This is a genomic window from Streptomyces sp. NPDC001717, assembly GCF_042892775.1.
Classification (GTDB): Bacteria; Actinomycetota; Actinomycetes; order Streptomycetales; family Streptomycetaceae; genus Streptomyces.
The window spans coordinates 57,672-110,915 of sequence record NZ_JBIAUK010000029.1; the positions used below are offsets into that span (position 1 = coordinate 57,672).

The 53,244-nt window shown below is 72.9% G+C and carries 46 protein-coding genes and 2 pseudogenes (1 of these 48 cut by a window edge); 25 read left to right on the forward strand and 23 right to left on the reverse strand.

What is annotated here, in order from left to right:
* The 3 genes in view from ACFYZL_RS32280 to ACFYZL_RS32290 are tightly spaced (each overlapping or abutting the next) and all read left to right on the forward strand, a layout consistent with a single transcriptional unit that may run on beyond the window.
* Positions 1–146, forward strand: the 3' portion of a protein-coding gene (locus tag ACFYZL_RS32280) for a DUF6230 family protein (RefSeq protein WP_384745343.1). Its footprint begins 517 nt before the window's first position; only the last 146 of its 663 coding nucleotides appear in the window; its start codon lies beyond the left edge, outside the window; it ends in the stop codon at positions 144–146.
* Positions 137–601 carry a DUF6114 domain-containing protein gene (locus ACFYZL_RS32285; protein ID WP_384745345.1) on the forward strand — a complete coding sequence of 155 codons (465 nt, stop codon included), beginning with the start codon at positions 137–139 and terminating at the stop codon, positions 599–601. Before ACFYZL_RS32280 ends, ACFYZL_RS32285 begins: the two co-directional genes overlap by 10 nt.
* Positions 598–1,260 (forward strand): hypothetical protein, encoded by a 663-nt coding sequence (locus ACFYZL_RS32290; RefSeq protein ID WP_384745347.1) that lies wholly within the window; start codon positions 598–600, stop codon positions 1,258–1,260. The genes ACFYZL_RS32285 and ACFYZL_RS32290 overlap by 4 nt, the downstream gene beginning before the upstream one ends.
* Here ACFYZL_RS32290 and ACFYZL_RS32295 read toward each other — a convergent pair.
* Positions 1,244–2,008 (reverse strand): metallophosphoesterase, encoded by a 765-nt coding sequence (locus ACFYZL_RS32295; protein ID WP_384745349.1) that lies wholly within the window; start codon positions 2,006–2,008, stop codon positions 1,244–1,246. The genes ACFYZL_RS32290 and ACFYZL_RS32295 overlap by 17 nt on opposite strands.
* 167 nt (positions 2,009–2,175) lie before the next feature.
* Between ACFYZL_RS32295 and ACFYZL_RS32300 the strand changes: the two genes are divergently transcribed.
* Both ACFYZL_RS32300 and ACFYZL_RS32305 read left to right on the forward strand, forming a co-directional pair.
* Positions 2,176–5,784: a WGR and DUF4132 domain-containing protein gene (locus tag ACFYZL_RS32300; protein ID WP_388683904.1), complete on the forward strand. Its 3,609-nt coding sequence runs from the start codon at positions 2,176–2,178 to the stop codon at positions 5,782–5,784.
* 76 nt (positions 5,785–5,860) lie between these two features.
* The gene (locus tag ACFYZL_RS32305) at positions 5,861–6,613 is read left to right on the forward strand and encodes an SDR family NAD(P)-dependent oxidoreductase (protein WP_384745353.1); all 753 of its coding nucleotides are present in this window, start codon (positions 5,861–5,863) and stop codon (positions 6,611–6,613) included.
* Between the two features lie 47 nt (positions 6,614–6,660).
* Here ACFYZL_RS32305 and ACFYZL_RS32310 read toward each other — a convergent pair whose 3' ends face one another.
* The 5 genes from ACFYZL_RS32310 to ACFYZL_RS32330 all read right to left on the reverse strand — a co-directional run bounded on the left by ACFYZL_RS32310 (position 6,661) and on the right by ACFYZL_RS32330 (position 12,970).
* Positions 6,661–8,088, reverse strand: coding sequence for a dihydrolipoyl dehydrogenase family protein (locus tag ACFYZL_RS32310; protein ID WP_388683907.1), 1,428 nt, complete (start codon positions 8,086–8,088; stop codon positions 6,661–6,663).
* 41 nt (positions 8,089–8,129) lie between these two features.
* Positions 8,130–8,510 carry a thioredoxin family protein gene (locus tag ACFYZL_RS32315; RefSeq protein ID WP_384745356.1) on the reverse strand — a complete coding sequence of 127 codons (381 nt, stop codon included), beginning with the start codon at positions 8,508–8,510 and terminating at the stop codon, positions 8,130–8,132.
* A gap of 341 nt (positions 8,511–8,851) precedes the next feature.
* Positions 8,852–10,291, reverse strand: a complete 1,440-nt coding sequence (locus ACFYZL_RS32320) for an aldehyde dehydrogenase family protein (RefSeq protein ID WP_384745357.1) — start codon at positions 10,289–10,291, stop codon at positions 8,852–8,854.
* Between the two features lie 161 nt (positions 10,292–10,452).
* A complete protein-coding gene (locus tag ACFYZL_RS32325) occupies positions 10,453–11,652 on the reverse strand; it encodes a thiolase family protein (RefSeq protein ID WP_388683910.1) in 1,200 nt (399 codons plus the stop codon).
* Positions 11,653–11,917: 265 nt separating this feature from the next.
* Positions 11,918–12,970, reverse strand: a complete 1,053-nt coding sequence (locus tag ACFYZL_RS32330; RefSeq protein WP_384745360.1) for a LacI family DNA-binding transcriptional regulator — start codon at positions 12,968–12,970, stop codon at positions 11,918–11,920.
* Between the two features lie 277 nt (positions 12,971–13,247).
* Here ACFYZL_RS32330 and ACFYZL_RS32335 point away from each other — a divergent pair, with 277 nt between their 5' ends.
* The 6 genes from ACFYZL_RS32335 to ACFYZL_RS32360 all read left to right on the forward strand — a co-directional run bounded on the left by ACFYZL_RS32335 (position 13,248) and on the right by ACFYZL_RS32360 (position 18,981).
* Entirely contained in the window at positions 13,248–14,540 is a 1,293-nt protein-coding gene (locus ACFYZL_RS32335) for an MFS transporter (protein ID WP_388683912.1), read from the forward strand.
* Positions 14,541–14,628: 88 nt separating this feature from the next.
* Positions 14,629–15,324 carry an alpha/beta fold hydrolase gene (locus ACFYZL_RS32340; protein ID WP_388683915.1) on the forward strand — a complete coding sequence of 232 codons (696 nt, stop codon included), beginning with the start codon at positions 14,629–14,631 and terminating at the stop codon, positions 15,322–15,324.
* A 99-nt stretch (positions 15,325–15,423) separates the two neighbouring features.
* Positions 15,424–16,647: a serine hydrolase domain-containing protein gene (locus ACFYZL_RS32345; RefSeq protein WP_384745365.1), complete on the forward strand. Its 1,224-nt coding sequence runs from the start codon at positions 15,424–15,426 to the stop codon at positions 16,645–16,647.
* A gap of 123 nt (positions 16,648–16,770) precedes the next feature.
* Positions 16,771–17,751: a helix-turn-helix transcriptional regulator gene (locus ACFYZL_RS32350; protein ID WP_388683918.1), complete on the forward strand. Its 981-nt coding sequence runs from the start codon at positions 16,771–16,773 to the stop codon at positions 17,749–17,751.
* On the forward strand, positions 17,748–18,497 hold the full coding sequence (locus ACFYZL_RS32355) for an SDR family oxidoreductase (RefSeq protein WP_388683920.1): 750 nt from the start codon (positions 17,748–17,750) through the stop codon (positions 18,495–18,497). Before ACFYZL_RS32350 ends, ACFYZL_RS32355 begins: the two co-directional genes overlap by 4 nt.
* 19 nt (positions 18,498–18,516) lie before the next feature.
* On the forward strand, positions 18,517–18,981 hold the full coding sequence (locus ACFYZL_RS32360) for a type II toxin-antitoxin system PemK/MazF family toxin (protein ID WP_384745371.1): 465 nt from the start codon (positions 18,517–18,519) through the stop codon (positions 18,979–18,981).
* Here the strand turns inward: ACFYZL_RS32360 and ACFYZL_RS32365 are convergent.
* Positions 18,966–19,373 carry a TIGR02452 family protein gene (locus ACFYZL_RS32365; RefSeq protein WP_388683923.1) on the reverse strand — a complete coding sequence of 136 codons (408 nt, stop codon included), beginning with the start codon at positions 19,371–19,373 and terminating at the stop codon, positions 18,966–18,968. The two genes, ACFYZL_RS32360 and ACFYZL_RS32365, sit on opposite strands and share 16 nt — an antisense overlap.
* A 97-nt stretch (positions 19,374–19,470) precedes the next feature.
* Positions 19,471–19,782 (reverse strand): annotated as a pseudogene (locus ACFYZL_RS32370) (poly(ADP-ribose) glycohydrolase domain-containing protein); the annotation flags it as partial.
* A 66-nt stretch (positions 19,783–19,848) separates the two neighbouring features.
* Between ACFYZL_RS32370 and egtA the strand changes: the two are divergent.
* The 4 genes from egtA to egtD are packed head-to-tail and all read left to right on the forward strand — an operon-like array spanning position 19,849 to position 24,261.
* Positions 19,849–21,141, forward strand: coding sequence for an ergothioneine biosynthesis glutamate--cysteine ligase EgtA (gene egtA, locus ACFYZL_RS32375; protein WP_384745375.1), 1,293 nt, complete (start codon positions 19,849–19,851; stop codon positions 21,139–21,141).
* Positions 21,138–22,517, forward strand: coding sequence for an ergothioneine biosynthesis protein EgtB (gene egtB / locus ACFYZL_RS32380; protein ID WP_384745377.1), 1,380 nt, complete (start codon positions 21,138–21,140; stop codon positions 22,515–22,517). Before egtA ends, egtB begins: the two co-directional genes overlap by 4 nt.
* Positions 22,517–23,275 carry an ergothioneine biosynthesis protein EgtC gene (gene egtC, locus ACFYZL_RS32385; protein WP_388683926.1) on the forward strand — a complete coding sequence of 253 codons (759 nt, stop codon included), beginning with the start codon at positions 22,517–22,519 and terminating at the stop codon, positions 23,273–23,275. The genes egtB and egtC overlap by 1 nt, the downstream gene beginning before the upstream one ends.
* Positions 23,272–24,261 (forward strand): L-histidine N(alpha)-methyltransferase, encoded by a 990-nt coding sequence (egtD, locus tag ACFYZL_RS32390; RefSeq protein ID WP_388683929.1) that lies wholly within the window; start codon positions 23,272–23,274, stop codon positions 24,259–24,261. Before egtC ends, egtD begins: the two co-directional genes overlap by 4 nt.
* Positions 24,262–24,551: 290 nt before the next feature.
* Here the strand turns inward: egtD and ACFYZL_RS32395 are convergent.
* The 3 genes and pseudogenes from ACFYZL_RS32395 to ACFYZL_RS32405 all read right to left on the reverse strand — a co-directional run.
* Positions 24,552–25,082 (reverse strand): annotated as a pseudogene (locus ACFYZL_RS32395) (lysophospholipid acyltransferase family protein); the annotation flags it as partial.
* Positions 25,079–25,918: a GNAT family N-acetyltransferase gene (locus tag ACFYZL_RS32400; RefSeq protein ID WP_388683931.1), complete on the reverse strand. Its 840-nt coding sequence runs from the start codon at positions 25,916–25,918 to the stop codon at positions 25,079–25,081. The pseudogene ACFYZL_RS32395 and the gene ACFYZL_RS32400, both read right to left, overlap by 4 nt.
* A 167-nt stretch (positions 25,919–26,085) precedes the next feature.
* Positions 26,086–27,351: an extracellular solute-binding protein gene (locus tag ACFYZL_RS32405; protein ID WP_384745385.1), complete on the reverse strand. Its 1,266-nt coding sequence runs from the start codon at positions 27,349–27,351 to the stop codon at positions 26,086–26,088.
* Positions 27,352–27,517: 166 nt separating this feature from the next.
* Between ACFYZL_RS32405 and ACFYZL_RS32410 the strand changes: the two genes are divergently transcribed.
* Positions 27,518–27,733, forward strand: coding sequence for a dodecin (locus ACFYZL_RS32410; protein WP_384725537.1), 216 nt, complete (start codon positions 27,518–27,520; stop codon positions 27,731–27,733).
* A 33-nt stretch (positions 27,734–27,766) separates the two neighbouring features.
* Here the strand turns inward: ACFYZL_RS32410 and ACFYZL_RS32415 are convergent, their stop codons facing one another.
* The gene (locus ACFYZL_RS32415) at positions 27,767–28,258 is read right to left on the reverse strand and encodes a hypothetical protein (RefSeq protein ID WP_384745387.1); all 492 of its coding nucleotides are present in this window, start codon (positions 28,256–28,258) and stop codon (positions 27,767–27,769) included.
* A gap of 52 nt (positions 28,259–28,310) precedes the next feature.
* Between ACFYZL_RS32415 and ACFYZL_RS32420 the strand changes: the two genes are divergently transcribed.
* The gene (locus tag ACFYZL_RS32420) at positions 28,311–29,327 is read left to right on the forward strand and encodes an MsnO8 family LLM class oxidoreductase (protein WP_388683934.1); all 1,017 of its coding nucleotides are present in this window, start codon (positions 28,311–28,313) and stop codon (positions 29,325–29,327) included.
* A 136-nt stretch (positions 29,328–29,463) separates the two neighbouring features.
* The gene (locus ACFYZL_RS32425) at positions 29,464–31,863 is read left to right on the forward strand and encodes an ABC transporter (protein ID WP_388683937.1); all 2,400 of its coding nucleotides are present in this window, start codon (positions 29,464–29,466) and stop codon (positions 31,861–31,863) included.
* Positions 31,864–31,944: 81 nt separating this feature from the next.
* Here ACFYZL_RS32425 and ACFYZL_RS32430 read toward each other — a convergent pair whose 3' ends face one another.
* The 4 genes from ACFYZL_RS32430 to ACFYZL_RS32445 form a co-directional block, all read right to left on the reverse strand.
* Positions 31,945–32,598 (reverse strand): hypothetical protein, encoded by a 654-nt coding sequence (locus tag ACFYZL_RS32430; protein WP_384745391.1) that lies wholly within the window; start codon positions 32,596–32,598, stop codon positions 31,945–31,947.
* Positions 32,599–32,755: 157 nt separating this feature from the next.
* On the reverse strand, positions 32,756–33,496 hold the full coding sequence (locus tag ACFYZL_RS32435) for a succinate dehydrogenase/fumarate reductase iron-sulfur subunit (protein WP_384745393.1): 741 nt from the start codon (positions 33,494–33,496) through the stop codon (positions 32,756–32,758).
* The gene (locus ACFYZL_RS32440) at positions 33,493–35,451 is read right to left on the reverse strand and encodes a fumarate reductase/succinate dehydrogenase flavoprotein subunit (RefSeq protein ID WP_384745394.1); all 1,959 of its coding nucleotides are present in this window, start codon (positions 35,449–35,451) and stop codon (positions 33,493–33,495) included. The genes ACFYZL_RS32435 and ACFYZL_RS32440 overlap by 4 nt, the downstream gene beginning before the upstream one ends.
* A gap of 2 nt (positions 35,452–35,453) precedes the next feature.
* Positions 35,454–36,158: a succinate dehydrogenase gene (locus tag ACFYZL_RS32445; RefSeq protein ID WP_388683940.1), complete on the reverse strand. Its 705-nt coding sequence runs from the start codon at positions 36,156–36,158 to the stop codon at positions 35,454–35,456.
* A gap of 72 nt (positions 36,159–36,230) precedes the next feature.
* Between ACFYZL_RS32445 and ACFYZL_RS32450 the strand changes: the two genes are divergently transcribed.
* Positions 36,231–37,109, forward strand: a complete 879-nt coding sequence (locus ACFYZL_RS32450) for a LysR family transcriptional regulator (RefSeq protein ID WP_384745398.1) — start codon at positions 36,231–36,233, stop codon at positions 37,107–37,109.
* A 312-nt stretch (positions 37,110–37,421) separates the two neighbouring features.
* Here the strand turns inward: ACFYZL_RS32450 and ACFYZL_RS32455 are convergent, their stop codons facing one another.
* The gene (locus ACFYZL_RS32455; protein ID WP_388683942.1) at positions 37,422–38,942 is read right to left on the reverse strand and encodes a class I adenylate-forming enzyme family protein; all 1,521 of its coding nucleotides are present in this window, start codon (positions 38,940–38,942) and stop codon (positions 37,422–37,424) included.
* Positions 38,943–38,994: 52 nt separating this feature from the next.
* Positions 38,995–39,654, reverse strand: a complete 660-nt coding sequence (locus ACFYZL_RS32460) for a TetR/AcrR family transcriptional regulator (protein WP_388683945.1) — start codon at positions 39,652–39,654, stop codon at positions 38,995–38,997.
* Positions 39,655–39,781: 127 nt separating this feature from the next.
* Between ACFYZL_RS32460 and ACFYZL_RS32465 the strand changes: the two genes are divergently transcribed.
* Positions 39,782–40,852, forward strand: coding sequence for an FAD-dependent monooxygenase (locus ACFYZL_RS32465; protein WP_388683947.1), 1,071 nt, complete (start codon positions 39,782–39,784; stop codon positions 40,850–40,852).
* A gap of 54 nt (positions 40,853–40,906) precedes the next feature.
* On the opposite strand, the gene ACFYZL_RS32470 is transcribed toward ACFYZL_RS32465, so the two are convergent.
* Both ACFYZL_RS32470 and ACFYZL_RS32475 read right to left on the reverse strand, forming a co-directional pair.
* A complete protein-coding gene (locus ACFYZL_RS32470; protein ID WP_384745413.1) occupies positions 40,907–43,165 on the reverse strand; it encodes a putative bifunctional diguanylate cyclase/phosphodiesterase in 2,259 nt (752 codons plus the stop codon).
* Positions 43,166–43,245: 80 nt separating this feature from the next.
* Positions 43,246–44,076: an SAM-dependent methyltransferase gene (locus ACFYZL_RS32475; RefSeq protein ID WP_384745404.1), complete on the reverse strand. Its 831-nt coding sequence runs from the start codon at positions 44,074–44,076 to the stop codon at positions 43,246–43,248.
* A 315-nt stretch (positions 44,077–44,391) separates the two neighbouring features.
* Between ACFYZL_RS32475 and ACFYZL_RS32480 the strand changes: the two genes are divergently transcribed.
* The 3 genes from ACFYZL_RS32480 to ACFYZL_RS32490 all read left to right on the forward strand — a co-directional run bounded on the left by ACFYZL_RS32480 (position 44,392) and on the right by ACFYZL_RS32490 (position 46,627).
* The gene (locus ACFYZL_RS32480; protein ID WP_388683950.1) at positions 44,392–45,060 is read left to right on the forward strand and encodes a hypothetical protein; all 669 of its coding nucleotides are present in this window, start codon (positions 44,392–44,394) and stop codon (positions 45,058–45,060) included.
* A 30-nt stretch (positions 45,061–45,090) separates the two neighbouring features.
* Entirely contained in the window at positions 45,091–45,861 is a 771-nt protein-coding gene (locus ACFYZL_RS32485; protein ID WP_388683952.1) for a hypothetical protein, read from the forward strand.
* Between the two features lie 202 nt (positions 45,862–46,063).
* Positions 46,064–46,627, forward strand: a complete 564-nt coding sequence (locus ACFYZL_RS32490; protein WP_388683955.1) for a hypothetical protein — start codon at positions 46,064–46,066, stop codon at positions 46,625–46,627.
* A gap of 102 nt (positions 46,628–46,729) precedes the next feature.
* On the opposite strand, the gene ACFYZL_RS32495 is transcribed toward ACFYZL_RS32490, so the two are convergent.
* Positions 46,730–47,233: a hypothetical protein gene (locus tag ACFYZL_RS32495; protein WP_384759339.1), complete on the reverse strand. Its 504-nt coding sequence runs from the start codon at positions 47,231–47,233 to the stop codon at positions 46,730–46,732.
* Positions 47,234–47,596: 363 nt separating this feature from the next.
* On the opposite strand from ACFYZL_RS32495, the gene ACFYZL_RS32500 reads away from it, so the two are divergent.
* Entirely contained in the window at positions 47,597–48,259 is a 663-nt protein-coding gene (locus ACFYZL_RS32500) for a class F sortase (RefSeq protein WP_388683957.1), read from the forward strand.
* 87 nt (positions 48,260–48,346) lie between these two features.
* On the opposite strand, the gene ACFYZL_RS32505 is transcribed toward ACFYZL_RS32500, so the two are convergent.
* Positions 48,347–49,255 (reverse strand): polysaccharide deacetylase family protein, encoded by a 909-nt coding sequence (locus ACFYZL_RS32505; RefSeq protein WP_384758740.1) that lies wholly within the window; start codon positions 49,253–49,255, stop codon positions 48,347–48,349.
* Positions 49,256–49,325: 70 nt separating this feature from the next.
* On the reverse strand, positions 49,326–52,631 hold the full coding sequence (gene lysX / locus ACFYZL_RS32510) for a bifunctional lysylphosphatidylglycerol synthetase/lysine--tRNA ligase LysX (protein WP_388683961.1): 3,306 nt from the start codon (positions 52,629–52,631) through the stop codon (positions 49,326–49,328).
* Positions 52,632–52,691: 60 nt separating this feature from the next.
* On the opposite strand from lysX, the gene ACFYZL_RS32515 reads away from it, so the two are divergent.
* Positions 52,692–53,153 carry a universal stress protein gene (locus tag ACFYZL_RS32515; RefSeq protein ID WP_388683963.1) on the forward strand — a complete coding sequence of 154 codons (462 nt, stop codon included), beginning with the start codon at positions 52,692–52,694 and terminating at the stop codon, positions 53,151–53,153.
* The last annotated feature ends 91 nt before the right edge of the window (positions 53,154–53,244 follow it).

Here is a 53,244-nt window from a genome sequence, read left to right on the forward strand (position 1 = left end):
AGGGGATGCAGGACCTCTTCGCCCAGCAGGCCGACACGGTCCGCATCGGCAATCTGCAGCAGACGGCGTGGGCGACCAACGCCGGCACCTTCAAGCTCTCCGGTCTGCGCATGGACATTTCCAAGGGCAAGAAGGAATGTTTCTGAGCCGTCGCGGGCGGTGGCTGCGGTGGAGGCGGTGGCGGCGCGCGAGGCCCTTCTGGGGCGGGCTGTTCGCAGTCCTCGCCGGGGCCTGGATCTGCGTCCTGCCCCTGGCACCGCTGAAGATCATGCTCCAGCAGGGGGTGGCGGGGATCCCGTCCGTCCTGATGGGCGTCGTGATGATCGTGCTCGGCCTCACCGCCTGGTTCTCTCCCGCTCAGCGCAGCCTCGCGGGTGTCCTGACCACCCTGATCGCCACGGCCGCGCTGGTCCTGTCGAATCTCGGCGGGTTCCTGATCGGCACCCTGCTCGGCATCCTCGGCGGCGGCCTGATGTTCGCCTGGCAGCCGTCCCGGCCGCCCCGCGCACCCGCTTCCGCTTCCGCTTCCGCTTCCGCTTCCGCAGTCCCGCCGCAACCGTCCCCCACCGTGCACCAGGATCCCCAAGGAGCACAGCCATGAGCCGTACGCGTACCGCTCTCGCCCTCGGCACGGCCGCCGCCGCCCTTTCGCTGGCCTCGTTCAGCGCCTCCGCCGCCCCGCTCACCGCGGCTCCGTTACCCGCGGCCGGGTCCACCACCGTGACCCCGGCCGGGCACGCCTTCAAGGCCACCCTCAGCGGGAAGGCCACCCTCAAGGCCGGTTCGGTGACGGTGACCTGCTCGGTCTCCGTCTCCACCGGCACGGTGCCGGCCGCGCCCGGCAACCAGAACGCGGCCGGGCCCGTCTCGTCGCCGATCTCCCCGCCGACGTACAGTTCCTGCACCTCCAGCATGCCCGGCGTGACGCCGACGGTCACCACCAGCGGTGCCTGGTCGGTGTCGATGCAGAACGGCGCCCCGATCACCGCCACGATGACCGTGCCGGTGGGCGGACTGGTGGTCAAGACGACCGGCCTCGCCACCTGTACCGTCACCGCGGCGCCCACCGCCGCGGCGAACGTGGGCGGCACCTGGGCGAACGGCGCGCCGTCGAACCTGACCTTCACGAACGCGTCGGTACCCGTCAAGGTGACCGGCGGGTTCGGCTGTCCGACGAGCGCGACCTCGTCCACCTTCAACGCGGTCTACCTGGTCACCGACACCACCGACCCCGCCCAGCAGATCACCGTGGGCCCATGACCACCCGGTAGTGGGTCGTCAGCCGGCCGTCGTCTCCGATCACGTGGAAGGCGACGGCCGGCGGCTCGTCGAGGTGGACCCACTCGTCGGCGCCCCGCCGCCCCTCCCACGGCAGCCGGATGGTGGAGACCACGCCCGGCGCCACCAGCACCGGCCGGCCCGCGAAGGTGGTGGCCGCCGCGGTGTGCGCGTGCCCGCACAGGAACGCCTTCACGTGCGGGTGCCGCTCGACGAGCGCGGCGAGGCGCTCCTCGCCGAACTGGCGGATCCCGTCCACGTACGGGGCGTGCAGCTCGACCGGCGGGTGGTGGAAGGCCACCAGGACCGGGGTCTCGCGCGGGGTGCCGGCCACCACCTCCTCCAACCAGGCCATCGTGGACTCCTCCAGGTAGCCGTGGTGCTCTCCGGGTACGGAGGAGTCGCACACGGCGAGCACGAAGCCCTCGCCGCGCAGCACTTGGTCGACGGGGGCCGCCGAGGGCGTCTCCTCGCCCAACATGCCGCGCCGGAAACCGGTCCGTTCGTCGTGGTTGCCGGGGCACACGACCAAGGGGTGCCGCGAGCGCAGGAGTTTGGCGGCCTGCTCGTACTCGGTGTCCTGGGCCTCGTCGGCTATGTCCCCGCTCACCAGCACGGCGTCGAGGTCGTACGGCAGTCCGTCCAGGTACTCCATGACGGCGCGGGTGCGTTCGGCCGCGCGCTCGCCGCCGTCGATGTGGACGTCGCTGAGATGGGCGATCACGATCACGGGCGATGTCTCCTTTGACTTCTCCGGTCGAGAGATGTCGCCGAAGAATACGTGGTCACACGTCCGGGGATCCGGCCGCGCCTCTCCTCCACAGCCCGTGGAACCCGTTGTCAGTGGAGCCGTTTACTGTTTCGGTCAACTGATCACGCGCGACAAGGGGAGGCAGCGTGCGGCGCTGGGAGCACGTCGACGGCGGCTCGGCCAAGTTCTGGGAGGCCGGGGCCGAGGGCACCTCGGTGACCGTCCGCTTCGGGCGCACCGGGACGTCCGGCCAGACCCGCGTCAAGGAGTTCGACTCCGCCGCCGACGCCCAGTCCTACCTGCTCAAGTCGGTGGCTGAGAAGGAGCGGAAGGGGTACGCGGAGATCGGCGCGGGCGAGGGCGCCGGTGCTCCGGCGGCCGCGGCGCCGGCCACCGCGGACGTGCCGGACGCCCCGGTCGCCCCCGTCGCCCCCGTCGACGAGGACTCCTTCGCGCTGCCCGCGGCCTGGAAGCGGAATCTGCATCCGCGGCGCGGAGGGGTGGCCGGGACCGTGCGCGCGGTCGACGCGGGTGCGCCGCGGAAACTGCGCGAGTGGATCGACCAGAGTGCGCTGACGATCGACCGCGCGCTCGCCTCCCCGGAGAGCGACCCCGATCTCGTGGAGGCCGCTCGGGCCCACCGGTCCGGCAGCAGGAGTCCGCTCGGCGCCGCGGTCCTGGCGACGCTGCTGACGGCGAAGGGCCGGTCCTTCGCCGTGGTCGCGGACGCCTGGGCGGCCGAGTTCGGGCTGCCGTTCGCCGCGCTGGCGGCCGCCGAACTGTCCGACGTCCGGCCACTGTTCGGCATGGGCAGGCCCGACGACGGGATCACCACGCGTGCCGAAGACGACGCGCACGGCGCCTGGGGCACCTCGGTCGTCCGGCCTGCCCTGGACCGCGTCAGGGCCCTGCTGTCCGTGGCGGACGAGGAGACGTACCGGGCCGCCGTCGCCGTGCTCTCGCGCGCCCGACGCAGCACCCGCCAACACATCGTGACCTGCTACATCGCTCCCTCCGAGCAGCAGTGGGTCGACGAGTGCTGCGCCCGTCCGACCGCCCTGCGGCACCGTGAGCGGACGGTGCGGGAGTTGCTGCTGTGCTCCCTCGGTTCGGCCGAACAGGTCGCCCTGTTCGGCGGCCGGATGGAGCTCGGCTGGCGCGGCTGGAACACCTCCCTGATCGCGACGCTCGCGGACGGCGTGGGCACGGGGATGGTCCCGTTCCTGGCCGGCGAGCTGAACAGCCCCTACACCGAGGCGTCCCAGGTCAAGCTGATGGCGGGAGCGCTGGCCGAACTGCCGTCCGACGAGGCCTTCGGGTGCCTGGTCGACCACCTCGACAACAACAACGTACGGACGGCCCTGGCCGCCGCGGCGCGCCGCTACCCGGTGAGGGCACTGCGCGTGCTGGCGCGGGCCTCGCTCGGCACGGGCCCCGGGGCGACACTGGCCGGTCAGCTGCTGGTCGGGCACGCGGCAGCCCATCGGGACCTCGCCTCCGATGTTCTGCCGACCCTCTCCGAGGAACTCGCCGCGGTCGTCGCTCCCCTCGTGGACCGTGCGGAGCGGGTGGCGGAAGTCCCGGTGGAGGCGCTGCCTCCGCTGCTCGGCAGCCCTCCGTGGACGCGCAAGCGGACGGTGGTCAAGCCGCGTGTGGTCAGCGGGCTGGTGGCGCCGGCGGGGGCGAGCATCGCCTGGCGGACCGGCGAGCGGGAGGCATGGGCCACCACGGAGTCCTGGGTCACCGCCTGGCACGGGTACCACCCGATGGAGACGTACATCGAACAGCTGCGCACCGGCGCGCGGATGCGCGTATGGGACACGCTGGGGGTGCTCGTCAAGGGCCCCGTCGAGGAGATGCGGCCGCTGCTCGCCGACTGGCAGGGATCCGGCTCCGCCTACCCGGGGCTGAGCGCCTACAAGCCGCTGGTCGCCCGCCACGAACTGGCCGCGCTCCATGTGGCCCTGAACATGGCGACCCGCAATCCGACCGCCATGGCACCGCTGCTCCTTCCCTTCCTCGACCTGCGCGTGGCACGGCTGATGGCCGAGTGGCTGGTCCGGCTCAAGGTCGCCGGTGACACGGCGCGTTCCTGGTGCCTGCGGCACGGCGGCGACGCGGCCCGGCTGCTCGTCCCCGACGCGCTGGGCGCGCCGGGTGCGGAGCGCACCGCGGCCGAGCGGGCGCTGCTGGTGATCGTGACGGCGCACGGCGCCGGTCCCGTACGGGAGGTGGTGGCGGAGTTCGGTCCGGAGGCCACCGAGGCCCTGGAGCCCCTGCTGGGTTCCGATCCGCTCGCGACGGCGCTGCCCGCCCGGATGCCCAGGCCGGCCGACTGGACCGATCCGCAGGCGCTGCCGCAGATCCTGCTGAAGTCCGGCGGGGCCCTGCCCGCGTCGGCGGCCGGACACGTGCTGACCATGTTGGCGGTGTCCTCTCCGCGTGCGGAGTTCCCCGGGCTCGAGCAGGTGCGGGAGTTGTGCACGCGCGAGTCCCTGGGCGCTTTCATGTGGGCGCTGTTCGTGCAATGGCGGCTGGCCGGGATGCCTCCCAAGGACGCGTGGGCACTGCACGCCCTCGGCTGGTTCGGTGACGACGAGACGGTGAGGGCGCTCACCCCGGTGATCCGGGCGTGGCCCGGCGAGGGCGCGCACCAGCGGGCCGTCGACGGTCTCGAGGTCCTGGCGTCGATCGGCAGCGACGTCGCACTGCTGCACCTGCACGGGATCGGGCAGCGGGTGAAGTTCAAGGCGCTGAAGGTCCGGGCGCAGGAGAAGATCGCCGAGGTGGCGGCCGAGCTGGGGCTGACCGGTGAGCAGCTGTCCGACCGTCTGGTGCCCGATCTCGGTCTCGAAGCGGACGGCAGCACGGTCGTCGACTACGGCACGCGCCGTTTCACGGTCGGTTTCGACGAGCAGCTGAAGCCCTACGTCCTGGACGAGGAGGGCCGGCGCCTGAAGGACCTGCCGAGGCCCGGCGCCCGGGACGAGGCGGAGCTCGCCACCGCCGAGCGCAAGCGGTTCATGGCGCTGAAGAAGGACGTGCGGACGATCGCCTCGGACCAGATCCGGCGGCTGGAGGCCGCGATGGTGGACGGCCGTTCGTGGACGGGCGCCGAGTTCCGTCAACTGTTCGTGGAGCATCCGCTGGTGTGGCACCTGGTGCGGCGACTGGTCTGGCGGGCCGAGGCCGAGGGCGAGGTGACCGCGTTCCGGGTGGCCGAGGACCGTACGTACGCCGATGTCGAGGACGAGGCGGTGAGGTTCGCGGACGACGCGACCATCACCCTGGCGCACCCGTTGCAGCTGGACGGCGTTCTGGCGGAGTGGTCCGAGCTGTTCGCGGTCCAGGGGGTCGTGCAGCCCTTCCCGCAGCTCGGGCGGCCCGTGATGGCCGTGACCGAGGAGGAGGCCGGCGGTGCGCGGCTCACCCGATTCGAGGGCTTCACCGTGCCGGTCGGGAAACTGCTCGGGCTGCAGAAGCGGGGTTGGGAGCGCGGCGAGCCGCAGGACGCGGGAGTGGAGCGGTGGTTCTCCCGTCGGCTGGGCCACGAGTGCCATCTGGTGATCGGGCTGGAGATGGGCATCGCGGTCGGGATGATCGACGAGTTCCCGGACCAGAAGCTGGAGACCATCTGGCTCGACCGGCAGCCCGGTGACCACTGGAGTTCCCGTACGTATCCTCTGAGGTTCGGCGACCTGTCGCCGATCATCGTGTCCGAGGTGCTGGCCGACCTGACGGAGCTGACCTCATGACGACCACGGCAGCCGAGGAGCTGCGGCGGCCGAATCTTGCGGGCGCGGGTGCGCCGGCGGACGGGAGGAGCGGCGGATGAGCCGAGGAGTATTGGTCACGGGGGCCTCGCGGGGCATCGGGCGAGCCGTCGCCGCCGCGTTCGCCCGGCAGGGCGACCGGGTCGCGGTGCACTGCTCCGCGCGGCAGGCCGACGCCGAGGAGACCCTGGCCGCCCTGGCGGGCGAGGGACACGTGCTCGTCAGCGGTGACCTCGCCGACCCGGCGCGGGTGGAGGCCCTGGTCGGCGAGGCCGACGGGGCGCTCGGCGGGGTGGACGTCCTGGTGAACAACGCGGCGGTGATGGTCGCCCACCCGCTGCCCACCACCTCGTACGCGGACTGGCAGGAGGCCTGGCAGCGCACGGCGGCGGTGAACCTGTTCGGAGCGGCGAACCTCAGCTACTGCGCGGCGCGCCGCATGATCGACGCGGGCCGGGCGGGCCGCATCGTGAACGTCGGCTCGCGCGGCGCCTTCCGGGGCGAGCCCGACCATCCGGCGTACGGCGCCACCAAGGCGGCGCTGCACGCGCTCGGGCAGTCGCTGGCCGTCTCCCTCGCGCCCCACGGCATCGCGGTCGCCTCGGTGGCCCCGGGTTTCGTCGCAACGGAACGGGTCTCGGGCCGGCTCGACGGCCCGGAGGGCGAAGGGATCCGTGCCCAGAGCCCGTTCGGGCGGGTGGCGACCCCGGAGGAGATCGCCTCGGCCGTCCTCTACCTGGCCTCCCCCGAGGCCGCCTGGAGCTCGGGCACGGTGCTCGACGTCAACGGGGCTTCGTACCTGCGCACATGAGCCGCCCACGCCGTCTCTTTCGGCCAGGCAAGATCCGCAAGAGACGGCTAGCCGCCGTACGCCTCCAGCAGCCGCAGCCAGATCTCGCTGATGGTCGGGAACGCCGGGACCGCGTGCCAGAGCCGGGCGATCGGTACCTCTCCGGCCACCGCGACCGTGGCCGCGTGGATCAGTTCCGCGGCGCCGGGGCCGACGAAGGTCACCCCGAGGAGCACCTCCCGGTCGAGGTCCACGATCATCCGGGCCCGGCCGCGGTAGCCGTCGGCGTACAGGCCGGCGCCGGAGACCTTGGACATGTCGTAGTCGACGGCCCGCACCCGGTGTCCGGCCCGTTCGGCTTCGGCGAGGGTCAGGCCGACGGCCGCGGCCTCGGGGTCGGTGAAGACCGCCTGCGGCAGGGCCCGGGTGTCGGCGGTGGCCGTGTGCGCGCCCCAGGGTCCGGTGTCCAGCGGTGTGCCGGCCGCACGGGCGGCGATGGCGGCGCCCGTGATCCGGGCCTGGTACTTGCCCTGGTGGGTGAGGAGTGCACGGTGGTTGACGTCGCCGACGGCGTACAGCCAGTCGTGGCCGGGTACCCGGCAGCCGTCGTCGACCCCGATCCACTCCCCGGCGGGCAGGCCGATGGTGTCGAGCCCGATGTCGTCGGTGCGGGGCGCCCGGCCGGTCGCCATCAGCAGCTCGTCGCCCCACAGGGTCTCGCCGCCCTCCAGCACCACCGTGACGGGGCCGGTGGAGCCGTCCCGTACGACGGCCTCGACGTTCACGCCGGTACGGACCTCCGCGCCGGCCTCGCGGAGCGCGTCGGCCACCATCTCTCCCGCGAAGGGCTCCATGCGCGGCAGCAGCCGCGGGCCCCTGACGAGCACGGTGACCTGCGATCCGAGGCCCTGCCAGGCGGTGGCCATCTCGGAGGCCACCACCGAGCCGCCGACGATCAGCAGCCGGCCGGGCACCTCCCGCGCCGAGGTGGCCTCGCGGCTGGTCCACGGGCCGGCCGTGCCGATGCCGGGCAGGTCGGGGATGACGGCGCGGGTGCCGGTGGCGACGACCACCGCGTGCCGCGCCGAGAGGACGTGGTGCACGCCCTCGGGGCTGGTGACGGCCACCTTGCGGACCCCGTAGAGCCTGCCGTGGCCCCGGTAGACGTGGGCTCCGATGGAGTCGAGCCAGTCGACCTGGCCCCCGTCCTTCCAGTTGCCCGTCCAGTAGTCGCGGTGCTCGAACACCGCCTCCGTGTCCAGCGGCCACGCGACGGCGCCCGCCAGACCCGGCACCCGCCGCGCGTCGGCCCGGGCCAGCACCGGGCGCAGCAGGGCCTTGCTCGGCACGCAGGCCCAGTACGAGCACTCCCCGCCGATCAGTTCGCTCTCCACCAGGGCCGTGCTCAGCCCGGCGGCCCGGGTCCGGTCGACGATGTTCTCGCCGGCCGGTCCCCCGCCGAGCACCACGACGTCGTACTCCACCGCTTCGGTCATACGGACCAGTGTCACCGCCGGACGGCGGCCGCGGCGGGCAATCAGGCTTCCGGCGTGCCGTTCTGCTGCGAAGCGGCGATCTTCGCGCGCACTTCGTCCATGTCGAGCCCGCGGGCCTGCCCGATCAGGTCCGTCAGCGCCGCTTCCGGCAGCGCGCCCGGCTGGGCGAAGATGGCCACCTGGTCCCGGACGATCATCAGCGTCGGGATCGAGGTGATCTCGAAGGCGGCGGCCAGTTCCTGCTGCGCCTCGGTGTCCACCTTGGCGAAGACGAGGTCGGGGTTGGCCTCGGAGACCTTGTCGTAGACGGGGGCGAACTGCAGGCACGGCCGGCACCAGCCCGCCCAGAAGTCGATCAGCACGAACGGGTTCTCGCTGATCGTCTGGTCGAAGTTTTCCTTGGTGAGCTCGACTGTAGCCACGGTGTTCGGACCTCCTCGTTGATTCGTCACCCCATGGAACCACCGACCGGCCTCCGGCATTCCGGACGAACGGCGGGCCGGCCGCCGGCCCTCCGAAAGACACCGCCCTGTTCCTTCTCGCCAACGCGGCCGCCGCCCAGTCGACCGGTCTCGCCCTGCTGCGTCAGGTGACCGGCGGCCCCGCACTCGGGGCGCGGGCGGCGGACCGGGGGCGCCGGCCGCCGTGCTCGCCGCGTGCGGCCACCCCGCGCTGCGCAAGGCCCTCGGTGTCAACTCCCGGGCGTGGGCGGCCACCAGCCCGCCCCGGGTGGCGGTGGCCCACCGGATCGGCGCCACGGCGGCTAGAACGGGTGGCCGGCCGGGGTGGTGCGGGCCGTGGTCCACCGCAGTTCCGTGAAGGCGTCCAGGTTGGCCTCGCCGCCGAAGCGCGCACCGGTTCCGGAAACGCCCACGCCGCCGAAGGGCGCGACCGCCTCGTCGTTGACCGTCTGGTCGTTGACGTGCGCGATTCCGGTCGGGATCCGCTCGGCCAGGTCCAGCCCGCGCCCCGCGTCCCGGGTCACGATGCCGAGGGAGAGGCCGTAGGGGCCCGCGGAGGCCAGGGCCACCGCCTCCTCCTCCGTCGCGAAGGACCGTACGGGCGCGACCGGGCCGAAGACCTCCTCGGCGTAGGCGGGGGTGTCGTCGCCGACGCCGGCCAGCACGGTCGGCCGGTAGAAGAGGCCGGTGTGCGTACCGCCCGCGACGAGCTTGGCGCCGTTCTCGGCGCTGGCCTCCACCAGGGCGTGTACGCGCTCCACCTGGGCGCGGTCGATCAGCGGGCCCAGGTGCACCTGCTCGCGGTACGGGTCCCCCACGGCCAGCGCCTCGGCGCGCGCGGCGAGGCGCTCCACGTACTCGTCGTACAGGGAGGCGTGCACGAGGTGGCGCCCGGCCGTCATGCAGATCTGGCCCTGGTGGAAGAAGGAGCCCCAGGAGGCCTGCGCGACGGCGGCCTCGACGTCGGCGTCACGGAGCACGACGAGGGCGGAGTTGCCACCCAACTCGAGGTGCGCGCGCTTGAGGTGACGGCCAGCCAGCTCGCCCACGGTCCGGCCCGCGGCGGTCGACCCCGTGAAGGAGATCACCCTGACGCGCGGGTCGGCGACCACCGCGGCCCCCGTCTCGGCTCCCCCGGGCAGCACGTGCAGCAGCCCGGCCGGGAGCCCCGCGGCGGCGAACACGGCCGCGAGGGCCAGCCCTCCGCACACGGCGGTGCGCCGGTCCGGCTTGAGCAGCACCGCGTTGCCGAGCGCCAGCGCCGGCGCGACCGACCGGATGGCCAGGATCAACGGGGCGTTGAACGGGGCCACGACCCCGACCACCCCGGCCGGGACCCGGCGGGTGAAGGAGAGCCGGGGCGCCTCGCTGGGCAGCACCTGCCCCGTCGGGCGGGAGGCCAGCGCGGCCGCCTCGTAGCACTCCTGCGCGGCGACGTGCAGCTCGAAGCCGGCCTTGCCGGGTATCGACCCGGACTCCCGGACCAGCCATTCGCCCAGCTCGTCGGCGTGGGCGGCGAACAGGTCCCCGGCGCGCCGGAGCACTGCCGCCCGCTCCGGGTGCGTGGCCCGCGCCCAGTCGCGCTGGGCCGCCTGCGCCCGTACGGCGGCCTCGGCCACGTCGGCGGGCGCGGCGAGGTCGAGGGTGGCGAGGGTGCGGCCGGTGGCGGGTTCGACGACCGGGGCCGCGCCGCCGGTGAGAGTGGGTCCGTCCTGCCAGAGCGTCGGGTCGAGGAGCGGCATGGCTCGGGGCCTCCGGTGGGGATGGGCGTGCGACGGGTACGCGGGGGGCGGCAGCACGCGCCATCGTGCCAGACCGGAGGCTCCACATCTGTTCACTTATTGGGCAGTTGACATTCTCCGGTGACCGGAAATGATCGCCCGTCCTGCGTCAGCCGACGGGCTCAGCGCTCCAGGACGAGCGCGATGCCCTGCCCGACGCCGATGCACAGCGCCGCCATGCCGGTTCCGGAGCCGGCCGCCGCCAACTGGTGCGCGACCGAGCCCGCCAGCCGGGCGCCCGAGGCGCCGAGCGGATGGCCGAGGGCGATGGCGCCGCCACGCGGGTTGACCACGGCCGGGTCGAGCTCCGGCCAGGCCGCCAGACAGCCCAACGCCTGTGCGGCGAAAGCCTCGTTGAGCTCGAACGTGGTGAGGTCCGCGAAACCGCGTCCGGCCTTGGCGAGGGCGCGCTGGACGGCCTCCACCGGGCCCAGGCCGAAGAGTTGGGGCTCGATGCCGGTGACGGCGGAGGCGCCGATCCGGGCGAGGGGCTCTCGTCCCGTGGCGGCGAGTCCCGCCTCGTCGGTCAGCAGCAGCGCGGCGGCGCCGTCGTTGAGCGGGGAGGAGTTGGCGGCGGTGACCGTACCGGTGCCGTCGCTCCGGAAGGCGGGCTTCAGCCGGGCCAGCGCCTCGGGCGTGGAACCCTCCCGGATGCACTCGTCGCGCAGCAGGTCCACGCCCGTGTAGGGCACGACCTCGGGCTCGTACTGTCCGGCGGACCACGCGGCAGCGGCCTTGCGGTGGCTCTCCAGGGCGAAGGCGTCCTGCGCCTCGCGGGTGATGCCGTGCTTGTCGGCGATGAGCTCGGCGCCCTCGCCGAGCGAGCCGGTCCACTCCTCCGGCATGCGCGGGTTGGTCATCCGCCAGCCGAGAGTGGTCGACCACATCTGCTGGTGTCCGGCGGGGAAGGCGCGCTCGGGCTTCTGCACCACCCAGGGCGCGCGACTCATGGACTCCACGCCACCCGCGATGGCGACGGAGGCGTCACCGACGGCGATGGCGCGGGCGGCCTGGACCACGGCCTCCAGACCCGATCCGCAGAGCCGGTTGACGGTGACCCCGGGGACGCTCACGGGAAGCCCGGCGAGCAGCACCGCCATGCGGGCCACGTCGCGGTTGTCCTCACCGGCGCCGTTGGCGTCCCCGAAGACGACGTCGTCGATGCGGGACGGGTCGAGTTCGGGCGTACGGTCCACCAGCGCGCGGACCACGTGGGCCGCCAGGTCGTCCGGCCGGACTCCGGCGAGGGCCCCGCCGAACTTGCCGATCGGGGTGCGGACGGCGTCGACGACGTACACGTCGCGGACGGTGCGGATGCTCATGGGGTCTCTCCTGGGCGGATCCGTACGGCCGGCAGCGCCCCGGCGCCGGTGTGGGCACCGGAACACGACACCGGCTGCACCCGGTGGGGCGCGCCCGAAGTCTCCGTCCGCACCTCACCCCCTGTCAACGGCCACCCGCCCCGGCCCGCCATCCCGGCTCCGGCAGGCCACTCCAGCCCCGCCGGCGTTCAAGGCGCGCTCCGGGGCGGAGCCCCGCGCGACCGGCCCGCACCCGGACCGCCGACCCGCACCACACGCCCGACCGTCAGGTCGACTCGCGCGGCACCGCCACCGCCGCCATCAGGTCCTCCCGCTCCGGCGACTGCGGCAGCTCCGACGGCTCCCGTACGGCCCGGTCCACCAGCGACGCCAGGTGGCCACCGGTCGGCATCTCGATCCGCACCGTGCTCAGCCGCGGCCGCAGCAGCCGCCCGAGGAGCAGGTCGTCGGCCCCGATGACGGACACGTCCCCGGGCACGCTCAGCCCCTCGTCCTGGAAGGCCCGCATCAGCAACATCGCGTACTCGTCGTTGTATGCGAAAACCCCGTCCAGCCCGAGCCCCCGCCACCGCGCCGCGAGCGCGCCGGCCGATTCCTCGGAGTACGCCATCGGCAGGGCCTCGACCTCCGCGCCCGCCACCGAACGGGCACCCGCCAACCGGGGCACGGAGAACAGTTCCAGACCCTCCTCCCGCGGAACGATCACACCGATCCGCCGCAGGCCCCGCTCGACGAGATGCGCCGCGGCCCGCGCGCCGACGTCCTCCTGGTTCATGACGAGCGCGTGCGCCCCCGGCACCCGGTCCGGACCCATCGTGATGACCGCGCGCGCCCCGGCCCTCTTGAGCGTGGCGACCCCGCGGGCGGTGAGCGTGGTCTCGCCGAGCGAGATCACCGCGACCGGCCGCAGCTCCGCCCACGCGCGGGCTGCCTCGTCCCCGTCGAGGCCGAGGCTCCCGTACTGGACCACGGTGTAGTCGAGGCGGCGCAGGGCCCGCTGGAGTTCGTTGAGGAACGCGCTGTACAGCGGCCCGATCGGAGCGTTCGGGGTGGGCAGCAGCACGATCCGGGTGTGCCCGGCCCGCAGGCTGCGGGCGGCGGCGTGCGGGACGTAACCCAGTTCCTCGGCGGCCTCACGGACCTTGCGGCGGGTCGGCTCGCTGATCCGCACGGCCTCGGCGTTGTTCAGCACGTACGAGACCGTCGCCCGCGACACTCCGGCGAGCCGGGCCACGTCGGCGCTGGTCGGGACGGGAGGCGGCGACGGAGGCGACGGCGGGGAACCGGACGGCTTCGATGACTTCGATGACTCAGACATTGCCGTGGCATCTTTCCAGACCTGTTGCGCCCAGGGGCTAGCGGATGGCCGGAAACGGATGGTACACAGTGGTTACACGAGTCATTGACACGTGTAACCACGGCGCGACATCTCACCTGACAGTGGTGTTCCGCCGTGTCCTCGCGCCGCCGCCCTGTCGCGTTCCTTTCGCACCCCGCCATCGCGGCAGGGCGGCGCGCGCACCCCTCACCGCACCACCTCGTCGCACCACCCCTCACCCCCCTCCACCCGCACCCTCACCGCCCAGGAGGGCACCGTGGCCCTTTCCTCCCCCGGCTCCGGCACCACGAGCGCCGCCACCACCGACGCTACCGACGCCACCACCGACACCTCCGCCGACGCCTCCTCCCCGTCCGGCCGCCCCGGACGCGGCCTGCTCCCCCTGCTGCTCGTCGGCAACACCGCCATGTACGCCCTCTACATAGGCGTCGCGAGCGTCCTGCTCGCCCTCCAGGTCGAGGACGTGGACCCGGCGAACAAGGTCTCGAACTTCGGCCTGATCGCAGGGGTCTCGGCGGTCTTCGCCACGGTCTTCAACCCGGTCGCCGGCGCGCTCTCCGACCGCAGCGGACGACGCAACCCGTGGATCCTCGGCGGCGGGCTGGCCGCGGTACCGGCGATGTTCCTGCTCGGCCTCGCGCACACGATCCTGCTGATCACGATCGTCTGGTGCCTCGGCCAGGCCGTCATGAACGTCTACCAGGCCGCCATCACCTCCGTGGTCCCCGACCGCGTCCCCGTCTCCGCGCGCGGCAAGGCCTCCGCGGCCGTCGGCCTCGGCCTGCCCTTCGGCTCCACGATCGGCGCGCTGGTCGGCGCGGCCTTCTCCGAGGACTACCGCACCGGGTACCTCGTGTTCGGCGCGCTCGTCGCGGGCGCCGCCGTCCTCTTCACCGCCTGCACCCGGGAAGAGCGGCTGCCGTCCCGCGCCCCCATGCCCGTCAAGGAACAACTGGCGGCCTTCGTGGGCGCGTTGAAGGACCACGACTTCCGGTGGGCCTTCATCGGGCGGGCCCTGCTCGTCCTCGGGTACTTCGCGGTCACCGGCTACCAGCTGTACATCCTCCAGGACCACACCGTGCTGCCGGACGGGATGGAGCCCGAGTCCGCGGTGGCGGTGCTGATGCCGCTGACCAGCGTGGCGATGGTGGTCTCCACGGTCCTCGGCGGCTACCTGTCGGACAGGTTCGACCGCCGCAAGCTCTTCGTCGGGGCCTCCGCCCTCCTGTCGGCCGTCGCGCTCGTCATCCCGGCGGTGTCGACCAGCTGGACCGCGATGCTGGCCTTCGCCGCCGTCAACGGGCTCGCGTTCGGCTGCTACATGGCCGTGGACACCGCGCTCGTGACGATGGTGCTCCCCAGCGCCGAGGACGCGGCCCGCGACATGGGTGTGCTCAACATCGCCAACGCCGGCCCGCAGATCGTCGCGCCGTTCGTCGCCTCCGTGGTCGTCTCGCTCAGCGGCGGTTACACCGCCCTGTTCATCGTCGCGGCCGTGCTGGCCGTGGCGGGCGCCCTCGCGGTGAAGCCGATCCGCAGCGTGCGCTGACGCACGAACGCACACGCGTACGCACCTACGTACGCACGACCCGTACGACACGGCCCGACATCGCACATCAGCAGAGAAAGGCACCACCGTGCAGCTGCACACCCACACCTGGGGCGAGGGAGACCGCGTCGCCCTCCTGATCCACGGCATCATGGCCGACCACCGGACCTGGCGCCGGGTGGGACCCGCGCTGGCCGAACGGGGCTACCGCGTCATCGCCGTCGACCAGCGGGGCCACGGGGCGAGCGGCCGCGGCGAGTACCCCCCGGAGCGCTACGCGGACGACCTGGTCGAGAGCCTGCCCGCCGGTGCGGAGCTCGCCATCGGCCACTCCCTGGGCGGCCTGACCCTGTCGCTCGCCGTGGAGCGGCTGCGCCCGCGCCGGGCCGTGTTCTCGGACCCCGCCTGGCACCTCGCCTCCCCGCAGGAGGGCTTCGGTCCGAAGCTGTTCGCGCAGTTCAAGTCGGCCACCAGGGAACAGATCCAGGGGATGAACCCCCGCTGGGAGGAGGCGGACGTGGACGTCGAACTGGCGACGCTGGCGGTGTGGGACGAGGGCACCGCACTGGGCCTCGCCCCGCTGCTCGGCACCGACCTGACGCCGGCCGCGCCGGTCGTCCCCTCGCTCGTGCAGCTCGCCGATCCGAGCTTCATCATCTCGCGGGAGCGCGCGGAGCTGCTGGAGAGCCGCGGTTTCGAGGTGCGTTCGGTCGCCGGGGCCGGACACACCATCCACCGCGACGACTTCGACGGCTTCATGGCCTCGCTGGAGGGCTGGATCTGACGCCCTCCCGCCGCCCCCGTACGGTCCGACCGACGGGGGCGGCGGGAGCCCGCCCCGGGCCGGCGTGCGCCGCGGCACCCGCCCCTCCACACTGGCAGGGTGAAACGCACGCGTACGGTGTTGCTGTGCATCGCCGGCCTGCTGGGCGCGGCCCTTCCGGCCGCGACCGTCGCGGGCCCGGCATCGGGCCCGGCGTCGGCCTCGGCGGCGACGGAAGCCTGCGTGACCTCGCCCGGACCCGCACGGGGAGACGCCGCCAAGGTCCTGGCCATCGCGCAGAAGGCCCAGCGGGAGTTCGGACTGAACACGGTGGTCCTGCGGGTCTCCTCCGGCGGCAAGGACGTGCTCACCACTGCTCTCGGGGAATCGATGACCGGGGTCCCGGCCGAGCCGTCGATGCACTTCCGCACGGGCTCGGTGGGCATCGTCTACATGGGCATCGCCCTGCTCCGCCTCGTCGAGCAGGGCAAGGCCTCCCTCGACGACCCGGTGTCCCGCTGGCTGCCCGACCTGCCGCACGGCTCGGAGATCACCCTGCGGATGCTCGGCAGCTCCACCTCGGGCCTGCACGACTACGTCACGGACCCGGCCTTCCTCGCCGAGCTGGAGTCCCACCCGTTCCGGCACTGGACGACGGACCAGATCACGAGCTACGCGACGAACAAGCCGCTCCTGTACGAGCCGGGCACCAACTGGAGCTACTCGCACGCCAATTTCGCGCTCCTGGGCACCGCTCTGGAGAAGATCAGCGGGGTCGGGCTGGAGCGGCTCCTCACCGAGCAGATCATGAACCCGCTCGGGCTGAGCCAGACCAGCAACCAGTACACGCCGCGGATCCCGGAGCCGGCCCTGCACGCCTTCACCTCGGAGCGGGGCAAGTACGAGGAGTCCACCTTCTGGAACCCCTCGTGGACCACCGCGCCCGGCGCGGTCCTCGTCCAGGACATCTGCGACCTCGACCGGTCCGCGCGCGCAGTCGGCACCGGGGAGCTGCTGTCCGCGCAGTCCTTCAAGACGCAGCTCGATCCGGGCACGATCGGCCTGGGACACCCGACGGCCACCTGCCCGGCCACGGTGTGCCTGCTGACGAACACGGAGGCCCACCACTTCGGCCTCGGTGTGATCGTCCTCAACGGCTGGACCCTGACGAACCCCTCGTTCTCGGGCTATGCGGCGGTATCGGCGTACCTGCCGGCGGAGAAGCTCGCGATCTCGGTGACGGTGACGCAGGGTCCCAAGAGCCCGGCGGGCAACTCGGCCCAGCCGATCGCCGAACGCATCTCGGACGCCCTCGCCCCCGGACACTCGCTCAAGATGCGCTGACGCGCCCGTTCGCCCCGATCACCACGCCGCGTGCGCCGGCCCCGGGTGGCGTGATCGTTCAAGACCCCGCGGCCGCACCGGGCATACCTTGCCCTGGGCAACACGGAACGGGGGGGGCGGCTCATGGACGACTTCGCAAGCTCGACGCTGGTGGCGGCGGTGCGGCGGGCGCTCGCCGACGACGGCATCGACGCCGCTTCATCGGCACCGGTCACGGACGGGGCGCTGCTTCCCTTCGACGTCAAGCGGCGTTTTCTCGGGGGCGTCGCGCGGGCGTACGGACTCCTGCCGCTGCTGCGCGTCGGTGTGGTGCTTCCGAAGATCGCCTCCGATCCGGTCGTGGCGGCCCTCCTGGGGGCCGAGGGCCCGCCGGAGCTCCTGGAGCGGTGGCGCCGGCTGGAACGGTTCACGCGTTCACGCCACCACGTGGTGTTCCGGGAGGCCGGCGAGCGCGATCTGCTCGCCGAGCATGCCGGACCGCCCGGGGCCCCTCCCGAGCCCGCCGAGAACGTGCTCGTACTGGGCGTCCTGACGGTTCTCCTGACGATGACCGGGGCGCGGGACCTCACCGTCACGGCAGGTCGGGACCGGCGTACGGTCGTGTTCGCCGACGGTGTCTTCCGGGCTCCGCCGCCCGGTTGCGACACCTCGCTGTGGCGGTTCACGTGGCTGTGGCCGCTTCGGCGGGCCCCCTCCAACCCGGCTCCACCGGCGCCCGCGCATGCGGCGGCCCCGGACCTGGATCCGGTCTCGCGGGCGCGCACCCTCCTCGCGGGCGACCTCGCCCGGCGCTGGACGCTCGACGTCGTGGCCGCCGAGCTGGGTACCTCCTCCCGCAGCCTCCAGCGACGGCTGCAAGGGGCCGGCGGTTTCCAGGGGTTGCTCGGATCGATCCGTACGGAGGCGGCCGCCGGCCTGTTGTTGGCCGGCGAACACGCACCGTGCCTGGTCGGCTTCGCCTGCGGGTACGCCGACCAGCCGCATTTCACCCGCGAGTTCAAACGACGGACCGCCGTCACACCCGCCGCCTACCGAGCGGCCTTCGCGCGTCGGCCCGGCCCGGGGCGCACGGACCACCACTCAACGAAGGAAAGTCACGGATGAACCTCACCGGCAGAACCGTTCTCGTCACGGGCGGCGCTCGCGGCGTCGGCGCGGAGTTGACCCACCGGCTGGTGGCCGAGGGAGCGCACGTGGTGGCGGTCGGACGCGACCGCGAGCGGCTCGACGCCCTGACGGCCGGGCACGGCGACCGGGTGTCGACTCAGGTGCTGGACCTCGCCGACCTCGACGCGGTCGAGGGGTTCACCGACGGGCTGCCGGACCGGTTTCCCGACCTGTCCGTCGTCGTCAACAACGCGGGCGTGCAGACGATCACCGATTTCTTCCATGAGGATCCGCGGGTGCTGCGTCCGGTGTTGCGCCGCGAGACGGCGGTCAACCTGGACGCCGTGATCACCCTCTCGACGGGGCTGCTGCCGCACTTCCGCCGTCTGCCGTCCGCCGCGATCGTCAACGTCACCAGTGGGCTGGCCATCGCGCCGAAGCCCTCGGCCCCGGTCTATTGCGCCACGAAGGCCGCGCTGCGCACGTTCAGCCGCTCTCTGCGCTATCAGTGCCAGGACTCGGCCCCGGGCATCCAGGTCATCGATGCCGTCCTGCCCTTGGTCGACACGGACATGACGCGGGGCCGGGGCCGCGGCAAGATCAGCGCGGCGCAGGCCGCCGGGGCCGTGATCGGCGCCATCCAGCGCGACAAGGCCGAGATCCACATAGGGTTGACGAGGCACCTTCGGACGATCATGCGACTGTCCCCGACACTCGGCCACCGCGTGCTGCGGCACGGGTGAAGCCAGTAATCTCGCCCGAATGACGGCACTTTCGCATCACAGCAACGGATACACCGAGCAGCCCGGCCGCGACGGGGCCGACGCCACCGTCGAGGCCGATCCGCGCGCCATCGGGCCGGTGCGGACCGAGTACGCGCCCGACCACGACGGGGACCCGGACCCGGGCGAGATCGTGTGGACCTGGGTCCCGTACGAGGAGAACGACGGGCGTGGCAAGGACCGGCCGGTGCTGGTCGTGGCCCGTGAGGCGGACGGGCGGACGTTGCTCGCCGTGCAGCTGTCCAGCAAGCGGCACGACAGCGACCGCGAGTGGGTCCCGATCGGCACGGGGCCCTGGGACAGCGCGGGTCGGGAGTCCTGGGTGGACGTCGACCGGGTGCTGCGGGTGCACGAGACGGGGATGCGGCGCGAGGCCTGCGCGCTGGACCTGCGGCGCTTCCGGCTGGTCGTGGACCGGCTGCGCGAGCGCTACGGCTGGCAGTAGCGGCCGCCGGACCGGCCGGGGCACGGGCCGCACATACGGCGCGTCCGCCTCGGCCCCGGGACGGCCTCCGCGCCGGGCGGCCCTGATCCCTCGGAGCCTCCGGGCCCCTGGGCCGCTCGAACCCCGGATGACCCTCGAACGTCCACACGAAGGCCGTCCGCGGTGCCGGATCCCGGTCCGGCACCGCGAGGACCGCCCGCTCCCGTACGAGCCGCGCGCCGGGCCGCCGCCTCCGGGGCCTCCAGGAGCGCGCCGCGATCGTCGCGGAAGACGGGCGCTCCGGGCGAGTGAATCACCCGGTCGGTGTAGAAGGTGCCGCGTTCCGCGCGGTGGGCCTCGTCGTACTCCGGAGCCTCCAGGAGCGTCTCGTACGGGGCCGAGGCCCGGCACACCGCCTCCTCCCGCGCCGTGGCCCCGCGAACACGGCCGCCCCCCGGGATTCCGGGCCGAAGCGAGGTTCGGCACCGCCACCCGGGGTGCCCGCGCGGCCGGCTCCCGACCGCCCTCGGCGAGCCTGCGGATCGCGACCGTACTGCTCTCCCCCGTGACCTCGACGGCCGTCGCAGCAGATCCGCGGAGGACTTCCCCGTCTGGAATGACTCGGTTTGGTCCATATATTCTTGTTTTTGCCTTGGCTTTCCCCAGGGCGGCGGCCAACGCCACGTGCCGCCCCGACCGCGTCCGGTAGCCGCCGGTCGCCACGATCTCCGCGTTCTCCCGCGCGATCTCGCGCAATCTGCCGCTCACGCCGCCGTCCTCGGCACCGCTGAGCCGGCGGCGACGTAATTTCCCCGCAAGCATGGGTGCCCATGGGACGGGTAGGCACGGGTGATGTCACGGCCGACGACAGGAGACGAGGACCTCGTCATGCCCCAGGACTCGCCCGCTGCCTCAGCGGACCCACCGCTCACCGAGACCCAGGCCGAGGAGCTGATCCACGGCATCTGCTTCAAGACCGGCCCGCCCCGGCTGGTCGGCGCCGAACTCGAATGGCTGCTCCTGGACGCCGAGAGGCCCGGACAGCCCGTGACCCCGGAGCGGCTGCGGGCCGCGCACGCCGCCGCCCGCTCCCTCCCCCTCGGCTCCCGGATCACCGTGGAACCCGGTGGCCAGCTGGAGTTCAGCTCGGCCCCCGCCGATTCCCTGACCGGATGCGTGGACGGCCTTCGGTCCGACCTCGCCGCCGTCAGGTCCGCCCTGCTCGACCAGGGGCTCGTCCTGCGCGGCCTCGGCCGCGACACCCGCCTTCCCTACCGCCGGCTGTTGTCGAGCCCGCGCTACGACGCCATGGAGGCCTACTTCGACCGCACCGGCCCGGCCGGCCGCGCCATGATGTGCGCCTCCGCCTCCGTGCAGGTCTGCGTGGACGCCGGCCAGGAGGAACCGGGCCCCTTCGGGCACGGCCGACGCTGGCGGCTGGCGCACCTGCTGGGCGCGGTCCTGGTGGCCACGTTCGCCAACTCCCCCGCGCGCGAAGGCCCGTACGCGGGCTGGCGCTGTTCCCGCCAGGGCGTCTGGAACGACCTGGACGGCCACCGGACGCTCGCCCCGCCGCTCGACGCCGAGCCGCGGGCCGCGTGGACCCGGCAGGCGCTGGACACCGAGGTGATGTGCGTACGGTCCTACGAGGGCGAGTCGTGGACCGCGCCGAACGGCATGACCTTCCGCGACTGGCTGCGTCCGGACGGCCACCGGGGGCTGCGGGGGCCCACGGCCGGGGACCTCGACTACCACCTGACCACGCTGTTCCCGCCGGTCAGGCCGCGCGGCCACCTGGAACTGCGGATGATCGACGCGCAGCCGGGCGACGACGGCTGGGTGGTACCGGTGGCCGTGGTGCACGCGCTGTTCGACGATCCGGAGGCCGCCGAGACCGCCTACCGGGCGGCGAAGGCGCTCGCGGACGCGTACGGGCCCGGGCCCGCGCCCCGCAATCCGCTGTGGCGGTCCGCCGCCCGGCACGCCCTGGCCGATCCGGAGCTGAGGACCGCCGCCACGGCCTGCTTCCGGGCGGCCGTGGAGGCGCTGCCCCGGCTCGGGGCGAGCGCGCACGTCCAGGACACCGTCGGCGCGTTCGCCGAGCGCTACGTCCTGCGCGGCCGATGTCCGGCCGACGACCAGCCCCAGCTCCAGCCCACCGGGAAGAAGGCCCGACAGTGACGGCAGGATCCACACCCTCCCCGCGTTCCACGAAATCGGCGGGGTCCACGGGGCCCGCGGAGTCCCCCAGGCCCCAGGAGTCCGCCGAGTCCCTGCGGGAGCGGGCCGCCGCCGCCCTGACCGCCGCGCGGCTGCGCACGGCCGCGCTCACCGACGCGGTGAGCGACGCGGAGCTCACCGCCCAGCACTCCCCGCTGATGTCGCCACTGGTCTGGGACCTGGCGCACATCGGGAACATGGAGGAACTCTGGCTGCTGCGCAACGTGGCCGGACACGAGTCCATGCGTCCCGAGATCGACCCGCTCTACGACGCGTTCGAGCATCCCCGCTCGGAGCGGCCGAAGCTGCCGCTGCTGGGGCCGGCGGAGGCCCGCACGTACGCCTCCGAGGTGCGCGGCCGGGTCTTCGACCTGCTGGAGCGCACCCCGATGGAAGGGACGGCGCTGCTGGACTCCGGCTACGTCTTCGGGATGATCGCCCAGCACGAGCAGCAGCACGACGAGACGATGCTGATCACCCATCAACTGCGCCGGGGCGCACCGGCCCTGGCCGCGCCCGATCCCGCGCCACCGCGCGGTCCGGCACCGACGGCCGCCGAAGTCCTGGTCCCTGGCGGCCCGTTCACCATGGGCACCTCGGTGGAGCCGTGGTCGCTCGACAACGAACGGCCCGCGCACGAGCGGGACCTGGCGCCCTTCTGGATCGACACGGTCCCGGTGACCTGCGCCGATTTCCAGGAGTTCATCGCGGACGGCGGCTACAGGGAGCGCCGCTGGTGGGACGCGCGGGGCTGGGAGCAGATACGGGCGCACTCCATCGAGGCCCCGCTGTTCTGGCGCAAGGAGGCCGGCCAGTGGCTGCGCCGCCGCTTCGGGGTGGACGAGCCGGTGCCGGACGAGGAGCCGGTGCTGCACGTCAGCTGGTACGAGGCCGACGCGTACGCCCGCTGGGCCGACCGGCGGCTGCCCACGGAGGCGGAGTGGGAGAAGGCCGCCCGCTTCGACCCTGCGACGGGCCGCTCGACCCGCTACCCCTGGGGCGACGCGGACCCCACGCCCGAGCACGCCAATCTGGGCCAGCGCCATCTGCGACCCGCCCGTGCGGGCAGTTACCCGGCCGGTGCCTCCCCTCTGGGCGTGCGCCAGCTGATCGGCGACGTGTGGGAGTGGACGGCCTCGGACTTCCTGCCGTACCCCGGTTTCCGCGCGTTCCCGTACCGGGAGTACTCGGAGGTGTTCTTCGGCCCGGAGCACAAGGTACTGCGCGGCGGTTCCTTCGCCGTCGACCAGGTGGCCTGCCGGGGGACGTTCCGCAACTGGGACCTGCCGGTGCGCCGGCAGATCTTCTCCGGCTTCCGGACCGCGAGGGACGCCTGATGTGCCGCCACCTCGCCTATCTGGGCCCGGACGTGGCGCTGGGGAGCGTGCTGAGCGAGCCGGAGCACTCGTTGGTCCGCCAGTCCTGGGAGCCGCGCCGACAGCGGTACGGCACCGTCAACGCGGACGGCTTCGGCGTCGGCTGGTACGCGGAGGGCGACCCGGTCCCGGCCCGCTACCGGCGGGCCGTCCCGATCTGGGGCGACCCGGGCTTCGCCGACCTGGCCCGCGTGGTGCGCAGCGGGGCCCTGCTCGCCGCCGTACGGGACGCCACGCGCCCGGGGGCCGACGGGGAGGCCGCCGCGGCGCCGTTCGCGCAGGGGCCGTGGCTGTTCAGCCACAACGGGGCGCTGCGGGACTGGCCGGACTCGGCGGCCCCGCTCGCCGCGGTGCTGCCGCCGCGGGAACTGTTGGAACTGGTCGCCCGCACCGATTCGGCGCTGGTCTGGGCGCTGGTCCTGCACCGGCTGCGGGCCGGGGACGAGCCCGGTGCGGCGCTGGCCGAGACGGTCCGGGAGCTGGCCACGGCCGCGCCCGGGTCCCGACTGAACCTGCTGCTCACGGATGGCGTGACGATCGCCGCGACGGCCTGGGGCGATTCGCTCTGGTACCTGGCCGACGCACCGGCCGGGCGCACCGTGGTGGCCTCCGAACCGTACGACGACGACACCCGGTGGCGCGAAGTGCCCGACCGGACCCTGCTGACCGCAACCCGTACGCGGGTCGAGTTGACCCCGCTCAAGGAGAACTCCCCGTGAACGACTTCGAGTTGACCCGAACCCTCGATGAGCACGCCGCGGAGAGGGCCTTGCGCGCGGACGTGCTGAAAGGCCTGGCGGGCACGCCCAAGGTGCTGCCGCCCAAGTGGTTCTACGACGCGCGGGGCAGTGAACTCTTCGAGGAGATCACCCGGCTGCCGGAGTACTACCCGACGCGGTCGGAGCGGGAGATCCTGCTGGAGCGGGCCCGGGAGATCGCCGCCGAGACCGGCGCCCGGACCCTGGTGGAGCTGGGCTCGGGGTCCTCGGAGAAGACCCGGCACCTGATCGAGGCCCTGCCCGCGCTGGACACGTACGTGCCGGTGGACGTGAGCGAGAGCGCCCTGCGGGGCGCCGCGCAGACCCTGCTCGCGGAGCATCCGGGGCTTCGGGTGCACGCGCTGCTCGCGGACTTCACGAGCGCGCTCCGGCTCCCGCGGTCCCCGGGGCCCCGCCTCGTGGTGTTCCTCGGCGGCACGATCGGGAACCTGCTGCCGCCGGAGCGGGCGGTGTTCCTGGCGTCCGTACGGGCGATGCTGTCGCCCGGGGACGCGCTGCTGATGGGGACGGACCTGGTGAAGGACGAGGCCGTGCTGGTGGCCGCGTACGACGATGCGCAGGGCGTGACGGCCGAGTTCAACAAGAACGTGCTCGCCGTCATCGACCGGGAGCTGGGCGCGGACTTCCACACCGCCGACTTCGCGCACGTGGCGGTGTGGAACCGGGAGCAGGAGTGGATCGAGATGCGGCTGCGGGCCCGGTCGGAGGTGCTGGTGAAGATCCGGGCGCTGGATCTGCTGGTGCCGTTCGCGGCGGGTGAGGAGATCCTGACGGAGGTCTCCGCGAAGTTCCGTCAGGAGGGCGTGCGCAAGGAACTGGCGGCCGCCGGGCTGGAGCTGACCCATTGGTGGACCGATGCGGCGGGGCGCTTCGCGCTCTCCCTGTCGGTGGCCGACGGGGTCGTCGCCGACGCCCGGGCCGCCTGAGCGGGGACGGCGGGCAGCAGGGTCCGGCCCGAGGCGGCCGTGACGGCCCTGTGAGCCGCTGCCGCGAGGTCCCGCCGGTGCGCGTACCGGCCCGGCGGGATCCGCGGCAGCAGCCTGACCTCGGCGTGCACGCCTCGGGCGCGGGCGATCCGCCAGAGCGAGGCGGTGAGCGGGTCGTCCCCGACGAAGGCGGGCGCCGCGGCGAGCGAGCCGTCGTCGTACCGGTACGACAGGCGAACGGGTTGTACGGGTACCCGGGCGTCCAGCGCCGACTGGAAGGCCGCCCTGCGGAAGGGCCCCTGGGCGCGCCCGCACCAGGTGGAGCCCTCGGGGAAGACGGTGACCCGGTCGCCCGCCGCCAGGGCGCCGGCGAGGACCCGGACGGTGTCGGGCAGGGCCCGGATCCGGTCGCGTTCGATGAACAGGGTCCCGGAGCGCCCGGCGAGCGGGCCGAGGACCGGCCAGGCGCGGATGTCGCTCTTGGCCAGCATCCGGCAGGGCACGGCGGCGGCGACGAGCGGGATGTCCAGCCAGGAGATGTGGTTGGGGACGAGGAGTCGCCCCCCGGCGGGGCCGGGGTTCCCGTGCACGGTGATCCGTATGCCGAAGGCCCGGACCAGCGCCCTCGACCAGGCCCGCACCACCGCGTGGCGGGGGCCGGTCGGCAGCAGCCGGACCGGCGGGGCCCCCAGGATCCCGGCGAGGAGCAGGCCGACCGCCAGGGCGAGGCGGAGCACGGCGCGCGGGACGCTCGCGGTGGCACCCTCGTGGCCGGCGCAGGCCTCGGGGGTGCAGGGCGAGGTGGGCAGCCAGACGTTCATTCGCCCGGGACGAGCGAGAGGAAGTGCTTGAGGTAGCGCGGGTTGGTGCGGCGCAGGGAGAGCAGCACGTACAGGTCCGTGCAGCCGAATTCGAGGTCGAGGGCGGGCTCGCCGCAGACCCAGGCGCCCAGGCGCAGGTAGCCGCGCAGCAGCGGGGGCAGTTCCGTGCGGGCGGGGAACTCGATGCCCTCCGGGCTCCACGGGTTGTGGGGGGTGACCCGGTACTCCCGGGGGGCCAGGGCGCGGGCCAGGGCGGCTTCACGGGTGGCGGCGGCCAGTACCCCGCCGTCGGCGAGCGGGATCGAGCAGCAGCCGGCGAGCCAGTTGTGGCCGGAGCGGTCCATGTAGCGCGCGAGTCCGGCCCAGATGAGGGCGATGACGGCGCCGTTGCGGTGGTCGGGGTGGACGCAGGAGCGGCCGACCTCGACGAGGTCCGGGCGGATGGGGGCGAGGACGGAGAGGTCGAACTCCCCCTCGGAGTAGAGGCGGCCGGCGACGGCGGCGCGCTCCGGGGGCAGCAGCCGGTAGGTGCCGACGACCTGCTCGGTCTCCTCCTCGACGACGAGGAGGTGGTCGCAGTAGGAGTCGAAGGCATCGATGTCGAGGCCCGGCTCGGGGCTGCCCAGGCGGGCTCCGAGCTCGCCGGCGAAGACCTGGTGGCGCAGTCGCTGGGCGGCGCGCACCTCGGCCTCGTCGCGTGCGAGGCGTACGGCGTAGCGGGGGCCGGTGGCGGCGGGGGCGCCGCCGGCGGGGACGGGGAGGGGGGCCGGGGCGAGGGCCGACGCGGCGAGGGGGGATGTGGGGAGGGTGGACGGAGACAGGGGTGCGATGGTCATGGCGGCTCCTGATCCGGGCGCGGAGGGCCAGGCCGGCAGGTGTGCGGCCTGGCTCCTTTACTTCTTCCGTGACCGGCTGGATTCGACATGACAGCGCAGCGGCAGTTGGATGTGCTCCCGCTGAACTCGACGGGAGGCACCGCGGGCGGCAGGCGTACGGGGCCTGCTCAGCGGCCCGTGCTGAGTACCTTGGCGATCTCCTCGGAGGCCGTACGGGCCGCCTGTTTGGGGTCCTGCCCCGTGAGCACGGCCGTCATGAAGGGCTTGATCGGGTTCTTCGCCTCGACCTCGGCCCAGCGGGCCGACTTGGGGGTGGCCCGGCCCTGCGCGGCGCCGGGGGCCATCGCCGTCGCGCCTTCGTTGCCCTCGACCACGTGGGCGAGGGTGGTCTTGTTCGGTACGTAGCTCATCGTCCGGGCGAGCTCGGTCTGCCATTTCTCGCTGACCAGGGCCGTGATCACGTCGATGGCGCCGCGACGGTTCCCCGTGCGCTCCGGGATGATCAGGTCGGAGCCGCCGGTGAGCACGGAGCCGACCTTGTCGGAGGTCTTCCCCGGGATCGGGAAGAAGCCGATCTTCCCCTTGAGCGCCGGATTGGCGGCCTCGATCGCGGCGGCCTGGCCGGGCGGGCCGATGATCTGGGCGACGCGGCCGCGGGCGAAGACCTCCGATTGCGGGGGCGTCTCCTCGTCGGCGCCCTTGGGCCCGTCGCCCAGGGCCTGCAGTTGCTTGTAGAACTCCATCCCGGCGAGGGCCTTCTCGTCGTCGAGGGTGCCGGCCCACTGGCCGCCGCTGGTCTCGACGGCGAGTTCGCCGCCCTCGTCCCAGACGAATCCGGCGAGGACGTACCAGTTCTGCCCGGGGAGGTAGATGCCCTGCTGGTCCCCCTTGTCGAGCTTCTGGGTGGCCTGGATCCACTCCTGCCGGTTCTTGGGCAGGGCCTTGACGCCGGCGTTCGCGAAGAGGTCCTTGTTGTAGATGACGACGCGGTTGGCGGCGTACCAGGGGATTCCGTATTGGGCGCCGCCGATGCTGCCCGGGTCGGAGAGGCCCTTGAGCCAGTCCTTGTTCCCCCATTCGCGCAGGCCTTCGATGGTGAGTTCCTCGATGCCGCCGTTCTCGATGTACTGGGCCACCTGGGTGTTGCCGACCTCGATGACGTCGGCGCTCTCCGTGCCCTTGCCGTCGAGGACGGCGTCGACCTTCTTGCCGATGCCGGTCCACTCCTGGATCTTCACTTCCAGGTCGATCGCGGGGTGCTCCTTCTCGAACGAGTCGGTGAACCGGGCGATGAACTCGTCGGATGCACTGCCCTTCATCAACCAGAGCGTCACTTTTTGACGCCCTCCCGCCGATCCTGCCGACTGACCGCAGCCCGCGAGGGCGGTACAGGCCACGAGGGCGATGGACACGGCGAGGAAGCGTCTCTTCACGAAGGTCACCTTTTGGGCTCGGCGTCTCGGATGGCTCGAAATTGGCATAGACCAATGAGCCGGTCAAGAGGCTTTCGCCGGTGACTGTTCGCCCAAAGTTCGCGGAGCCGGACTTACTGGGGCACCGTAGAAACAGGCAAAAGCCACGACCTGTCGGGAGACGTCCATGTCCAACCACACGTACCGGGTGACCGAAATCGTCGGCACCTCTCACGAGGGCATCGATCAGGCCATCCGAAACGGAGTGGCCCGCGCGGGCCAGACCCTCAGGAATCTGGACTGGTTCGAGGTCGTCCAGGTCCGGGGGCACATCGAGAACGGGGAGATCGCCCACTACCAGGTGGGGCTCAAGGTCGGCTTCCGCCTCGACGGCGAGGAGTGACCCGACACCCCGTCCGCCGACCGGCACCCGGGCTCAGGTCCGGCCCTCGTCCTCCTGGGCCGACTTGAGTTCGGGCGCGTCAGCCGCCCAGTCCGCCAGGACCACCCGGAAGCCCGCCGCACGGGCGGCCTGGCACACCAGCTCGTCGTCGTCCACGAGCATCCGCACCTCGCGGTTGCGGGCGAGCCGCCCCAGCACCTCCAGCTTGGTCGTCCGGGCCGGTCTGCGGTCCTGGTTCCCGCGCATCCACAGCCGCCCCTCGGGCAGCCCGTGCCGGGCGAGCCAGTCGACCGTGTCCGCCCGGCAGCGCTCGGGGCGCCCCGTCAGGTAGACGACCTCGCAGTCGGCGGCGCTCTCCACGGCCAGGGCCACCCCTCGCGGCAGCGGCGGATCGGCCGGGGCAGCGCCGAAGAAGCCGCTCCAGTCCCGGGGCCGGCGCTCCAGGAAGTGCTGGCGGTGCCCGGTGTCGGCGAGCGTGTTGTCGATGTCGAAAACGGCAAGTTGCCGAGAAGCGTTGTCACTCATCCCGCCACCCTAGGCCGGGGAATCCTGACGCCTCCCCTGCGTTGTGACCTGTGTGATCCGAAAAGTCTCGATACTCGACAGGTCCCGCACCCGGGAGGGCCACCCGGCCCCCGACGCCCTGCGGGACACCGTGGAGCTGGCCCGCGCCGCCGAGGAGCTCGGCTACCACCGCTTCTGGGTCTCCGAGCACCACAGCGTGCCCGGCGTGGCAGGCTCCGCGCCGACCGTACTGGCCGCCGCGGTCGCCGCGGCCACCGCGCGGATCCGCGTCGGCACGGGCGGGGTGATGCTGCCCAACCACCAGCCGCTGGTGGTCGCCGAGCAGTTCGGGGTGCTGGAATCCCTCTTCCCCGGCCGGATCGACATGGGCCTCGGCCGCTCCGTCGGCTTCACCAACGGCATCCGGCGCGCCCTGGGCCGCGACACGGACGACGCGGACCGCTTCGAGGAGCAGCTGACCGAACTGCTGGGCTGGCTGGACGGCACCCAGCAGGCGCACCCCGAGGTCCACGCCCGTCCCGCGGAGGGCCTGCGCGTACCGGCCTACGTGCTGGCCACCGGCGAGGGGGCCGGGATCGCCGCCCGGACCGGACTCCCCCTGGTCGTCGGCGACCTGCGCACCCGCGGCCGGGTCGCGGAGATCGTCGAGACGTACCGCAAGGAGTTCCGCCCCTCCGCCCGGCACACGGAGCCCTACGTGGTGGTCTCCGGGACGGTGGCGGTCGCGGCCACCGCGGAGGAGGCCCGCCGGATCCTGGTCCCGGAGGCCTGGTCCCTCGCGTACTCCCGCACCCGGGGCAGCTTCCCGCCGCTGCGGCCCGCCGAGGAGATCGAGGCCATGGAGATGACCCCGAAGGAGCGGGAGCTGTACGAGGGCGCCCTGACCGGGCACATCCACGGCACGCAGGAGCGGGTCGCGGCGCAGTTGTCCGAGGTCGCCGAGGAGACGGGCGCCGACGAACTGCTGGTCACCACGTCGACGTACGACCGGACGGCGCTGCTGGATTCCTTCGAACGCCTGGCACGCGTGGCGGGACTCCGAACGCGGGGCGCGGAAGGCGGGCCCTGAACCCGCAGCCCTGAACCCGCGGCTCTGAACCCGCGGCTCTGAACCAGCGGCTCTGAACCAGCGGCTCTGAACCCGCGGCTCTGAACCAGCGGCTGTGAACCCGGGGCATCGAGCGCGGGGCTCTAAACTGGGGCGAATGCACCAGTCGTACCAGTCCCCCGCGCCCCACTCCGACCGTGACCCGTTCGTACGCGTCCGGGGTGCCCGGGAGCACAACCTGCGCGGGGTCGACGTGGACGTCCCGCGTGACGCGCTGACCGTGTTCACCGGGGTGTCCGGGTCCGGGAAGAGCTCGCTCGCCTTCGGCACGCTGTACGCCGAGGCCCAGCGGCGGTACTTCGAGTCGGTGGCGCCGTACGCCCGGCGACTCATCCACCAGATCGGCGCCCCGAAGGTGGATTCCGTCACCGGGCTGCCGCCGGCCGTCTCGCTGGAACAGCGGCGGTCCTCCCCCGGGTCGCGCTCCTCGGTCGGCACGGTGACCATGCTCTCCAATTCCCTGCGCATGCTGTACTCGCGTGCCGGGACCTACCCGCCGGGTGCGGAGCGACTCGACTCGGACGCCTTCTCCCCCAACACGGCCGCCGGGGCCTGTCCTTCGTGTCAGGGGCTCGGCAGGATCCACCGGACCAGCGAGGAACTGCTCGTCCCCGATCCGGAGCTGTCGATCCGTCAGGGAGCCATCGCCGCCTGGCCGGGAGCCTGGCAGGGCAAGAACCTGCGGGACGTCCTGGAGGCGCTCGGCCACGACGTGGACCGGCCGTGGCGGGAGCTGCCGGCGCAGGAGCGCGAGTGGATCCTGTTCACCGAGGATCAGCCGGTGGTGACCGTGCACCCGGTACGGGACGCCGACCGCATCCAACGCCCCTACCAGGGCACGTACATGAGCGCCCACCGCTACGTGATGCGGACCTTCGCGGACAGCAAGAGCGCCACCCTGCGGGCGCGCGCCGAGAAGTTCCTCGCCGACTCCCCGTGCCCGGTGTGCGAGGGTCGGCGGCTGCGTCCGGAGGCCCTGGCGGTGACCTTCGCCGGGTACGGGATCGCCGCGCTCGCGGCCATGTCCCTGTCCGACCTCGACGGCGTACTCGCCTCCGCGCCCCTGGAGGGCGAGGCGGCGCGGGTGCTCGCCGAGGACCTGCGCTCGCGGATCGGGCCGGTCGTCGAGCTGGGGCTCGGCTATCTGAGCCTGGACCGCGCCGCGCCCACCCTGTCCGCGGGCGAGCTGCAGCGGCTGCGGCTGGCGACGCAGCTGCGGTCGGGGCTGTTCGGGGTGGTGTACGTACTGGACGAGCCGTCGGCGGGGCTGCACCCGGCCGACACGGAGGCGCTGCTCGACGTGCTGGACCGGCTGAAGGAGGCCGGGAACACGGTGTTCGTGGTGGAGCACCACCTGGACGTGGTGCGGCACGCGGACTGGCTGGTGGACGTGGGGCCGCTGGCCGGGGAACACGGCGGGCAGGTGCTGTACAGCGGCCCGCCGCGGGAGCTGGCCGGGGTGACGGAGTCGGCGACGGCCCGCCACCTGTTCGCCGAGCGGGGCGGCGCGCCCGGGCGGCCGGTGCGCACGGCGAGCGGGTCGGTGCGGCTGAGCGGGGTCGGGCTGCACAACCTGCGGGACGTCACGGCCGAGTTCCCGCTGGGTGTCTTCACCGCGGTGACCGGGGTGTCGGGGTCGGGGAAGTCGACGCTGGTGGGGCGGGCGCTGGCCCGGGAGGTCGGGGAGCGGCTCGCGGAACCGGAGTTTCCCGTACGGCGGCTGGTGGAGGTGGACCAGAAGCCCATCGGCCGGACCCCTCGGTCCAATCTGGCGACCTACACCGGACTGTTCGACGTGGTGCGGAAATTGTTCACGGCAGCCTCCGAGTCGAAGGCGCGGGGCTGGAAGGCGGGCCGGTTCTCCTTCAACGTGGCGGGCGGCCGGTGCGAGACCTGCCAGGGTGAGGGCTTCGTCTCGGTGGAACTGCTGTTCCTGCCGAGCACGTACGCCCCGTGCCCGGAGTGCGACGGCGCCCGGTACAACGCCGAGACGCTCCAGGTCCGTTACGCGGGGCTGAACATCGCGGAGGTGCTCGGCCTCACGGTGGAGGCGGCGGCCGGCTTCTTCGCGGAGGTTCCGGCGGCGGCGCGCAGCCTGCGGGCGCTGGAGGACATCGGGCTGGGGTACCTGCGGCTGGGGCAGCCGGCGACGGAACTGTCGGGCGGCGAGGCGCAGCGGATCAAGCTGGCCACGGAGCTCCAGCGGCTGCGCCGGGACCACACGCTGTACCTGCTGGACGAGCCGACGACGGGGCTGCACCCGGCCGATGTACGAGTACTGCTGCGGCAGTTGCACGGGCTGGTCGAAGCGGGGCACTCGGTGGTGGTCGTGGAACACGACATGGAGGTGGTGGCGGGCGCGGACTGGGTGATCGACCTGGGCCCGGGGGGCGGCACGGAGGGCGGCCTGATCCTCGCGGCGGGCACTCCGGCGGACGTGGCGTCCTCGGGTGTGGGCCGTACGGCGCCCTACCTGGCCCGCGCCCTTCGGCACTGAGCCGTCTCGTTCGGATCTTGCCGGGCGGCGAGGGTCAGGCCAGATCCGCACGAGACGGCCGCGTTTCCGCCGGCCGCGGCCTCAGGCGTCGCCCGGCAGCAGGTGTTGCGACAGTTCGCGGAAGCTCCACTGGCCCTGGCGGCGGGTGAACGTCCAGACGAGGTCGTAGCGGTCGGGCCAGGCCGCGGGGAGCCCGAGCACCCGGTCGGCGCCGAGGGCGCGGACCAGGCGGGGGACCCCGGTGTGCTCCCAGCAGACCAGTACGGGCATCGGGGCGGCCAGTGCGGCGCGTACGAGGGCCGGTTCGGCGCCGAGGGCGAACTCGGTGCGTACGGGGGTGTGCAGGGCGGTGGCCAGCGCGGCCACCGTCTGCCTGCAGCGCGCGGGGGTGCCCGGCTTGCCGCCGCCGGCCGCGAAGACGGCGCCCGGGCGGGGCAGGGCCGCGCCGTGGGTGGGTCCGAAGAGCCGCGGGAGCTCCTCGGCCCGGCGCCGGCCGCGACCGGCCAACGAGCCGGGGTCGTCCTCGCCCTCGTCGTCCGTGCCGGTGTCGCCGGCGTACGGCTTCTCCGCGTGCCGGATCACCATGATCAGGGCGTCCTTGGTCCCGGCCTGGGATCCGGGCGCGGGCCTCCGGGCGGGTTCCTCCGCGGAGCAGCCGGCCACCGCCAGCGGGGCGAGGGCGGCGGCCAGTACGGCTCGTCGGCGCGGTCCGGACCCGGCGGTGGCATGTGGCATGGCGCCCACTGTCGCCGATGGGCGGCGCCGGCCGGGGCGCGGCGCGGCGTCCGGCCCGTACGAGCCCCCGGTCGGCGGATCGGGTCAGCCGGTCGGCCCAGGCCGGGGGAACCCGGGTCGGCAGGGGCTCGTACGGGGGTGTGCGGGAGCGGGGCGGTCAGCCCTTGCGGACGGCCCGCAGCCACTCCTTGTTCATGGCGGCGATCGACGGGAGCGGTATCCCCTTGGGGCAGGCGGTGGCGCACTCGCCGGTGAGGGTGCAGCCGCCGAAACCCTCCTCGTCCATCCGGGCGACCATGTCCAGGACGCGGGTCTCCCGCTCGGGCGAGCCCTGCGGCAGCACGTTGAGGTGGTTGACCTTGGCGGAGGTGAACAGCATCGCGGAGCCGTTGGGGCAGGCCGCCACGCACGCCCCGCAGCCGATGCACTCGGCGTGCTCGAAGGCGTAGTCCGCGTCGGGCTTGGGCACTGCGGTGGCGTGCGCCTCGGGGGCGGCGCCGGTGGGGGCGGTGATGTAGCCGCCGGCCTGGATGATGCGGTCGAAGGCGCCCCGGTCGACGACGAGGTCCTTGACCACCGGGAAGGCCGCGGCCCGCCAGGGCTCGACGTCGATGGTGTCGCCGTCGGCGAAGGACCGCATGTGCAGCTGGCAGGTCGTGGTGCGCTCCGGGCCGTGCGCGTCGCCGTTGATGACCAGGCTGCAGGCGCCGCAGATGCCCTCGCGGCAGTCGTGGTCGAAGGCGACCGGGTCCTCGCCGCGCAGGATGAGGTCCTCGTTGAGGGTGTCGAGCATCTCCAGGAAGGACATGTCCTCGGAGATCCCGTCGACCTCGTACGAGGCCATGTGACCGGGGGCGTCGGCGCCGCGCTGGCGCCAGACGCGCAGGGTGAGCTTCATGCGTAGCTCCGCTGGGTGGGGTGGACGTACTCGAAGACGAGGTCTTCCTTGTGCAGGACGGGGGCGGCGCCGGTGCCGGCGAACTCCCAGGCGGCCGCGTACGAGAATTCCTCGTCGCGCCGCTCGGCCTCGCCGTCCGGGGTCTGGGACTCCTCGCGGAAGTGGCCTCCGCAGGACTCCTCGCGGTGCAGGGCGTCGAGGCACATCAGCTCGGCGAGCTCGAGGTAGTCGACGATCCGGTTGGCCTTCTCCAGCGACTGGTTGAACTCCTCCCCGCTGCCGGGGACCTTGATGCGCCGCCAGAACTCCTCGCGGATCTGCGGGATCCGGTCGAGGGCCTTGCGCAGGCCCTCGTCGGTGCGGGCCATCCCGCAGTACTCCCACATGAGTTCGCCGATCTCGCGGTGGAAGGAGTCGGGCGTGCGGTCCCCGTCGACGGCGAGGAGCCGGGCGAGGCGGTCGCGGGTCTCGCGCACGACGGCGACGGCCTCGGGGTGGGTGTCGTCCACGGTCTCCCGGTGCGGGTGCCGCGCCAGGTAGTCGTTGATCGTGGACGGGAGCACGAAGTAGCCGTCGGCGAGGCCCTGCATCAGCGCGGAGGCGCCGAGGCGGTTGGCGCCGTGGTCGGAGAAGTTGGCCTCGCCGATGGCGAAGAGGCCGGGGACGGTGGTCTGGAGGTCGTAGTCGACCCACAGACCGCCCATCGTGTAGTGCACGGCGGGGTAGATCCGCATCGGGACCTCGTACGGGTCCTCCGCCGTGATCCGCTCGTACATCTCGAAGAGGTTGCCGTACTTCTCGGCGACCTTGTCGCGGCCCATGCGGCGGATGGCGTCGGCGAAGTCGAGGTAGACGCCCTGGCCGCCGGGGCCGACGCCGCGGCCCTCGTCGCAGACGTTCTTCGCGGCGCGGGAGGCGATGTCGCGGGGCACGAGGTTGCCGAAGGAGGGGTAGATCCGCTCCAGGTAGTAGTCGCGTTCCGCTTCGGGGATCTCGGCGGCCGGGCGGGTGTCGCCCTTGGCCTTGGGGACCCAGATGCGGCCGTCGTTGCGCAGCGACTCGCTCATCAGGGTGAGCTTGGACTGGTGGTCGCCGGTGCGCGGGATGCAGGTGGGGTGGATCTGGGTGAAGCAGGGGTTGGCGAACCAGGCGCCTCGCCGGTGCGCCCGCCATACGGCGGTCGCGTTGGAGTTCATGGCGTTGGTGGAGAGGTAGAAGACGTTGCCGTAGCCGCCGCTCGCCAGGACCACCGCGTCGGCGTAGTGGGTGGAGATCTCGCCGGTGATCAGGTCGCGGGCGACGATGCCGCGGGCGACCCCGTCGACGACGACCAGGTCGAGCATCTCGGTGCGGGCGTGCATCTCCACGTTGCCGGCGGCGATCTGCCGGGACAGCGCCTGGTAGGCGCCGAGGAGGAGCTGCTGGCCCGTCTGGCCGCGGGCGTAGAAGGTGCGGGAGACCTGGACGCCGCCGAAGGAACGGGTGTCGAGGAGACCGCCGTACTCGCGGGCGAAGGGGACGCCCTGGGCCACGCACTGGTCGATGATCTCGACGGAGATCTGCGCGAGGCGATGGACGTTGGACTCCCGGGCACGGAAGTCGCCGCCCTTGACGGTGTCGTAGAAGAGGCGGTGTACGGAGTCACCGTCGTTGCGGTAGTTCTTGGCGGCGTTGATGCCGCCCTGGGCGGCGATGGAATGGGCTCGGCGCGGGGAGTCGCTGAAGCAGAACTGGACCACGTGGTAGCCCTGCTCGGCGAGAGTCGCGCCGGCGGCACCGCCCGCCAGGCCGGTGCCGACGACGATCACGGTGTGCTTGCGGCGGTTGGCCGGGTTGACCAGCTTCGCCTCGAAGCGACGGCGGTCCCAGCGCTCCGCGACGGGGCCTTCGGGGGCCTTGGTGTCGCGGAGGGGTTCGCCGGTGGTGTGGTTGGCGTAGTGCGTGTGGTCGCTCATGGTCAGTTCACCACTCCGGTCATGACGGCGACGGGTACGGACGTGAAGCCCGCGAAGAGGACGAGGGCGAGGGTGTTCGCGAGGATCTTCAGCGTCCGGTCGCGGCGGGCGTTGCCGGCTCCGAGGGTCTGGGCGGCGCTCCAGAAGCCGTGCCGGATGTGCAGGCCGAGGGCGGCCATCGCCACGATGTAGACCGTGTTGCCGTACCAGGTGGAGAAGGTGGCGAGGACGTTCTGGTACGGGTGCCCGGCCCAGGCGCGCTCGTTGACGGTGAGCGTGGTGAGGTCGAGCAGGTGCCAGACGATGAAGAGGGCGAGGATGATGCCGCCCCAGCGCATGGTGCGGGTGGCGTAGCTCGCGCGGCGGCGCTTGTGGGCGTACTGCACCGGGCGCGCTTTGATGTCGCGGCGGCTGAGCTGGTACGCGGACACGGCGTGGGCGACGACCGCGGCGAGCAGGACCACTCGGACGATCCACAGGGCCCACTCGTGGTGGAGGAACGGCTCGCCGAGGGTCCGGAGCCAGTGCGCGTAGCCGTTGAACTCGTCCGCCCCGAAGAAGATCTTGAGGTTGCCGAGCATGTGCACGACGAGGTATCCGAGCATGATCAGCCCGGAGACCGCCATGACGGTCTTCTTTCCGATGGTGGAGCCCCAGAAGGTCGGCGCCTTGGGGCCGCCTGTCCGGGTCCGCGTTGCCAGAGCCATGTCTTCGAAGGTAGGGACGAAGGACCCGAAAGGTCCAAGACATGATGTCGGTCATCTTGATAGACATGGGCTATGCAATTCCAGCAGCTCCTGTACTTCGTCGCCGTCGCCGAGACCCGCCACTTCACGCGGGCCGCGGAACGGGTCCACGTCGCCCAGCCCTCGCTGTCGCAGCAGATCAAGGCCCTGGAGCGGGAGCTGGGGGCCGAACTCTTCAGCCGGGCGCGGGGCAACATCTCGCTCACCGACGCGGGTGAGGCCCTGCTGCCGCTGGCCCGGCGGATCCTCGCGGACGCGGACACCGCGCGGCAGGAGGTGCAGGAGCTGGCGCAGCTGCGGCGCGGGCGGATCCGGCTCGGAGCCACGCCGAGCGTGTGCACGGGCCTGCTGCCGAACGTGCTGCGCGCCTTCCACACGGCCCATCCGGGGATCGAGCTGCTGATCGAGGAGAGCGGGTCGCTGGACCTCGTACGGGAACTGGCGCGCGGGGCCCTGGACCTGGCCCTGATCGCGCTGCCGCTGCCGCCGTCGGCCCCGGCGCTGACGACGGTGGAGCTGCTGACGGAGGACCTGGTGGTGGTCTCGTCCGCTGATCTCCCGCCCCCGGCGGGCGGCGGTGAACTCACCATCGCCGACCTGCGCGAGGAGCCGATGGTGATGTTCCGCCACGGCTACGACCTGCGGGACCTGACGGTGGCGGCGTGCCGGGCGGCGGGCTTCGAGCCGGTGTTCACGGTGGAGGGCGGGGAGATGGACGCGGTCCTCGGCTTCGTACGGGCCGGGCTGGGCATCGCGGTGGTACCGAACATGGTGGTGGAACACGCCGGCCCGGGCCTGCGCGCCACCCCGCTCGCGGGCTCCCCACTGCGCCGCACCATCGCCCTGGCCCACCGCACGGACGTGGCACCACCCCGCGCGGCCCGCGAACTGAAACGCATCCTGGTCGACTGACCCCCGCCGAGACCGGTCCGATCCCGATCCATCCCCACCGACGGCCGCCGCCGGCGCAGCCATGCGACCCACGTCGCACCGAAGCCCCCCGGGCGCCCACAGGCACGGCGGGCAACAGCCTCGCGGGGGCCGGGTGGGCCGGGTGGGCCGGGCCCCGCGGGCGGCTCGGAGGGGGCGGCAGTCGCGTCGGACACCGGTGGGCAGGCGGGCCGGGCAGGAACCGCGGGGCGGGTCCGGCGGGCAGGGCCGCGGAGCCGGGCGGGCGGGGCCGCGGATCGGAGGGTGGGACGGCAGGCCCGGATGGTGGATCGGTCAGCGGCCGGGTTCGGGCGGGAGTCCGGGGCCGGGGGCCGCACTCGCCGCGCGCTGCCGCAGTCGCCGCTTGTCGGGCTTGCCCCGCCCGGTCAGGGGGATCTCCCGCGCCCAGAACACGGCGGTGGGCCGGTGCGCCGGGGCCAGTTCGCGCTCCACCAGCGCGCACGCCTCCGCTGCCGCGGCGGCGCTCGGCGGGTGACCGGGGGACGGGACCAGGAACGCGCAGACCTCCTCACCGGTGGCCATGCTGGGGCGTCCGACGACCACGGCCTGCGCCACCGCCGGATGCCGTGCGAGTGACGCTTCGACCGGCAGGCAGTAGACGTTGGCCCCGTCGACGATCACGATGTCCTTGACCCGGTCGTCGAGGTAGAGGTAACCGCCCTCACCGACGTGCCCCACGTCCCCGGTGCGCAGCCATCCTTCCCTCAGCACCTCCGCCGACAGCCCGGGCTCGTTCCAGTAGCCCGCCATCACCGTCCCCGACCGCACCCACACCTCCCCCTGCCGCCCGACGGGCAGAGCCGCGCCCCGCCCGTCCCGCACCTGGAGCTCCACCCCCGCGACGGGCCGCCCCACCGACGCCAGCAGCTCCGGCCTGCCGGTCACGGCCGCGTCGTGGTCGGCGGGGGTGAGCCGGCAGATCACCGCCGCCTCGTTCATCCCGTAGCCCTGCCGCCACCGCACGCCCCATCGGGCGACCGCCTCGCCCAGGCGCGCCGGGAGGACGGGCGAGGCGCCGTACGAGACGGCCTCCAGCCCCGGGATCCCGTCGGCGGTCGCCGGGTCGTCCAGCAGTCGGTAGATCATCGGGGGCGTCAGGTACGTGGACACCCGCCCCAGCCGTCGGCACGCGGCCGCGAACTCCCGCGGCCCGAAGGGGGCGAGGATCTCCACCCTCCCCCCGGCCCGCAGCTGCTCCAGGCACCGCCCGCCGGACCGCTGGGCCAGGGTGGTGACCGAGAGGTACACCGACTCGGTCCACGCGGCCCCGCGCCCGCCGTCCCGTGCGGCCATCGCGCCGAAGGTCGAGGCCACTCCCTTGGGCCGCCCCGTGGTCCCGCCGGTGTACAGCACGCGGGCGACATCGCCCTCCCGCGCCCGGACGGGCACCGCGACGGCCTCCCGGCGCGCGGCGGCCGCGAACAACGCGTCCAGGTCGAGCCGCCGGGCACCGACCTCCGGCACCGGGACGTCGTGCACCACCAGGCCGGGACGGCAGTCCCGCAGGATGAAGTCCACGCCGTGGGTGGCCGGACCGCCCACGACCGGGGTCAGCCGCGCGCCCAGCAGGTGCGCGGCGAGCCGCACGAGCAGGGCCTCCGGCCGATTGCCGCCGGTCACACAGGCGAGCCCCACGCCCCGCCCGACACCGACGTCGGCCAGCACCCCGGCCAGCCGGTACACGGTGTCCAGCACCTGGGAGTACCGCAGGACGTCCCGCCCGACCCCGATCGCCGGCCGGTCCCCGTACCGCTCCAACGCCCCGATCAGTTCGGTGACATACCTGGCGACCACACGCACCACCCGCTTTCGCGAACCGACTTCGCGTCGACCCTGTCGACCGCCGTCAGGAGGGTATGAGCGGCCCGAGGGTCCGGTCGAGCCCGTCCGCCAGCATGGCGAAGGCGCGGTCGGCCTCGGCGACGGCGGCCGGATGGGCGTCGTCGGCGCTCTGGCCGGCCGAGAGCCTGCGCCAGTTCTCCCGGCCCAGCTCGTGGCGGACGGTCACCAGGTGCAGGGCCGCCAGCCGGGCGCTGAACGCGGGGACCGACTCCGCCTCCAGGACCGCCGCGAGCAGCTCCACCTCACGCGCCGTGTAGTGGGCGATCCGGGCCTGCAGGCCGGCGGTGGAGTACAGCAGCCCCTGGAAGGCGAGGACGTTCGGGTGGTCGCACAGCCCGGTGATCGGGTCCCGCTCGGCGAGGGCCGCCAGGAAGTGCTCGCGGACCGCCCCGACCGGGGTCAGGCCGGCCGGGCGCTCGCGCACGATGCGCGCCACCTCGTCCTGATGGTCGGCGAACCGGTCCAGGACCAGGTCCTCCTTGCTCGGGAAGTACCGGAACAGGGTGGGCTTGGAGACCTCGGCCGCGGCGGCGACATCGGCCACCGACACGGCGTCGAAGCCGCGCTCGAGGAAGAGTTCGAGCGCGGTGGCGGCCAGCTGGCGGCGCGTACGCAGCTTCTTGCTCTCGCGCAGACCGGTGCGCGGACCCGTCGTGTTCTCCATGCCTCCAGCGTAGCACGAAATCATGACTCGGTTAATTTCGTTACCCGGTTGCATTTCTGCCTCGGTTGCGCTTTCCTTGATTCATCGACGACCTGAGACGACCGTGAAGCGACGAGAGGACACTCCGATGACCGACGTACTGATCGTGGGCTCCGGCCCCACCGGGCTCGCCCTGGCCTGCGAACTTGCCTCGGGCGGCGCCGCCGTCCGCGTGCTCGAGGCGCGCACCGGGCCCCATCGCGAGTCCCGGGGCAAGGGCCTGACCCCGGACAGCCTGAAGGTGCTCGCCGGGCTCGGTGCGGCCGACCCGCTGGAGGCCGTCGGAACCCGGGGCGTGGTCCTGCGCAAGTACTTCGACGGCGAGCACGTCAACGACACACCGAGCGGCGGTGACGGCATCCTCATCGGCCAGTGGCAGGTGGAGGAGGCGCTTCGCCGGCGCCTCGCCGACCTCGGCGTCACGGTCGAGTACGAAGCACGGGTCACGGAGATCGCCCAGGACCGGGCGGGGGTCACCGCCCGGCTCGCGGACGGTCGTTCGGTCCGTGCCGGGTACGCCGCAGGTTGCGACGGCGGGCACAGCTCCGTGCGCAGGCTCCTCGGGATCCCCTTCGAGGGACGCACGGAGGAGACGGAGACGATGGTGTTGGGGGACGTGCGGGCGCCCGGGCTGAGCCGCGCGTACTGGCACCAGTGGTTCACCTCGGAGGGCGGCGGGATACTCCTGTGCCCGATGCCGGGGACGGATTCCTTCCAGCTCCAAGCCTCACCGGAGCTCGACGAGAGCGGCGAGGCGCTGCCGCCCTCGCTGGAGAGTTTCCAAAGGCTCTTCGACCGGCATGCCCGGGTCCCCGGGATCCGCCTGGCGGATCCCACCTGGCTCTCGGCCTGGCGGGTCAACATCCGCATGGCCACCCGGATCCGCGAGGGCCGGATATTCCTCGCGGGGGACGCCGCGCACGTGCACCCCATAGCCGGCGGCCTGGGCATGAACACCGGGATACAGGACGCGGCTGCCCTCGGCCGGACCCTGCTCGACGCCCTCGCCGGCCCGGCGACGGACGGGGTGCTCGATGCCTACGAGGCCGAGCGGCTCCCGGCTGCCGCCCGCGTACTGGCCGACACCGCCGAGCGGCACGAGCGGGTGCGGGTCGCGATCCGCGAGCCCGGCCGCGGCACCGAGGCGGGCATGGACTGACCCTGCCGCCCCTGGCTCCCCGGGCGCCCCTGACGCCGACCGCCCCGGCCGGCGTCAGGGAGAGGAGGGCACGGCGTCCGAGAGGGAGAGGGTGTGGATGCGGTCGGGGGCGCCGGGGCGGGCGTAGTACCAGCCCTGGGCGGTGTCGCAGCCGAGGGCGCGCAGCTGGGCGGCCTGGGCTCCGGTCTCCACGCCTTCCACGGTCACGGCGAGTTCGAGGCTGTGGGCGAGGGCGACGATGCCCTCCACGATCTTGACGTCGACGGGGTTGGCGGGGCTCTGCTGCATCCCCTTCGTGAAGGACCGGTCCAGCTTCAGGACGCTGACGGGGAGGCGGCGCAGATTGGCCAGGTTCGAGTAGCCGGTGCCGAAGTCGTCGAGCGCGATGTCCACGCCCAGCGCGGCGAGCCGGCGCAGTGGTTCGAGGAGTTCGTCGTCGGCTCCTATGAGGGCCGATTCGGTCACCTCCAGGCACAGCGCGCCGGGGGCGAGGCCGGACTTCTCCAGAACCGCCACGGTGTCGGCGACCAGTCCGGGGTGGTGCAGCTGCGTCGGCGAGAGGTTGACGTTGATCCGCAGGGAGGCGCCGCCGTGCTTGGACTGCCAGTTGCGGGCCTGCCGGACGGACTCTTCCAGGACCCAGCGGCCGAGCGGCACGATCAGGCCCGTGCGTTCGGCGAGCGGGATGAAGCGGTCCGGTCCCAGCACCCCGTACTGCGGGTGCGACCAGCGCACCAGTGCCTCGGCACCGTGCACGGTGCCGTCGTGCATGTGGACCAGCGGCTGGTACTCGATGAAGAACTCCCCGCGCTCCAGTGCGGCGGGCAGGGCGTTGGTCAGTCCGTGCCGGGTGATGGCGCGGGCATCGGCCTCCGCGTCGGCGAACTCGAAGCGGTTGCCGCCGGCGGCCTTCGCCCGGTACATGGTGATGTCGGCGCTGCGCAGTACCTCCGCCGCGGTGCGCTCCTTCACGCTGCCCTCGACGATGCCGATGCTGCCTCGGACGGTCAGCTCGCGGCCCTCCAGCCGGATCGGCGTGGACAGGGCGGACAGGATACGGACCGCGAGGTCGGTGACCTTCTGCTCGGTGTCACAGCCGGTGGTCAGGGCCACGAACTCGTCGCCGCCGAGCCGGGCGACGACCTCGCCGGGGCCGGTGGCGCAGCTCTGCAACCGGTCCGCGACCTCCACCAGCAGTCGGTCCCCCGCCGAATGGCCGAGGCTGTCGTTGACCGCCTTGAAGCCGTCCAGGTCCAGGTAGCACAGCCCGAAGCGGTCGCCGCCGGAGCCGCCCAGGGCCTTCTCCAGCCGTTCGAAGAACAACGTCCGGTTGGGGAGTCCGGTCAGGGCGTCGTGGGTGGCCTCGTAGCGCAGGCGCAGGTTCAGCAGCCGGCGTTCGGTGGTGTCCTCCATCAGCGCCAACTGGTACTGCGGCTCCCCCGCGGCGTCGCGCAGCAGCGACACCGTCAGATTGGTCCACAGCACGGTCCCGTCGTGCCGGTAGTACGGCTTCTCCACGCGGAAGCTCTCGCGCTCGCCGCGCACCAGCTCCCCGTGCATCCGCCATACGTGCGGGGTGTCGTCGGGGTGGCCCCATTCGGTGACCTTCCGGCCGCGGACGTGGCCTTCCATGCCGCCGAACATCTCCAGTAGCGCGTCGTTGACCTCCAGGATGTTCCCTTCGAGGTCGGCGATGCCGATGCCGACGGCCGCGCCCTCGAAGACCGCCCGGAAGCGCGCCTCGCTGGCGTGCAGGGCATCCTGGGCGTCGGTGCGTGCCGTCAGCGTGGAACGGGCGATGGACTCCTGCTCCCTGAGGGTGCGTTCGCGCAGGGCACGGGCGTATCCGGCGGCGACCCCGTGCTGGAGCCGGGCGCAGCGGGCCCGGCACTCCTCCGTGGAACCACCGGCCCCGTCGGCTCCGCCGCAGTAGAGCACCAGGTAGGACTCGATGACGCCGAGGGTGCCGGCCAGGGCCTCCGGGTCGGTGCAGTGCACGGCCACGAGTTCGGCCCCCACCCGCTGGGCGGCCGAGGCGTCGAAGGCGCGGGCGTGCAGGGCCTCGGTGAGGGTGCGGGTGAGCGGCACGAGATGCCGTTCGAACTCGGGGCGGGTCAGGGAGGTCGCGGTGACCGGGAAGATCGCCCGGCCCCAGATGGTCGCGAAGCGCGCGATCCGGTCCTCCAGGCCGCCTTTCGGGGACGCCCCGGGGGCGGCGGCTCCCGAGCCGGCCGCCCTCGTTCCGGCCGATCTCGAACCGGCCCCGTCCGGGGTCACGGCCGCGGGAGGCTCCGCCGGCTCGCCGGCGGGCATGCCGGACGCGGTCGCGGACGCACCGGGCTCGGGGACCGGCGCGCCCGGCTGCCGCGGGGCCGACATCTGTACGGGAAGTCTCACGTCTTGCGCCCCACACCGCCGAAGCCCGAGAAGGCGTACGGGTCCTCGGGCACCTCGCCCTCCGTGTCGCCTTCGACGCGGTCCGGCCGCCAGTCGGGCATGGAGACCAGGCCCGGCTCCACCATCTCGAACCCGTCGAAGAAGGCGCGGATCCGCTCGCCGCTGCGCATGACGAGCGGGTTGCGGATGTCCCGGTACACGCCGACGGCCCCGCCGGCCACCTCCTCCGCGACCGGGATCCCCTCGAACGAGGCGTGCGTGAGGATCAGCAGGCTGCCGGGGGCCAGCGCGTCCCGCAGTTCGGCCACGGCTTCGTACGGCTCGTCCGCGTCCTCCAGGAAGTGCAGGACGGCGACGAGGAGCAGTGCCACGGGCCGGTCGAGGTCGAGCAGTCGCGCGACTTCGGGCGCGGCCAGGATGTCCTTGGGCTTGCGCAGGTCGGCGGTGACGACGTCCGTCTGCCGGTCGTCCCCGAGGACGGCCCGGCTGTGCGCCACGGCCACGGGGTCGTGGTCCACGTAGACCACGCGCGCCTCCGGGCTGGCGGCCCGGGCGATCTCGTGGACATTGCCGAAGGTGGGGATGCCGGAACCGATGTCGAGGAACTGGGTGACGCCCTCGGCGACCGCGTGGCGGACGGTGCGGCGCATGAATGCCCGGTTCGCCTGCATGATCTTGGGCAGGCCCGGGATGAATTCCATGGCCCGGCGGGCGGCCTCGCGGTCGACCTCGAAATTGTGGGAGCCGCCCAGGTAGTAATCGTAGATACGGGACACACTGGGCACCGATATGTCGATGCCCGGCGGGGCCCAGGCGGGGCGCTCCATCGGATCTCCAAGCCTTGTTCCGCGGCGGCCCCTCCGGGGACCGGACTCTGTCCGAGCCGAATGTACTGATCATTGGCCAACACGGCGAGCAAAAGCGGAAATTGGCGATCCGTTCTTCGTCACACACCAAAGTCACGTGCCGGACGGCACCCACTGGGTGATCGATACCGACAAATCCCCTATGGGAATTGACCGGTCCGCGATCCGACACGGTCGATGATTGGCTCAAACCTCCCGGGTCGATGCTCCACCCGTTCAGGCGAACCGGGGACGGGGCCGGGCGTACGGGGGCACGCCCGGCCCCATGATCCCCGGGTGAACAAAGCCTTAGCCAGGCGCACGCTCGCGGTCCCGGCACTGCTGTGGGCGGCGTTGTCCTGCGCGTCCATCACGCCCGCCGTGGCCGATAGCTGCGCCTACGCCACGACCGGGAGCGGCTCCGCCGCGGGTGTGACCACGGCGGTCGCGGTGGCCGGCGGCAGCGGCCGCGGAGCTGGCCCGGGTGGCGGACATCACGCCGACCAGGGCGGCGACCGGGACGACAAGGGGCGCGGCAACGGTCACGAAAAGGGCCGTGGCAAGGGCCACCACGGCGGGCACCACTGCCCGCCCCCGCCTCCCCCGCCGTGTCCGCCGAAGCCCACGCCGACGCCCAAGCCCACCCCGCCGCCAAAGCCCACGCCGAAGCCCACGCCGCCCAAACCCGCGCCGCCGCCTCCCCAGCCGGCCCCGCCGCCCGAACCCGCGCCGCCTCCGGCCCCGAAGCCCGCGCCGAAGCCGGTGGCGAAACCGGTCCCGCCCGAGCCGCCCCCGCCGGCGCCGGTCGTCAAGGCGCCCGTGCCCGTGGCGGCCAAACCGGTGGCCCGACCGGCGTACCGCGCTCAGGCCCGCAAACCGGCGGAGCACCACATCTCCCCGGTGACCTTCACCTTGATGACCGCGGCTCCCGCGGTGCTCGCGATCGTCGCGCTGCGCCCCCGGTAGCCCTTACCCCGTGACCCATCAGGAGTCATCTTGTCGGAATGGCTCGTCCTGTCCCTCGCGATGGCAGCGGCCTGCGCCGTGGTGCTGTCCATCACCTTCTTCAACCACCGCAGGATCGGCGACGACGACGATCCGAACGAGACCCCGGACGTCATCGAGTACATGACGATGATGATCGGGGTGATCTACGCCATCGTCCTCGGTCTGGCGATCGCCGGCGTCTGGGAGGGTCGCGGGGCCGCCCAGGAGTACGTCCGCCAGGAGGCCCAGGCCCTCCACGAGGTCAGCGTCCGCTCCGAGGTCTACCCGCCCGAGGTGCGCAAGCAGATCCGCGCCGACGTCGACGCGTACGTGACCTACGTGGTCGACACGGAGTGGAAGGCCATGGCCGAGCGCGGCGAGATCACCGACCGCGGCGGGGAGTTGCTGGAACGTATCCGCCGGGACGTCACCGACTACGAGCCGAAGACCGACCACGAGGGGCAGGCGTACCAGCCGCTGGTCGACCAGGTCGCGCTGGCCGACGACGCCCGCAGCTCGCGCGGGGACAGCGCCGGGGCCACCATGCCGGGGGTGGTGTGGTTCGGGCTGATCGCGGGGGCGCTGGTGACGGTGGGGCTGATCTTCACCCTGCAGATCCGGCGGTCGTTCCGCGAACTGCTGCTGGCGGGCCTGTTCAGCGCGCTCATCGCCTTCCTGCTCTTCCTCATCTGGGACTTCGACGCGCCCTTCGGACGGGGCGTCGCGGCCACCGCCGAACCGTTCCTGACGCAGTTCTCCCATCTGGGGCTGGGCGGCTGAGGCCCGGCCGGATCCCGCACGCCCACCCTCAAACCGGGGACGGTCCTTCCGTCCCCGGTTCGGCGTAGGGGCATGCCCCATTCGCCCGTTCCTGATCGCGGGGCACCGCACCCGGACCTAGCGTGTCGAACATCGAGGCGCACGACCCCCCACGTGCGGAAACCGTTCCGCGGCTGCTCCTCGGGGATCCGGAGAATCAACCATGGGTGCGATACGTACCTCCGCGACAGCCCTGCTGAGCGCCGGCGCCACGGGCGCCGTACTCGCGCTCGGCGCGCTCGCCGCGCCCGCCGCCACGGCGGCCGAGGGTCGGCAGGTCACTTCGTTCGGCTTCACCATCACCCCGTCGACGGTCGCCCCCGGCGGCCAGACGGTGCTCTCCGTCACCGGCTGCAACGCCGCCTACGCCACCGCCTCGTCGGGGGTCTTCGACACCGTCAGCATCGCGCGCGGCCAGACCGCACGGGTCACGGTGGACCGGGACGCCCGGCCCGGGGCCCTGTACTCGGTCTCCTTCACCTGCAACGGGGAGACGGGCTCGGCCGATCTGACGATCTCCGGCGGTTCGACCAGACCGACCACGAGTTCCACGCGGACGGCGACCACTCCCGCCCGCGGAGTCGTCGGCGCCGTCCGCGGCGGCCTCGGCGGCAGTGTCGCCGGCATGGATCCCCTGGAGCTCGGGGCGGGCGCGGGCCTGCTGCTGGCCGCCGCGGGCGGGACGGCGTTCGCCCTGCGCCGACGCCGGTCCGGCCGGGGTCATTGAAGACCGCGGTCGGGTGAAGACCCCTCCCCATCGCCGGTCGCCCCGGGCCCTGGCCCGGACCCGGGGCGACCGGCGATGGGGACGACCGGGGAGGTTGGCCGGTCAGGCCCGGCCGCGGAGCGAGGGACGGCGACGGCGCACCACGTGGGCGCCCGCACCGAGCGCCGCGGCGCCGACGAGGCCCGCGCCGATGGCGGTCTCGGCGGTGGACGGCCCGATGGAGCCGCCGAGGCCGCCCTGCGAGGGCCGCCCCTCCAGGATGTTGAAGCGGTGCGTGGCGACCAGGCTGTTGTCGTTGCACCGGACCGACAGCGTGTGGGGGCCCGGTGAGGCGTGGTTGAAGATCCGGACGGTGGCGAACCCGATCGAGCCGTCGGACAGACGGGCCTCGGGAAAGTTCCCGGGCGAGGTGACGACGCCGCCGCGGTGGCAACCCGAGGCACTCACCTGCATCGTGGCGCCCTGGTGCACGGAGTACGGGTTGACCGAGATGTTGCTGGGGCCCCCGCCGCCACCCGCCGGAGAGTTGGCAAAGGCGAACGGGGTACTGAGGCCGATCGCGGCGCAGGCCGCCGCCGTCACGGTGAGAGCGCGGAAAGCACGCATGGTGGAACCTCCAGCGGGAAGCGCCCCGGAGCGTCGGCCCCGGATGATCGACGAGAACGCCTCCCTGATCGAACCCTCGGGTCGGCCCGCAATCTCCGCATTTCCGCCTTTGGGCCGCCCGGTTGAGCGACACGCCGAAGCGCAAACGCCGTAGCTGACGGATCCGCAGGTCACGACCCGTCAGGCATTTATGTGACGATTACCTGGATGGACGCACCCCTTCCGGCCCCTTCCGGGCCGCGCCACCCGTTCGCCCTTCACCGATCGCCGTCCCGCCGACCCGGCCTTAGCGTGCGTGAAGTAGGGCGTACAGGGGTGGGACAGGAACGCGGGTCGGGACCCCCGCGTCGGGAAGGGAGAACGATGGGCGAGGACGAGACAGGGCAGTCGCGCAAACGCTCACCGTGGGGCGTACTCGCCCTCGTCATGCTCACCGGCCTCGCCATGGTGCGCAACGGTGTGGACATGGGCGGCGGGCCACCGCAGCCCACCGCGGCCTCGGCCGTCGCGGTGACGGCCGATCAGCTGCCGGCGAACCCGCCGACACCGCAGGCGGACATGGAGGTGCTGGAGCACTCGTCGGTCCAGCGCATCCGCATTCCCACGATCAACGTGGACGCGCCGGTGATGACGGTCGGGCTGGACGCGGAGGGCTGGATCGACGCCCCGCCGCCGCAGGACCGCAATCTGGCCGGCTGGTACCTCAACGGCATCTCGCCGGGGCAGCGCGGCTCGGCGGTGATCGTGGGTCACGTGGACAACGCGCAGGGCCCGGCCGTCTTCTACGGTCTGGGTTCGGTCAAGCCGGGCAACCACATCGAGGTGGAGCGCTACGACGGGCGCACCGCGGTGTTCGAGGTGTACGGCGTGGAGGTGTTCTCGAAGGACCAGTTCCCAGGAGCCCGGGTGTACGGGGACACCGGACACCCGGAACTCCGGGTGATCACGTGCGGCGGCTCCTACTCCAAGGCGCAGGGCTACGACGGCAACGTCGTGGTCTTCGCCCGCATGGTGGAGGCCCGCTGAGCCGGGCCGGAACACGCGGGCCCGGATCGAGCCGGGCCGCAACGATCCGGCCCGGATCCCGCCGGGCCGGGCCCGATCCGGCCCGGCTCAGCGGGGCGGCAGCACCGGCAGGGTCATCCGGTAGCCCCTGGCGAGCAGTTGGGGCAGGTACGAGTTGATGGCCTGGACGCTCTGCGACCTGTTGCCGCCGGCGTCGTGGGACAGCACGATCACGCCGGGCGCGGCCCCGCGCAGGACCCGGGAGACGATGGTCGTGGTCCCTGGCTCCTTCCAGTCGAGAGTGTCGACCGTCCAGGCCAGCGGCTCCATGCCCAGTTCGGACCCGATCTCGAAGGCGGCGCGGTTCCAGGCCCCGTAGGGCGCCCGGAACCAGAGCGGGGCCTCGCCGACGGCCTTCTGCACGACCTCGCTCGTGCGGCCGATCTCCGAGGCCAGGGCGGGCCGGCCGAGCGTGGGAATGAGCGGATGGGTCCAGGTGTGGTTGCCGATGACGTGGCCCTCGTCGGCCATCCGGCGCAGCAGGTCCCGGTTGTCGGTGGCCATCTCCCCGCAGACGAAGAACATGGCGCGGACGCCGTACCGGGCCAGGGTGTCGAGGATGGCCGGGGTGTAGCGGGGGTCGGGGCCGTCGTCGAAGGTGAGCACCATGCCGTTCGACGTGGCGCTTCCCCCCGGGAGTTCGAGGATGGGCCGGGTGCGCACGGCGGGTTTGGCGGCCGGCGGTCGGACGGGGGCCTCGGCGGTCATGGGGCGCAGCCGGTAGGACTTCTCGGCCAGTTCCTGGGCCCGCATGCCGGGCGGCCCCGCCGCGGCCGGGTGCGGGCCGGGTCCGGCGAGCGGGGCGGGGGCGCCCGGTCCGGAACCCGGTCCGGTCCCGGCGCCCGGGGCGCCGGTTTCGCCGTTCCCGGTGAGCAGTCCGGACGCGGCGGCGACTCCGAGGAAGACGGCGGTGCGCAGGAGCGCGCGACGCCCTACTGTCGGCTCGTCATTTTTCATTACTACTACGTATCAACGACTCCGTCGCAGAAGTCGAGAGGCGCGGACGCGCCCCGTTCCCGCCACCCGATCAGCCGTGCCGCACCAGGGGGAACGGGAGCGTCTCGCGGATCGTCAGGCCCGTCAGGAACATGACGAGGCGGTCCACTCCGATGCCCAGACCGCCGGTCGGCGGCATCGCGTACTCCAGTGCGTCCAGGAAGTCGTTGTCGAGTTCCATGGCCTCCGGATCGCCGCCCGCCGCGAGCAGGGACTGGGCGGTGAGCCGGCGCCGCTGCTCGACGGGGTCGGTCAGCTCCGAGTAGGCGGTGCCCAGTTCGGTGCCGAAGGCGACGAGGTCCCACCGTTCCGCGAGCCTCGGGTCCTTGCGGTGCTGCCGGGTGAGCGGCGAGACGTCGGTCGGGAAGTCCTTGTAGAAGGTCGGAAGCTTCGTCCGCTCCTCCACGAGCCGCTCGTACATCTCCAGCACGACGTCCCCGCGGGTGTCCTCCGGGGCGTGGGGTACGCCCGCCCGGTCGCACAGCCCGCGCAGGACGTGCTCCTCGGTGTCGGCGTCGACCTCCTCGCCCAGTGCGTCGCTGATGGCCCCGTACATGGTCTTGACCGGCCAGGGTCCCGAGATGTCGTGGACGACGAGCTTGCCGTCGGGGCCCGCCTTGTGGGCGATGGGCGAGCCGAAGGCGGCGGTGGCGGCGCCCTGGATCAGCTCGCGGGTGAGGTCGAGCATCACGTCGTAGTCGGCGAAGGCCTGGTACGCCTCCAGCATCGTGAACTCGGGGTTGTGCTTGTAGGAGACGCCCTCGTTGCGGAAGGTGCGGCCCATCTCGAAGACCTTCTCCATGCCGCCCACGCAGAGCCGCTTCAGGTACAGCTCGGGGGCGATGCGCAGGTAGAGGTCGAGGTCGTAGGCGTTGATGTGGGTGCGGAAGGGCCGGGCGTTGGCCCCGCCGTGGATCTGCTGGAGCATCGGGGTCTCGACCTCCAGGTAGCCGCGGTCGAGCAGTCCCTGCCGCAGCGCCTGGACGGCGGTGGAGCGGGCCCGTACGACGTCGCGCGCCGCGGGGCTCGCGACGAGGTCGAGGTAGCGGCGCCGGACGCGGGCCTCCGGGTCGGCGAGGCCCTTGCGCTTGTCGGGCAGGGGGCGCAGGCACTTGCCCGTGAGCTGCCAGGAGTCGACGAGGAGGGAGAGCTCGCCGCTCTTGCTGGCGGCCGCCTCGCCGCTGACGACGACGTGGTCGCCGAAGTCGACCTGGGAGGTGAAGGAGTCCAGTGCGTCGGCCCCGGTCTCGTCACGGGTGAACATCAGTTGCACGTCCCCGGACCAGTCGCGCAGGACGGCGAAGACCACTCCGCCCAGATCCCGTACGACCATCACGCGCCCGGCGAGCGTGGCCCGTTCTCCGGTGCGGGCGCCGGCCGGAGGGCCGGGGTGCGCGGCTTTCAGCTGGGCCACCGTGTGCGTACGGGGCCTGATGCCGACGGGGTACGGGTCGGTGCCGGATTCCCGGATGCGGTCCAGCTTGGCGTGCCGTACGCGGACCTGCTCGGGCAGCCGCTCGCCCGCCGCGGCGCGGTCGGCCTCCTCCCCCACCGCCTCCAGTCCGAGGGAGTCGATGGGGGGCAGCCCCTCGGTGGTGGCGGGGGCGGTCAGGCCCCGGTGATGGGCGTTGCCCCACAGGGTGCGCATGCTGGGTACGGAGACGAAGCCCTCGGCGATGCCGGAGGCGAGGCTGACGCGGGCGAGCGAGCCGGCGTCCTGGTAGCAGAGGAAGCGCGGGTACCACTCGGGTCCGTACTTGACGTTCGAGCGGTACAGGGCCTCCAGCTGCCACCAGCGGGAGAAGAAGAGCAGCAGCCTGCGCCACATCTTCAGCACGGGGCCGGCGCCGATCCGGCCGCCCTCCTCGAAGGCGGAACGGAAGACCGCGAAGTTGAGGGAGATCCTGCGCACGCCGAGGCCGGGGGCGGCGGCGCACAACTCGGCGACCATGAACTCCATGACCCCGTTGGGGGCGGAGCGGTCGCGACGCATCAGGTCGAGGGAGATGCCGTCCCTGCCCCAGGGGACGAAGGAGAGCAGGGCGATCAGCTCGCCCTTGGCGTCGAAGGCCTCCACGAGCAGGCAGTCCCCGTCGGCCGGGTCGCCGAGCCGGTCCAGGGCCATCGAGAAGCCGCGCTCGGTCTCGGTGTCCCGCCAGCGGTCGGCCCGGTCGACGATGGTGTGCATCTCCTCCTCGGAGAGGGCGGAGTGGCGGCGGATGACGGTGGAGGCGCCGGCGCGCTTGACGCGGTTGACGGCCTGGCGGGTGACGCGCATGTCGCGGCCGTCGAGGTCGAAGTGCGCGACGTGCAGGATGGCCTCGTCGCCGAGTTGGAGGGCGCTGAGACCGGAGCGGGCGTAGGCGTTGGCGCCGTCCTCGGAGGCACCCATGACGGCGGGCTGCCAGCCGTAGCGGCGGGCCACGGCCAGCCAGGCGTCGATGGCGGGGCTCCAGGCGGCGGGGTCGCCGACGGGGTCGCCGCTGGCCAGGGCGACCCCGGCCTCGACGCGGTAGGTGACCCCGGCCCTGCCGTTGGGGGCGAAGACGACGGCCTTGTCGCGCCGGGTGGCGAAGTAGCCGAGGGAGTCGCCCCGCCCGTAGGCGCCCAGCAGCGCGCGGATGCGCGGCTCCTCGTCGCCGTGCAGGGCGGCGGTCAGGCGCTGGGAGCGGAAGAGGGTGGCGGCCGCGTTCAGCAGGGCGAGGGCGCCGAAGAGGCCGAGCAGGAAGTACAGCGGTCGGGGCGGACGGCCGTCGAACTGCCGGTCGGAGAAGAGGCCGCCGAAGACCTGACGGGCGGCCCAGTCCAGCCGTTCTCCCTTGGGCAGGGTGCCGGGGAAGAGGACGACGAGCCCCCAGCCGACCAGTACGGCGGCGAGCAGCCCGAGCCCTAGCACGAGCAGGGCCCGCCACAGGGCGCCGGGCCGGGAGGCCGCGTAGAACTCCCGGCGGGCCGCGATCAGCACGGCCATGGCGGCGACGCCGACGGCCATCGAAGGGACGCCGATCCAGTAGTCGCCCGCGGCGATGATCAGCACGTCGACGAGGACCAGCAGGGCCAAATAGGTGATGACGATCCACCAGGCGACCTTCTTGCGCATGCCCAGGGCGGCGGCGAGGAGGAAGAGGAAGACCGCGTAGGCGAGGTTCGCGCTGACCGGGACGACGATGAGGTCGAGGAAGCGCACGACGTGCCGCAGGAGCCGCCGCAGCGTCGGGGAGAGGGCGAGCAGCGCGCACAGCAGGCCGAGCGTCCCGAAGAACGCTCCGAATGCGTCGGGCACCCGGTTCAGGAAGCGGTTCCGGGTCCCGCGCGTCTCCTCCACGGTGGCACTCATGGTTCGCACTGTAGGGAGGGCGGCGTCCGTGCGCGCGCCGAGCGGGATAGCGTGGGGAGGGTGACGGAGCACGTGAACACGGCATTCGAACGCGGTACCGACGGCCCGAAGGTGATCCTGGCCGGGGTCGACGGCTCGGAGTCCTCGCTGCGGGCCGCGGCCTACGCGGCGGGGCTGGCCAGACGACAGAACGCACTGCTGGCGCTGGTGTACGTACAGCCCGTGATGGCGGCCGGGGTGTCACTGGGCGCGCCGGTGGCGGAGACGACCGAGGAGATCGCGGAGGGCCTGGTCGCCGAGATCCGGGAATCAGCGGAGCGGCTCAAGGGCATCTACGAGGTGCGCTGGGAGTTCCACACCTTCCGCGGCGACCCCTACGCGGGTCTGGTGAGCGCGGCGGAGGAGCTGACGGCGGACGCGGTGGTGGTCGGCGCCTCCGAGCAGGCGGGCCACCGGATCGTCGGCTCGGTGGCGGTCCGCCTCGTCAAGGCGGGGCGCTGGCCGGTGACGGTGGTTCCCTAGGGCCTGTCGTCAAACTCCTGTCGTCGCCCGGAGGGCGGCCCCGCGGCGTCTGGTGCGTGCTCTCGGTGCGCCGGGCGGAAGCCCGCGTACT

Excerpts from the sequence above, each read along its gene's own strand:
- ACFYZL_RS32285 (WP_384745345.1), top strand. The coding sequence starts at position 137 with ATGTTTCTGAGCCGTCGCGGGCGGTGGCTGCGGTGGAGGCGGTGGCGG.
- ACFYZL_RS32290 (WP_384745347.1), top strand. The coding sequence starts at position 598 with ATGAGCCGTACGCGTACCGCTCTCGCCCTCGGCACGGCCGCCGCCGCC.
- ACFYZL_RS32305 (WP_384745353.1), top strand. The coding sequence starts at position 5,861 with ATGAGCCGAGGAGTATTGGTCACGGGGGCCTCGCGGGGCATCGGGCGA.
- ACFYZL_RS32310 (WP_388683907.1), bottom strand. The coding sequence starts at position 8,088 with ATGACCGAAGCGGTGGAGTACGACGTCGTGGTGCTCGGCGGGGGACCG.
- ACFYZL_RS32320 (WP_384745357.1), bottom strand. The coding sequence starts at position 10,291 with ATGCCGCTCCTCGACCCGACGCTCTGGCAGGACGGACCCACTCTCACC.
- ACFYZL_RS32325 (WP_388683910.1), bottom strand. The coding sequence starts at position 11,652 with ATGAGCATCCGCACCGTCCGCGACGTGTACGTCGTCGACGCCGTCCGC.
- ACFYZL_RS32330 (WP_384745360.1), bottom strand. The coding sequence starts at position 12,970 with ATGTCTGAGTCATCGAAGTCATCGAAGCCGTCCGGTTCCCCGCCGTCG.
- ACFYZL_RS32350 (WP_388683918.1), top strand. The coding sequence starts at position 16,771 with ATGGACGACTTCGCAAGCTCGACGCTGGTGGCGGCGGTGCGGCGGGCG.
- ACFYZL_RS32355 (WP_388683920.1), top strand. The coding sequence starts at position 17,748 with ATGAACCTCACCGGCAGAACCGTTCTCGTCACGGGCGGCGCTCGCGGC.
- ACFYZL_RS32360 (WP_384745371.1), top strand. The coding sequence starts at position 18,517 with ATGACGGCACTTTCGCATCACAGCAACGGATACACCGAGCAGCCCGGC.
- egtA (WP_384745375.1), top strand. The coding sequence starts at position 19,849 with ATGCCCCAGGACTCGCCCGCTGCCTCAGCGGACCCACCGCTCACCGAG.
- egtC (WP_388683926.1), top strand. The coding sequence starts at position 22,517 with ATGTGCCGCCACCTCGCCTATCTGGGCCCGGACGTGGCGCTGGGGAGC.
- ACFYZL_RS32400 (WP_388683931.1), bottom strand. The coding sequence starts at position 25,918 with ATGACCATCGCACCCCTGTCTCCGTCCACCCTCCCCACATCCCCCCTC.
- ACFYZL_RS32410 (WP_384725537.1), top strand. The coding sequence starts at position 27,518 with ATGTCCAACCACACGTACCGGGTGACCGAAATCGTCGGCACCTCTCAC.
- ACFYZL_RS32415 (WP_384745387.1), bottom strand. The coding sequence starts at position 28,258 with ATGAGTGACAACGCTTCTCGGCAACTTGCCGTTTTCGACATCGACAAC.
- ACFYZL_RS32425 (WP_388683937.1), top strand. The coding sequence starts at position 29,464 with ATGCACCAGTCGTACCAGTCCCCCGCGCCCCACTCCGACCGTGACCCG.
- ACFYZL_RS32430 (WP_384745391.1), bottom strand. The coding sequence starts at position 32,598 with ATGCCACATGCCACCGCCGGGTCCGGACCGCGCCGACGAGCCGTACTG.
- ACFYZL_RS32435 (WP_384745393.1), bottom strand. The coding sequence starts at position 33,496 with ATGAAGCTCACCCTGCGCGTCTGGCGCCAGCGCGGCGCCGACGCCCCC.
- ACFYZL_RS32440 (WP_384745394.1), bottom strand. The coding sequence starts at position 35,451 with ATGAGCGACCACACGCACTACGCCAACCACACCACCGGCGAACCCCTC.
- ACFYZL_RS32445 (WP_388683940.1), bottom strand. The coding sequence starts at position 36,158 with ATGGCTCTGGCAACGCGGACCCGGACAGGCGGCCCCAAGGCGCCGACC.
- ACFYZL_RS32450 (WP_384745398.1), top strand. The coding sequence starts at position 36,231 with ATGCAATTCCAGCAGCTCCTGTACTTCGTCGCCGTCGCCGAGACCCGC.
- ACFYZL_RS32460 (WP_388683945.1), bottom strand. The coding sequence starts at position 39,654 with ATGGAGAACACGACGGGTCCGCGCACCGGTCTGCGCGAGAGCAAGAAG.
- ACFYZL_RS32465 (WP_388683947.1), top strand. The coding sequence starts at position 39,782 with ATGACCGACGTACTGATCGTGGGCTCCGGCCCCACCGGGCTCGCCCTG.
- ACFYZL_RS32470 (WP_384745413.1), bottom strand. The coding sequence starts at position 43,165 with ATGCCCGCCGGCGAGCCGGCGGAGCCTCCCGCGGCCGTGACCCCGGAC.
- ACFYZL_RS32475 (WP_384745404.1), bottom strand. The coding sequence starts at position 44,076 with ATGGAGCGCCCCGCCTGGGCCCCGCCGGGCATCGACATATCGGTGCCC.
- ACFYZL_RS32490 (WP_388683955.1), top strand. The coding sequence starts at position 46,064 with ATGGGTGCGATACGTACCTCCGCGACAGCCCTGCTGAGCGCCGGCGCC.
- ACFYZL_RS32495 (WP_384759339.1), bottom strand. The coding sequence starts at position 47,233 with ATGCGTGCTTTCCGCGCTCTCACCGTGACGGCGGCGGCCTGCGCCGCG.
- ACFYZL_RS32500 (WP_388683957.1), top strand. The coding sequence starts at position 47,597 with ATGGGCGAGGACGAGACAGGGCAGTCGCGCAAACGCTCACCGTGGGGC.
- ACFYZL_RS32505 (WP_384758740.1), bottom strand. The coding sequence starts at position 49,255 with ATGAAAAATGACGAGCCGACAGTAGGGCGTCGCGCGCTCCTGCGCACC.
- lysX (WP_388683961.1), bottom strand. The coding sequence starts at position 52,631 with ATGAGTGCCACCGTGGAGGAGACGCGCGGGACCCGGAACCGCTTCCTG.